This window comes from Bacteroides sp. 3_1_23, assembly GCF_000162555.1.
Classification (GTDB): Bacteria; Bacteroidota; Bacteroidia; order Bacteroidales; family Bacteroidaceae; genus Bacteroides; species Bacteroides ovatus.
The window spans coordinates 1,727,748-1,785,418 of the sequence record NZ_GG774949.1; the positions used below are offsets into that span (position 1 = coordinate 1,727,748).

Below are 57,671 nucleotides of genomic sequence, written 5' to 3' on the forward strand. Positions count from 1 at the left end.
CAGAAGAAAGTCCATCTACTGTTTCATAATTTTCTCCATTACCATATGAATCTGATTCACAATAAAGAGTATCATTAAAATAAGCCATTACTTTATTACCATGACGTGGATATGTCTGTTTCTCCTTAGGTCCCCAAACAGTAACACCATTCCATGTTTTCATTGGTATCCAGCTAGAATCTAACAATACGATTCCTAGACTATCTCTAACTGAGTTATATTCAACACCATAACATGCAGGATAGATTGCCTTAGGTGTACGACGTAAACAACTAGAAAACAGTGATAATAACAAAAAGAAACAAACCAGATTTTTCATATTCAATCAATCATAATAGTTTCAGCCCACTGCCATTTCTCACTTATAGTACCTCCTAAGCTAATGCCTTCTCCCGCCCACACAGAAATCATTTTTCAATTCCCCACGCTTTAATTATTGAATCCGCTTGTGCTTTACTTATATTAGTACTACCAGGAGAATTATTAAATAGACAATACCATCCCACTGTATCAGCATTAAAGGCCATTCCTCCTAACGGACCAGAACAAGCTGGACGATAAAAATATGCAATCTCTAAATAAACTCTATTGTATCCATCCACTGTTTCGTATTTTTCACCATTGCTATACGAATCTATTTCACAATAAAGAGTACCATTATTATAATTTACTTGTTTGGCAGTATGATATGGATAGGGCTGCTTTTCTGTAGCACCATCCCATGTATCAAATGCCACCCAGCTAGAATCCAATAATACTATTCCTAAACTATCTCTTACTAGATTATGTTCAACGCCATAACATGCAGGATAGATTGTCTTAGGTGCACGACGTAAACAACTAGAAAATAATGATAATAACAAGAAAAAATAAATTATACGTTTCATATTCAATTAATTGTAATAGTTTCAGACCATTTCCATTTCTCTGTTATAGTACCTCCTAGTTCAATTCCTTCACCTCGGTTACAAAGAAATCAATCTTTAATCCCCCATGCTTTAATGATAGAGTCTGCTTGAGCTTTAGATACACTTTGTCCTCCATGCGAATCATAAAATCGACAAACCCATCCTATAGTATCTGCATTGAAAGCAATTCCACCTAATGGACCGGAGCGAGCCGAACGATAAAAATACACAACCTGTAAACGTACTTTATTATATCCATCTACTGTTTCAAATTCTTCTCCATTACAATATGAATCTCTTTCACAATAAAGAGTATCATTATTATAATTCACTTGTTTAACAGTGTGAGATGGATAGGATTGCTTTTCTTTAGGTCCCCAAGCTGTAGCACCATCCCACGTATCCGGTACCCAACTAGAATCCAGTAATACTAGTCCCAAACTATCTCTTACTGGATTATGTTCAACACCATAACAGGCAGGATAGATTGTCTTGGGTGCACGATGTAAACAGCCAGAAAATAATGATAATAACAAGAAAAAATAAATTATACGTTTCATATTCAATCAATTAAAATAGTTTCAGACCACTGCCATTTCTCACTTATAGTACCTCCCAATCCAATACCTTCATCCCGCTCATACAGAAATCATTTTTCAATTCCCCACACCTTAATGATTGAGTCCGCTTGTTGCTTTGAAATGAATTCAGTTTGCACACTTTCATGTCCGTCATCACGTGTATAACGAAAATCCCACCCCAAAATATCATTTTCTTTTCGATGAAAGATATTCTTTTCATCATATCTACTAGAGCGATAATAAAACATAATAGCAAGCCGTTCAGATGTTAATATCCCAGTATTTACATTTTCATACACATCCATCTCCATCGAAAGAATATTATCAAAATAGCAAACTTGCTTCATTATATACTGTACTTTAGTCTTATCAATACTAGGATTTATCCATCTTGTATAATATGGTTCCGTATGTCCTATTCTCCATCCTGAATCCAACAAATTAATACCTAATGTTTCACGTGTAAAATTAAAGTCAACTCCATAACATACCGGTGATTCTCTAAACAGACATCCCTGCAATAAAAGGGATTGAACAAAAAGCAAACAAATACAAGTCTTTCTCATTACACCTTAATATTACAACAATGAATTAGTTAATTGAAACCACTTCAGACCATTGCCATTCTTCACTTATAGTACCTCCCAATCCAATACCTTCACCTCGATTACTATCAGGAATTATAGCATCATGAATTCCATCACCATTGTGGTCTACGCGTAAACGCGTAGCAGACTCCCAGCCTGTTGTATTTGAAACCGTATACTGCAAGCTATAAGTTCCATTATGATTATTTATAATTTCAACAACTGTATTATAAGAACCTAGAAAAGAAGTTGCCGTATTCATATTTGTCACTCCATCAATAAATTCATTAACATCATATCTCCAAGAATGATGTACATCTGAAAAATCTCCTCCATTTATTTGTTCCATAACTTTATCACGTGCTTGTTGGACTCCTTCCTGAGTCTGAAGGTCTTTTGTTGTTAAAGCATCATCTGTAAATATGAATTTCCCACTTTGAGGATTTATATTTGATGTTTCCAACTCAAACATCCAAATATTAAACAAATCCTCCCAATCCATCTTATCAGGATCATCTTCTACTATTGGCTTTACATAATCTCCCAATTCACTCATATACGATCTCACAGTATCTATAGAACCAGGATGTTGCTGCATGAAAGAGCTCATTTTTTCATAAAGCTCATGTGCTGTTTCTGCTGACCCTGCAATAAGACTTGAAAGAGACTTCTTCAGATAACTTTTTAAGTCATCTAAAAAAGAGGTAGTACTATCTACTACATCACCTCCACCTCCTCCGCCACCTGAAAAATGATAACCATAGGAACCCTGATAACTATAATGATTGGAATAGCCATTATGCCCCCAATTATTATTATGATTCGAATTATAATTAGTATGATTATAATAGCTATTATGACCTGGATACCCATCTGTATTACCACCACCATTGTGCCAGCCACCACCAGGCCAAAATGGAACACTACCACCACCATTATGACCAGATGGATAATAACCACCTGAATAATTATAACTATTCGGATATATAGTAACTTCCGGTGTTACCCATCCCATGCCATATACCCAACCACCATGCCATTGACCGCTATTAATTAAATAACCAAACTCTTGTGGTGTATAAGAACGACCACCTATTAAGGTCTTTTGATATTCTTTATCTATAACTGAAGTATCATCTTGCAGTTCAGACAAACTAAATCTACCAACTTTTTTCATTCTATTTTTATTTTATTATTAAATTCAGTCCCAAAACAGAAAACTGGCTATTGATATCATCCAAATCAAACGAATAGTCCAGCATTTTTTGATCAACATATTTTTCTATAGCCTCTATAGAATATTCCAAAGAAGTTATGTCATATACAAAGCACCACCACAAACCATTATTCCATTCCTCTATGTTAAAATCATCCATATTTATTCCGGATAATAATGAACGCAAGCGAGACTGGTCATCAATACTAATTTCTTTTGGAACTAAAGGTAGAATGTACTTCAACAATAGGATATCAGAAAATTGATAATATCTCTTTTCTAGTGCATTGACAGAAAGGCGCAACAAATCTTTTTGTAATTGCAATACATTTTCTTTATCAATATTATATTTCATCAATTGATTATAAACTAAAAACATGGAATTCAAAAGTGAAAGCTTTGGCTCAAACTTTTTCCTTATTATTATTTTCCACATAAAAGAGATACCCGTATCTATAATATTCGTAATCCACTTCTCCTTCTGCTCTACACTGCATAATGGCAGACGTGAAAGTAAATATGCACCGGAAGAGAAAACAGGAATTGTAGATGTCGTTTCCTTAAATAAAACGTCTTCAGAACTATCCAATAACTTTCTGTCTAAATCCTGCAAAATATTATCAATATTACCCTCTATAAAATGATTCCGTAATAGATAACTCAACCCAATGCCTATGCTTGCACTCCCATCAATCATACTAAATGAAATTCCCGGCTTAAATTGAGTATATATTCTATCTATCAATGTATCTGCCATCTTTTCATATACAGAGTTACCGGAATATCTGGCATACTCGTATAGAAAAATAGTAAGTCCCATTCTACCTTTAAACAAACCTATTTCTGTTGTATTATCTAAATTGGCAATTACTGTATTTGCGATTTTCCGTAATAACTCATTCATATTTCTTTTTATTTATAGCTTTTCTAAATAATGAAATTAACTCTGGCACATAATAATCAAAACAGAATTTCTTTCTATTCGCAAGAACATTATTTCTTAGAATTTCTATCGCATCTGTATTCTTCAACTTATTTGATAAATCATAAAAGTCACTGAAAAACAAACCTATATCCAGCTTTCTCAAATATTCTTCAGCTGCTACTATATTTCCGGAATTATCAATTTGTATAATGGGTAAACCTGCCGAGGCATAAGTACTGATTCTTGCAGGCATATTCAAATCATCCCAAGTTGCTTTTAACAAATCCCCTCCATTACTACTACGCACGCAATGCATCCAGCCTGCATCATATTGAGAAAGTTCTTTTGTCCAGTTGGCAGGAGAACAGTGTGAATGAAGATGGAAATAATTCGGATATTTTATTTGAAAACATTTTAGTTGTTTAGCTCGCGAAGCATGATAATTCTCGGTATAGAGATGAATATGAATCTTATTATCTGCTAGAATTTTCAGTTCTCTATCAGAAATACCAATCATTCTCCCTGTAACGACCGTGTGTACCTCTCCATCCTTGGCAGACAATTTCGAAGAAAAATTATCTTTAAAATATTCTTCTTTGGGTAAATCCCCATCCATCACAAATGATAGTCCCATCGTAGGAATAAACTGTTCAAACCATTGTTTCACAACATCATTCAAGAATATTTTTACAGTAGAATGTACATATAAGTAAATCAATTTATTCCAATTTCCTCCACGCAAAGAAACAAAAGGACCTTCTTTAAAATGCCAGACAAAAGGTATATCCGGGAAAGCTCTTAAAACCTTATATGCCCATGAAACAGCCTCCCAATTTAATAGAGCATAAATTACATCCGGTTGTACTCTTTCTATTTCTTCCTGCCAGTTATTATTAGACAAGTCTTCTATATGTCCAAAAGGTAAATGCCCTACAGTAGCAAAGCTACAATTAGGATGAGGAATCCATAATCCATATAATTTATGTCCAGCCTGTTCTAATGCAAAAATTCGTTCGGGATTATAGGCTAATTCTCCTACAATTAATATCTTTAATGAATCTTGGGCTACAGGAACCAGCTCTCTAAAATTACTATATAATTCTTCTTCGTCAAGATATTTTTCCTTTGCAATTCTAAGCTTTACTGGAGACTGAATCTTATAGAAACTTCTAGCCTTATTCAGACCTCCACTATACTTCTCACTTATAATAGAGTGACGTTGAAATGGATGGGAAGTCCAAAAACAAGAAATTTTGTCAGTTCTTACAAATGCTCCGTAAGGTGTAAGCTTTCTCCAATACATAGCAAATAAATCATCACTAAGCCATTCATTACGTTCAACCCAGCGTTCCTTTACCTTTTTATGTGCTGTTTGAACAAGTTGCATTGCAAAGCCTCTGCGAGTGCCACTACTTTCTGTATCATGAGCACCAAATAAAGTGTCCCTTACATCATATCGTACACCTGTATATACAAGTTCTACGTCATCATCACCATCAAAAGACGATTTAATAGTTTCTAAGTGATTCTCGAAATAATAATCATCAGAAGGCAAATAAGCTATTAAATCGTACTTAGCAATTTCGAGTCCCTGATTCAAAGCATAGCCTAATCCTTGGTTAGTCTCATTTTTTATATATACGACTCTTTCATCAACTAAAAAATCAGAAATAAATATTTCCGTCTCATCTGTGCAACCATCATTAATTATAATCAGTTCCCAATTCGGATAAGTCTGTTTGTGCAGGCTAAGAATTGCTCGCCTAATAAAAGATGCCTGATTGTAGGTAGGCATTATTACCGAAAAGAATGTATTCATAATATATTGTGTGTTTTAGTACTCGCAAAGGTCACTTAAAGTTGCTGGAAATAAGGAAAATATATATCCAAAAAAGGACAAAATCAGCCCATTATGATATAAATATGCCCGAAAAGAGCAGTGCAAAAAAAAATAATGAACTTATGAGCAGTATTTTTCCTTTATTGAACAATACTTTTCCCTTTTTCATATCGAAATACTCTTCCTTTGTAACAGTCAAATACAAGACTGTATTTATAATGGAAACACACGAAGAAAAAAAAGAAGAAGCTATACAACGTAGCGAAGAAGTACAAACAATAATAGATAGAATGCCTACGAGAGGAGCAACTTACGCAATAGGGCTTACATCATTATTAGTTACTATAATTATCTCATTAGGATTTATTATAAAGTATCCGGACACTGTAGATGGACAGATTTCCATCACAGCTCATTTAGCACCAATTAAGCTGGTTGCCAATGCTTCCGGCAAATTACATCTTATATGTAAAGATAGAAATTCTATCAATGAAGGACAGATAATAGCTTACATAGAAAATGAGGCAAATTATAGGGATGTTTTATTACTAGATTCTCTATTAATGATTCATAATAATAACCTTGAAGACTTTCCTTCTGTGCCTGAATTGATTTTAGGAAGCATTAGCTCTGCTTTCAATTCTTTCAGTATTGCCCATTCGCAATATTACCGGGCATTGCATTCCGATATTTACAAAATAATGTGTAATAGCCTCCAACAACAAAATATGATTAATGCTGACATTATAAAAAATTTAGATAAAGAACTTCTTTTAAAAGAGAAAAACTAAAAATTGAAGGGGAACTACTAAATAGAGACAGTACATTAAATCAAGTAAAAGCTATTAGCACACAAGAGTATAATCGTCAACAAGGTTCCTACTATGACCTGCAAAGTGTATACAAAGAGCTACAGAGCAGTAGACTATCCCATATGGCTCAAATAAGAAGAAACGAACAACAAATACAACAGTATATATTAGAAGAACAAGAAAAACTGGAAAAATTAAAAGAAGACTTATCTGCCTGTAAATTTCAATTAACAAATATAATATATACCTGGAAAAAGCAATATCTTCAAATAAGCCCATTAGATGGACAATTAGAATACTTAGGATTTTGGAGAGAAAATTACTTCGTACAAAATAGACAAGAAATCTTTTCCATACTTCCCAATCAAAATGAGATCGTAGGGGAAGTAATTGTACCCTCATTCGGCATTGGTAAAGTAAAAATAGGACAAACAGCCAATATAAAGGTCAGTAATTATCCATATATGGAGTATGGATTAATTAAAGGAAAAGTCAGTTCTATATCACGTATATCCAATAAAATAGAACAATCATCCACTGACGCCACTAAAGAAGGCAATGTTTATCGGGTTCTCATTTCCTTTCCTGATGGTTTGAAAACAAACTTCGATCAAACTCTTGATCTTGATTTTGAGTCACATGGGACAGTCGAAATTATAACAAGGCCCAAACGGCTTATAGAAAGACTTTTTGATAATCTAAGAGCTAATATTGAACAATAATCATTCTAAATAATACTATATAATGATATTACACAGATTTCCCGTCGATTATCAGATGGACTCACAAGATTGCGGCCCGGCTTGCTTAAAAATCATAGCCAAATATTTCGGACGATTCTATTCATTACAATACCTAAGAGACAGATGTGGTATTACTAAACAAGGGGTTTCACTGGAGAATCTTAGCACCGGTGCCGAAAGTCTCGGATTACGCACATTAGCCATTAAATGTACATTAGATGATATCATCAATAAAATCCCTTTTCCTGCTATCCTCTTTTGGAGAGATTCACATTTCATTGTAGTTTATCATGCCAATAAAAAATACATTTGGGTTTCTGACCCTGCCAAAGGACGTATCAAATATACACATGAGGACTTCAAAGCCGGATGGTATAAAAAAGGAGAAACTCTAGGCGTTCTTTTAGCAATAGAACCCACAATTGATTTCAAGAGGAGCAAAGTTGAAAAAGAAATAGAGAAAAATAGTTTTATTAGTATCCTACGTTACTTCATCCCATACAAAAACAGCTTCGCAACTATATTTTTCATTATGCTCGTAGTTACCCTTTTACAAGGGATGTTACCTTTCATATCCAAAGCAGTTATAGATGTAGGTATCAAGTCGTCAGATATAAATTTCATAAATATGGTATTAATTGGAAATATTAGTATACTTGTAAGTATTACCATATTTAATGTCATACGTGATTGGATTCTGATGCATATCACTTCACGAGTGAACATTGCCCTGATATCCGATTATTTAATAAAGCTCATGAAACTTCCGGTTACATTTTTCGAGAATAAACTTTTAGGAGATATTTTGCAACGAGCACGAGACCATGAACGTATTCGGAATTTCATAATGAATAATTCACTATCTTTGATATTCTCGATTCTGACATTTATCATATTCGGAATTATATTGTTAACCTACAATCCGATTATCTTTTATATATTCTTAGGAGGTTCTATTCTATACGTCGCTTGGGTATTATTATTTCTTCGTATCAGAAAAAGACTGGATTGGGAATATTTCGAACTAGTATCTCAAGATCAAAGCTATTGGGTTGAAACGGTGTCTGCCATCCAAGACATCAAAATTTATAATTACGAAAGATACCGGAGATGGAAATGGGAAGAGATACAAGCCCGACTTTACAAAGTGAACAAGAGAGTCTTAAATATCACCAATATGCAGAAACTGGGAGCACAGTTTATTGCGAATATAAAAAACATGGCAATTGTATTTTTTTGTGCAAGCGCAGTAATTAAGGGTGATATTACATTCGGCATAATGATATCCACACAATTCATTATTGGTATGTTGAATGGTCCGTTAACTCAATTCATAAGTTTCATTGTTTCTGCCCAATATGCCAAAATCAGTTTTTTACGTATGAATGAAATAAAACAACTAAAAGATGAAGAAGAGTTACTTTCAATAGGAACTACTTCTATTTTACCAGAAAAAAGGGATATTACATTATCAAATATCATTTTTCAATATAGTCCAAACTCACCGGTAGTACTAAAAAATATTTTTCTAACTATCCCACAGAACAAGATTACAGCCATTGTCGGAGGAAGTGGAAGTGGCAAATCAACTCTACTTAAATTGTTAGTCAGACTCTATAAGCCAACCGCTGGGGAAATCAAAATGGGAAATATGAATATAGCAAGTATCAATCTACATACTTGGCGTAACATGTGTGGAGTAGTTATGCAAGACGGAAAATTGTTTAATGACACCATTTTAGCCAATATAGTGTTGGATGACGAGCATATTGATTATGAACGTTTACACAAAGTGTGTAGAATGGCTCAAATTGCAAAAGAAATAAATGGTATGCCCAAAGGATACGAAACTATGATAGGCGAAAGAGGAAGAGGAATAAGCGGAGGACAAAAGCAACGGTTACTAATAGCACGTGCTTTATATAAAGAACCTGATTTCTTATTTTTAGATGAAGCTACCAACTCATTAGACGTCATTAATGAAAAAAAAATTGTAGAAGCTCTGAATGCTGCATTTAAAGATAGGACTGTTATTGTTGTAGCGCACAGACTTAGTACAATACGAAATGCAGATCAAATAATAGTGCTACACCAAGGAAGAATAGCTGAAATAGGTAATCATGAAAATCTGATGACAAAAAAAGGAGAATATTTTAAGTTGGTTTCTTCACAGTCATAATAATAGAACTCATTCAAACTAAAAATACACTTATATGATTCGCAAATGGATAACATTGCTGATAACATGTGTTCCAATATTATTACATGGACAAACCTATCAAATATCATTGGAGCAAGTGCTGAATGAATGGTGTCTATCCTCACCATCCGCTCATAAAGTCGAATTATCTTACAAAAACACCATACTAAGATTTGAAAACTACAAGAAAGGATTTTTGCCATCTCTCTCATTCTCGTTGAGTCCTATAAACTTTAACCGTTCACAAAAACTCATGCAAAACTCAACAAATGGAAACTATTCTTATGTAGAAGATTACTCAAATAGTAGCAATACAGGAGTGACTATCCAGCAAAAAGTTGGTATTACAGGAGGTGAATTTAGTATTAGTTCGAGATTAAATTATCTCCGCGAATTCTCCGGAAACAAAGAACGTTTCGGTACAACCCCACTTATTATTAACTACTCTCAATCTTTTATTGGAGGTCTTCACAATTACAAGAAACAGCGCAATATAGAGTATGCACAATATAATAACTCATTAAAACAATATTGTTCAGAAATAGCAGATATCCAGACACAAGCAGTAAATTTGTTCATGAATTTATTTTCAAGCAAGCTCGCAACAGATTTATCACATAAAAATCTCCTTATCTCGGATTCACTACTTATTATCAGCAAAGCCCTACTTGACAATGGGCATTTCACAGAATACGAATACCATCAAATGGAATTACAGCAGCTCAATAATAAGTATACATTTGAAAATTCTTCTAAGAATTTTCAAAAAGCATTGAGAAAACTCACTGCTTTTTTAGGCAAACCTGAATGGGTTAATCAAAATATTGAAGTTTTGACTCCACTGTTTAATCTCCCTATTAAAATAGATGAAAGACTTGCGTCATTATACGCTCACCGAAACAGCCCATTTGCTTTAGCACAAGAACAAAAAAGATTAAAAGCAGAACAAACATTGTTTACAGCAAAGCTAGATAATCGTTTTAATGGAAATATTAATATAAGTTATGGATTAAATCAGCATGCCGACCATTTCATAGATGCTTACAGAAAAGCAGACCATACACAAAATATTATGATAGGAGTCCAAATTCCAATCTTCCAATGGGGAATCAATCGGAATAAGATTCAAATAGCCAAAAATAACTATCAAAACAGTATAATAGAAATTGAACAAGCAGAAGTTGAATTTGATAATAATATAAAAGATATGGTAGAGAGCTATAATTACAATATAAATTTGTGGTTTGTTGCAACGAAAAGCTACCAACTCTCACAAGAGCAGTTTATACTTTTAAGTCACAAGTTTAATTCCGGAAAAGTTTCTGCTTACGAACTGGCATCGGCTCAACAAGAACAATACAATGCCATGCAAAAATATTATAATTCTATACAGAATGTTTGGAATACCTTTTGTATTCTACGAAAGACTACTTTATATGATTTTATTAAACAGATAGAACTTAAAGAGTTGTTCTTTCAAACATACTGATAACTATTTTTATTAAAACTACAAACTTAAAAAATCATGAGACTTACTTCTGTTAACTACTCAACCCCTTACTTAGGGAACTTTTTTTGTGAAATAGATAACTATAATCTTGCATTTGTCGCAATTTCTAAAAATGCAATCACCTATTTACAAAGTATAGCTATTTATGCTAAAACCGGCTATATTATGCATAGTGAAGACAGAACACACGATTGGTTCGGTGGCTGTCCACAAAGCGGTTTCTTGTCTCCTTATGATACTTACAAACAAACACGAGGCAAAGAAGTTATCAAGTTCGCAGTTTGGAGAGATCCAGTAGAGCGCCTAGTATCATGCTACAAATACTTTTGTTTAGAGAAATGGTATCGACATTATTTCCATTTCTTAGACTTATATAGAGAACCCACTTTTGATCATTTTATGATGTTCGTCAGATTTGAATTAGACAAGAAATGCATTATTCTTCAAGATGAACATATACGTAGACAATCTGATTTTTACTCCCCAGACGATGTTGACTTTATTGTACCAATAAAAAAACTGGATACATTTCTGCAGAAATACAATGTCCCTATACAATATGGACTCAAAAACTCAACACATGTTGACTTTAAGCTAGATAACGAAGAATATATTAATGAGATCCGTGAACTATATAGGGCTGATTATGAGATACTAAATTCAACAAAATACATCTAATATCTTGTACCACATTAACTGCCACGAATAATATTCTAAGTAGTTAATGTGGTATTAATAAAATTTCGTTTGGTTTATCCATTTCGCAACATATTCAAATACCTCTAACTCATATTTAGGATTCGGTTCACTAGGTTTATGATGTGATAATCGCTTTATAAAGAACGGAATCTTACGCTTTACTTTAAAAAAGTCATGGTCCACACTGTCAACTGCCATTATTTCACAACTTTCTTTTTGGTACTTTTTAATAATACTTTCTAAACCCATCAAATTTTTCGCATAATCTAAATTGCCATCCATTTTCCCATAAATAACTAAAATCGGACAAGATAGCTTTGAATAATATAGTTCCGGATTATATTTAATAAATGATACAATCCGAGGTCTTGTATACCATTGAGTTATCAATTGACAATATTCCTCTAACGATTGTCTCCCAAACATTCGTTCCTTGTCTTTAATTGAAGTATAATATTTCTGGGCCTTTTTTCTTATTTGTGTAGACATTGAATCCAAAGAACTACATTCATTTACAATATATGGATATTCTTTCAAAGCAAATAACATATTTTGTTTTACATCATCTGGTATTTTGTCATTCAGATTTAGTGGCATACTCGTTTGGTCATAAACGATATCTGCTCCCATCATCCCAAGCGCAGATAAACAAACAATAAAACGAATCTCCTTATTTCTAGATGCTTCAATAGATACTACAGCAGTTCCTTCACTATGGCCCAACAAACCAATATCACTATTTTTAAAACGTACATCCTTTCTTATAGCCTGCACAGCTTTACACACATCATCAGCCTGATCAAACATAGTAATAGTCTCTTCTTTCGAAGAATATGATTTATCCATATATGCTCTATTATCAAAACGAAGGGTCACAATTCCATTCTTACTTAGCACATCAGCTATAGTAGAAAATAGACCATAGTAATCATGTGGTATAGGCAAAGGAGGAGCTACGAGTACAACAACACTTGTAGATGAACTCAAGTTTTTAGGAACAGTAAGTATTCCTTTTAAAACACTCTTGCCTTGCGCATCAAAAAACGAAAAGTCTTCTGATACATAAAGCAAAGAATCAGAAACAATATCCAAAGGTAATTTGGCGTACAAACATTGAGCACTCCAAAAGCAAAATAATAATAATAATAAAACTTTCATCTTTAAATAATAACAAATTTCAGGAATTACGGAAGGAAATTCAGAAACTTATTGATTCCAAACAGTTTAGTAATAATATCCTTGATCATATAATACATGTTCCCCTCTTTGAGTAGCATCTTGCTCATACCAATATGTCGAATTGTAACCCAATCTGAACTAACGCTGATTCCCGGAAACCATACAAATTTACCATTATCACCACAAAATAAGGTACCACCTTCTACTTCATACAGATATCCTCCATAAATTCTCCATGTATTGTTTCCACCTAAATATTCGTGTTGTTCTGCTTTTGTTAAAGTATCCATTCTTCCTTCTAATTCGCTCAATCTAAGTCTTCCTACTTTTTTCATAATAAATATATTTAAAGTTTACAATTGTGTTTCATATAAATAACGGCAATTTACAAAAAAAATAGATATCCAATTAAATATAAACAAAATAATTAATTTTAATCGGATGTTGTTACATAACAATACGTGTTTTATAAAAGACCGGCTAAAGCAGCTAATTATGATTATATCGAACTGACGTTAAAAATAGGTCGTTTTTATACGGAAATAACCAAAAATACTATCGCTGACAATAACTCGTCAGTATGCAGCTTTTATCTCTTTCTCTTGCTTATATTATTTTTTCAATTGCCTAACGAGTTATCGTTTGACAGTTGTTGAACGAACGCTTGACAGATGTTGAACTATCGCTTAACAATTGTCAAACGAAAACTCCTTAGGCAATGAAATAACTATTAATAGGTAAACGATTGCTTAAAAATAACTAATAAAATCATTAGTGGTAATTGATTCCAAACTATACAGTTATAAATTTATTCCATATCATTATATCTTAGACATGATAAGAATATCATTGAAATATATTTCAACATATACATTCCTACGATAGAAGCGTCAAAAATAAAAGAGACGAACAATTTTCTTAATTTAAGTCTAGGACTTTATCAGTCGATTCGTTTCTCGGTGAGAAACACTTCGTTTCTCCGTGTCGAACAGGTTGTTTCTCGGTGAGAAACGGGTCGTTGGTTTTAAAGGAAGAATTCGAATAGTAATCACCTGGTTAACAGAGTTTTACAAAACAGGGTTATCTATCAGGAATACATAAGAGTTTTATTGACATTTTTTGGCAACACCGTTTATTTCTATTGCACCTATTACTATAACAATATTTACATTAGAACTAAAATACGGAATTTATAAAAGAATCCGTATCATTCCTTTCCATACGGTTACGAACCTATTCTTAGGAGATAGAGTTCCCCTGAACCAAATTCCCTGATTTACAACTGTTCCCCAAAGCTTCAAATAAAAACAATTATGACACCATACCATTTGGTACGATGTCATAATCTTAGTAGAACCATGCCAAGAAACCGAAGTCATAATGGCATGATGAAATTACACTAACCTAATTTATTTATTTTTCTTCCAAAGTTTGCTCATATCTTCCAGTGTCTTACCTTTCGTTTCGGGTACCCAACGCCAAACAAAGATAGCAGCAGCCACACAGATTATGCCATATAAACTATATGCAAACATCGGGCTGAAGTCGTACAGTGCCGGGAAAGTAGAAGATACAATGTAATTGAATATCCATTGGAATGCTACGGCGATTGCTACCGCTTTACCACGGATCGTGTTCGGGAATATTTCCGAGATCAACACCCAGCAAATCGGTCCCCAAGACATCATAAAGAATGCTGCATACACAATCACTGAAAGTACCGGAAGAACACCCTTTATTGCCATGCTATCACACATTGCTACCGCAAATGCACCTACAGCCATACCAATAGAACCGATTATCAATAGTGGTTTACGTCCGAAGCGGTCTACTGTGAAGATTGCAACCAAGGTAAAGACAATGTTTACAATACCCATAATAACTGTCTGCATCATGCCACCTCCTTCTGCACCTGCATTTTCGAAAATACGAGGAGCATAATAAAGTACCGCATTAATACCGATAGCCTGTTGGAATACAGAAAGCAAAATACCGATCACAATTACTGCCACTCCATAAGTAAAGATTTTCTCTGTCTTTTCATGAGCAGTAGCTTTAATATCATTAAGAATTTCCTGTGCTTTTGTCTTACCATTGATCTTTTCAAGGATCGAATAAGCCTTTTCATCCTGCTGTATCAATACAAGATAACGAGGAGTCTTGGGAACAAAGAACAACAACAGACCGAAGAAAGCTGCAGGGAAAGCTTCCGAACCGAACATGTAACGCCATCCTTCATAAACAGTCCACATATCAGATTCAGCACTAACAGACAATACACCTGCTGCATCTTTCAAAATAATAGGATTTTGATGGTCGCCCATAATCAGGAAATTCACGAAGTATACTACCAACATACCGAAGATGATAGCAAACTGGTTACACGATACAAGCGTTCCACGAATATTAGAAGGAGCTATTTCAGCAATATACATCGGACAGACTGCAGAAGCCAGTCCAACACCGATACCGCCCAAAACACGATACAAATTAAAAGCAATCAGCAAATCCATGTTCGGCTTTCCGTATTCGAAAAACAAGACTTCCGGATAATAGGAACCTAATGCTGAAAGGAAAAAGAGTACGGCAGCAAGCCTTAGAGAATTACGACGTCCCAAACGGGAAGCAAATATACCGGAGATCGCACCACCCAGTACACAGCCAATCAATGCACTGGAAGATGTGATTCCATGCATTACTTTATTGTATTGAAAATCAGAGGCCGAAAGGAAAAAAGCCTCCAAGCCTTTCTCCGCACCGGAAATAACTGCTGTATCGTATCCGAAAAGCAGTCCTCCCAAAATGGCGACAGAGGTTATCGAATATAGGTAGAGTTTACTACCCTCGTTCGTTGTATTAATCATGGTTATAAGTAGATAAAGTAGTGTTGTAGTAGTTGGATTTATATCACCACAGATTTCACAGATTAACACAGATAAAATTCAAAATAAGAGAGAAGAAAATCAATCTGTGATAATCCGTGTAATCTGTGGTGGGGTTAATTAGCAATACATATTCAGAATTGCTTCATAAAGTTCTTGTTTACCGCTAGTCTGCTTCGGTTCACCGTTTGCTTTTGCATAAGCAACTACATCTTCCAAAGTCAACTTGCCATCTTCAAACTCCTTACCTTTACCGCCATCAAATGAAGCGTAACGGTCAGCCAACATTTTCTTATAGGGAGATTCGTTCAGCAGAGCAGCTGCGCTTTCCAATGCACGAGCCATAGCGTCCATACCTGCGATGTGAGCGATGAAGATATCTTCCAGGTCAGTAGAGTTACGACGAGTCTTAGCGTCGAAGTTTGTTCCACCGTTACCCAAACCGCCGTTGCGGATAATTTGCATCATAGCTTGTGTCAGTTCGTAGTTGTCAATCGGGAATTGGTCTGTATCCCAACCATTCTGATAATCACCACGGTTAGCATCGATAGAACCCAACATGCCGTTGTCTACTGCTACTGCCAATTCGTGTTCGAAAGTGTGACCAGCCAAAGTTGCGTGGTTTACTTCAATGTTCACTTTGAAATCTTTATCCAAGCCATGAGCTTTCAGAAATCCGATTACTGTTTCTGTATCTACATCATACTGATGTTTTGTCGGTTCCATCGGTTTCGGTTCGATCAGGAAAGTACCTTTGAAACCACGGGCACGAGCATAATCACGAGCGATGGTCAGCATTTTTGCCAAGTGTTCTTTTTCACGTTTCTGATCTGTATTCAGAAGAGACATATAGCCTTCACGGCCACCCCAGAATACATAGTTCTGACCACCCAGTTCGATAGTTGCATCGATTGCATTCTTGATCTGAACAGCAGCACGAGCTACTACGTCAAAATCAGGGTTAGTAGCAGCACCGTTCATATAACGTGCATGGCCAAATACGTTGGCAGTACCCCACAACAGTTTGATGCCTGTTTCAGCTTGTTTCTGTTTTGCGTATGCTACGATTGCTTTCAAGTTAGCTTCGTATTCTTCGATGCTTGCACCTTCAGAAACCAAGTCTACATCGTGGAAACAGTAGTATTCGATACCCATTTTCTGCATGAATTCGAAACCTGCGTCCATTTTATCTTTTGCAGCTTGTATAGCGTCAGCATTACTATTCCAAGGGAATTGTTTTGTTCCGCCACCGAATTGGTCGCCACCTTCAGCACACAAAGTATGCCACCATGCCATAGCAAATCTCAACCAATCTTTCATCTTCTTACCGTTGATAACCTTTTCAGCATCGTAGTAACGGAATGCCATCGGATTTTTACTATCTTTACCTTCGAACTTAATCTTTTCAATTCCCGGGAAAAATTCTTTTGTTGCCATAATTCTTTTATTTTTAAAATGGTTATTATTTAAATTGTTAATTATTTATCTGAAGAAAGAACCGGAGCCGGTATGTTACCGGTCATCGACTTTTCAAGACGGTATTTCCATTTTGCGTACGCGTCAGCATATTCCTGTCGTTTTGCCACATTAGGCTCAATCACATCCAGTTTGTCAAGCGTAGCAAATGCTTCATTGTTATCCTTGTAGATACCTGCACCGATGCCCGCACCTTTCGCAGCGCCTACGGAACCATCTGTATCGTAAAGCTCGATAGTAGCTCCTGTGACTCCCGCCAAAGTATCGCGGAAGATAGAACTCAAGAACATATTAGCGTGTCCGGCATGGATCATCTTCACGGGAATTCCCATCTGCTCCATGATATCAATGCCATATTTAAAAGAGAATACGATACCTTCTTGAGCGGCACGGATGATGTGGTGTTTACCATGTGCATTGAAGTCCAATCCACGGATGCTGCAACCGATTTCTTTATTGTTCAGCATACGTTCGGCACCGTTACCAAAGGGCAGAATACTGATTCCCGCACTGCCGATAGGAGCTTTGGAAGCCAATACATTCATTTCATTATAAGATATTCCTTCGGGAGCAATGTTGCGTTTTACCCATGAATTGAGAATACCCGTTCCGTTGATGCAAAGCAATACTCCCAAACGTGTCTGATCTATGGTATGATTGACATGCGCAAAGGTATTGACGCGTGACTGCGGATCATAGTTCACTTCACCGTTCACACCATAAACCACCCCTGATGTTCCTGCCGTAGAAGCAATTTCGCCCGGATTAAACACGTTCAAAGAAAGGGCATTGTTAGGCTGGTCGCCTGCACGATAAGTAATCGGTGTCCCTTCTTTCAGTCCAAGCTCTTTGGCAGCTATTGCATTTACACGTCCCTGTTCCGCGAAGGTCGGCTTAATATCTGCAATCAAGGAAGAATCAAATCCGTAATAATCCATTAAGAAATCAGCCACCCGGTTGTTCTTGAAATCCCAGAACATACCTTCCGAAAGCCCGGAAACAGTTGTACAGATTTCTCCACTCAACTTCATGGCAATATAATCGCCCGGCAGCATTATCTTATCAATCTGCTCATAGATGGCAGGTTCGTTTTCTTTAATCCACGCCAACTTGGAAGCGGTAAAATTTCCCGGCGAATTCAACAAATGAGAAAGACATCTCTCCTCCCCGATTGTCTCAAACGCTCTCTGACCGTATGGCACCGCACGAGAGTCACACCAGATGATAGCAGGACGCAATACATGCTGATTCTTATCAACACAAACCAATCCGTGCATCTGATAAGAGATACCGATGGCTTTAATTTCAGCGGCACTCACTCCGGATTCGGTCATAATAGCCTGCGTGGACAACTTTAAGTTTTCCCACCAACTTTCAGGATCTTGTTCCGCCCATCCGGGATTCACTGCAATAATATTCGCTTCTGTTTTCGGAAAAAATGCCGAGGATACACATTTACCTGTCTCCGCATTTACCAAACTCGCTTTTACAGACGAGCTACCTATGTCATAACCTAATAGAAACATAATTTTATTTACGATTTAACGATTTACTATTTACGATTTAACGCTCAATGTCCGACAATTAATACTTTAACATTCAACGCCTAATACATAATACTTGATACTTAATACTTGAACAGGGGCTACCTTCTTACCTTATTATATATCTTCTTATCAAATTTATAATAACGGGCAGCACGGTGAGCCACTCCTTGTTGTTTTTCTTCCAAAGGAACTACATATTCCATCATTGCTATTTTTTTATGGAAGTTACGCACGTCCACGGCTTTGTCGTATACTAATTCAAAAAGAGTCCTTAATTGTGCGGCTGTAAATTTACGCGGAAGTAGTTCGAACAACATGGAAGGATTAAATTCTACGAACTGACGAATATAAGTCATTGCCTCCTTTATAATCAGATTATGGTCGAAAGCCAGTGTTTTCACGTCTTTCAAAGCGACCCAGCAAGCCTGGTGATCGTCCAGATTCTTATCCAACGTACGATCTATCTTCACCATCGACAAATATGCAATGGTAACAATACGCTCCACTTTTGACTGCATAGCTCTTTCCAACCAGCGTACATCTTTCGGATTACTCGTTCTGTTTTTAGAACCAAATGCTTTAAACTGCATCAGATTCACATTTTTAAGTCCTGTCAGTTCATACAAAACTCGTTGTGCAGCTTCATCCAGGGCTTCATCCATATAGATAAGACTTCCGGGAAGTTTCATATCATGATATACTTCTCCATTATCCTCACCTGCACGTTTTACAAGCAACACTTTCAGTTGTTCTCCGTCAAAACCAATCACTACACAGTCTACTGATATATGATTGTTTGCTAGAGGTGTATTTTTCTGTAAATTTTGCATATACATTTCTTTAAGACGATGCAAATATAGAGGCTACAAACCATCAAAACAAAATAAGAAACATGCTATAAAACATTGTTTTTCATATAAATACATATCATACATTCTACAATATGAATAGTTAGTGTTATCTTACGAATTACAATATGTATTTTAGTATTTCCACGGGTGAGTAATTGTATAAAGTACAAAAACTAGATGGACGCTTTATTATCAGTACTTTTCATATCTTTTCCAACAGACGCCAGTAAAGGTACTTATTGTATTTTAAACGATATGTCATTTTGTACCTTATCGTTTTTTATTCTATCTTTGTCGGGTAAATATTAAAAAATCTAAAATGGAACGTCACCCAGTCATTTTATCCATTGCCGGCTCCGATTGTTCGGGAGGCGCAGGAATTCAGGCAGACATAAAAACAATCTCGGCTTTAGGAGGCTATGCAGCATCGGCCATCACTGCCATCACCGTACAAAACACACTGGGGGTACGTGCCGTACAGTCCATTTCTCCGGATATGGTTCGTGGGCAAATAGAAGCCGTGATGGACGACCTGCAACCGGTTGCCATCAAAATAGGAATGATAAATGACATTCAGATCGTTCGTGTAATTTCCGACTGTCTACAAAAATATTCGCCTGCATACGTCGTTTACGATCCGGTAATGGTGTCTACCAGCGGAAAGAAACTTATGACAGATGAAGCGATAGAAGAAATCAAAAAAGAACTTTTACCGCTTGTCACATTAATCACCCCTAATATTGATGAAGCAAAAGTACTTACAGGTAAAAGTATTCACAACATTCAGGATATGCAGACCGCTGCCAAAATGCTGACGGATGATTATCAGACTAATATCTTACTAAAAGGCGGACATCTGGAAGGAGACAATATGTGCGACCTTTTGCATACGTCCGAATTTATCTACCATATATATGAGGAGAAAAAAATAGAAAGCCATAATCTGCATGGAACGGGATGTACCCTCTCTTCCGCTATTGCCACCTATCTTGCCAAAGGCTACCCCATGCGAGAATCCATCCAGCATGCGAAAACATATATCACTCAAGCCATTATCGCAGGAAAAGAATTGAATATCGGTCATGGCAACGGCCCCTTATGGCATTTTCCGGACACCGTTGCACAAATGTGTACTTTTTGTGCGGTTGTATCATAAAAATACGTAACTTTGCACCCGCAATTAAAAATCAATTAAATAATAAAAATATGAAAGCATTTGTATTTCCCGGTCAAGGCGCTCAATTTGTAGGAATGGGTAAAGACCTGTATGAAAACTCAGCTTTAGCAAAAGAATTGTTTGAAAAAGCAAATGATATCCTCGGATATCGCATTACAGATATCATGTTCGACGGCACAGACGAAGATCTTCGTCAGACAAAGGTTACTCAACCTGCCGTTTTCCTTCACTCTGTTATTTCTGCTCTTTGCATGGGCGACGACTTCAAACCGGAAATGACTGCCGGCCACTCACTTGGTGAGTTCTCTGCATTGGTTGCTGCCGGTGCATTGAGTTTTGAAGATGGTTTGAAACTTGTTTATGCACGTGCAATGGCTATGCAGAAAGCTTGTGAAGCTACTCCTTCTACTATGGCTGCCATTATCGCATTGCCGGATGAGAAAGTAGAAGAAATCTGCGCAACAGTAAATGCAGAAGGTGAAGTTTGCGTACCGGCCAACTACAACTGCCCAGGACAAATCGTTATCTCCGGCTCTGTACCGGGTATCGAAAAGGCTTGCGAACTGATGAAAGCTGCCGGAGCAAAACGTGCTCTTCCGCTGAAAGTGGGTGGTGCTTTCCATTCTCCATTGATGGATCCTGCTAAAATAGAACTGGAAGCTGCTATCAAAGCTACAGAAATACATACTCCTAAATGTCCGGTATATCAGAATGTGGATGCACTTCCTCACACTGACCCTGCAGAAATCAAAAAGAACCTGGTTGCTCAATTGACTGCTTCTGTACGTTGGACACAATCAGTAAAGAATATGGTTGCTGACGGTGCTACTGATTTTACAGAATGTGGCCCGGGTGCAGTACTTCAAGGATTGATTAAGAAGATTGACGGTACTGTCAATGCTCACGGTATTGCATAAATATCCGTAAGACAGACTTCATCTTTAAATGATATAGAGCGTGTTGGTAACTATTGCCAACACGCTTTTTTTATATGAAAACCATAGATGAAATACAAACGAACATGTTGTAAAACACCCTGATACTTTTCTTTTCCGGCAAACTTTCCGAATCTTTCTTTTGTTTTTATTACAGGAATCATTTACTCAAATTTATGAGCCATGAAAATACATGAATATCAAGCGAAAGAGATTTTCTCCAAGTACGGAATACCTGTCGAGAGGCACACTTTATGCCGTACTGCCGCAGGCGTCCTGGCTGCATACCGGAGGATGGGAACAGACAGAGTGGTTATAAAAGCACAAGTATTAACCGGAGGCCGGGGAAAAGCCGGAGGAGTGAAACTGGTAAACAATACGGAAGATGCTTATCAGGAAGCCAAGAACATTCTTGGAATGAGCATTAAAGGTCTTCCAGTCAATCAAGTTCTGGTCAGCGAAGCGGTTGATATTGCTGCAGAATATTATGTCAGTTACACCATCGACCGGAATACACGTTCTGTCGTTCTGATGATGAGTGCGTCCGGCGGTATGGATATCGAAGAGGTAGCCCGTCAAACACCGGAGAAAATCATCCGATATTCAATCAATCCATTTATTGGTCTTCCCGATTATCTGGCAAGGCGTTTTGCTTTCTCTCTTTTTCCCCAAATGGAACAGGCGGGTAAAATGGCAGCCATCCTTCAGGAACTTTATAAAATCTTTGTGGAGAATGACGCGTCGTTAGTGGAAGTAAATCCGCTGGCACTTACAAAGAAAGGTACGTTAATGGCTATTGACGCAAAGATTGTTTTTGATGACAATGCGCTCTATCGCCATCCGGAGGTACATGCTTTATTTGATCCGACGGAAGAAGAAAAAGTGGAAGCAGATGCCAAAGATAAAGGATTCAGTTATGTCCACATGGACGGCAATATCGGTTGTATGGTAAATGGCGCCGGACTTGCCATGGCTACTATGGACATGATTAAACTTTATGGAGGTCAGTCAGCTAATTTTCTCGACATCGGTGGCAGCTCCAATCCTGTCAAGGTTATTGAAGCTATGAAACTCTTATTGCAGGATGAGAAAGTAAAAGTGGTCCTGATTAATATTTTCGGTGGGATCACTCGTTGCGATGATGTGGCAATGGGGCTCCTTCAGGCATTCGAGCAGATAAACAGCAATGTCCCCGTCATCGTCCGGCTTACAGGCACCAATGAACATATCGGACGGGAACTGTTACGGAATTACAGCCGTTTCCAAATAGCCACAACGATGAAAGAGGCTGCTCTTATGGCTCTGAAAGCATAATACGTACCAAATCACTAAAAAATAAAGCAATTATGAGCATACTAATAGATAAATCCACCCGTTTAATTGTGCAAGGAATCACTGGCAGAGACGGGCTTTTCCATGCCAAGAAGATGAAAGAATATGGAACCAATGTGGTCGGAGGTACTTCTCCGGGCAAAGGAGGAACAGATGTGGACGGAATCCCCGTATTCAACACCATGTATGATGCTGTCGAGCAGACAAAGGCTAATACCTCCATCATTTTCGTTCCGGCACGTTTTGCGGCAGATGCTATTATGGAGGCAGCGGACGCAGGCATCCGTATCATAGTCTGCATTGCAGAAGGAATCCCCACACTGGACGTGATTAAGGCACATCAGTTTGCCGAACAAAAAGGCGCCATGTTGATCGGGCCTAACTGTCCGGGACTGATCTCTCCGGGAAAAAGTATGGTTGGTATTTTACCGGGACAGGTCTTTTTAGAAGGGAATGTCGGAGTTATCAGTCGTAGCGGAACACTTACTTACGAGATTGTGTATCACTTAACGGCGAATGGCATGGGACAATCCACTGCTATCGGCATCGGGGGTGACCCTGTTGTAGGTCTTCATTTCCGTCAACTGCTGGAGATGTTTCAAAATGATCCGGAAACAGAAGCAATCGTTCTGATTGGAGAGATTGGAGGAAATGCGGAAGAGCAAGCGGCCGAATATATCCGCAATAATGTAACCAAACCTGTGGTAGCATTTATTGCCGGGCAATCAGCTCCTCCGGGAAAGCAGATGGGACATGCAGGAGCTATCATTTCGGGAAGTTCCGGTTCGGCAAAAGAGAAGATTAAATCTTTAGAAGCTGCCGGTATCCGGGTAGCACAAGAACCTTCGGATATACCGAAATTATTGAAAAGATAAACTCCCAAAGAGAAAGAAAAGACAAAAGTAGTCATATCATAACAGATGCAGATTCACTCCCTCAAATAAGTAATTACATACTTATCGTTTAGAGTAAATCTGCATTTATTTTACATACCTTTCTTTATACCTAATTTTATAAGAAGAGCATTCATAGGATATGCACAGAAGAAGCCGAAAAGCATAGCCAACTGCATCATAAACCAGAATATCCATGTGTCTTTGGGTAACGGTTCATTGATGAACAATACAAAATAGACAATCGCCATCCAGCCATACATTCCTACCTGCCAGGACAAAAGAGAAAAGAAATCCGCTTTGAAAGCACGAGCCAAGGCATTACCTACCGATATTTTTTCCATCTCCCGAATAGCATAGAATTGGAAATAAACACCAATCATCAAAGCCAGAATAAAGTCAAGTACCCAATTACCAAAGAGCTGACTTCCTGCCACAGTTACAGGAACATAGTTTGTAAACCACTCTCCTATGATATCTGCCAATGTACATCCTGCACCACAATGAAGCGCCGACAAAGCTACCGATTGCCAATAAGGACGTTGCATTCCTTGCATCGACATTTCTCCCTGCATGGCCATATCCATCTCCATATTATCTTTCATACCGGACATATCCATTCCCTTCATATCAGACATATCTTTCATGCCAGACATATCCATTTTCATCCCATCATCCTCAGCTTTCATCGGACTACTCCGTCCAAACTTATTATACGCCCATAAAGCTAAATAACTTCCCCATAATGCAGATAATATCCAGACTGCATTCATTATCTTCATTGATTGCGGACGATGTGTCAGGTCTATGGCAATATGTACTGCAATTCCGATACCTGAACATACTAAGAAAACGGCTATTAAATTGAGCATGGCTGTATGTTTTTTAAAGATTCAGATTACAAAACATCCTTTATTTGTGAATAGTTCACCCCATTACTTTTAATTTTATCCCGTCGAACTATTCCCCACACGAGTTGTTATCATTTTATAATCAGAACAATAGAATTATGAGCAGACGTAGACAATTAGAGCATGAAGTATCTGTTGCTCAAGAAAGAATAAAGAAAGCTGCAAAAGATACACCGAAGGATATCCTGAAATTATGGGAACAAGAGCTGGTAGACCTGGAATTGGAACTCAATAATATGGTGGATGATGAAGAAGATAACAATGAGGATTAACAGAAGAAAGGCGCGCTAGTTACCTAGTGCGCCTTTCTCTATTACTGTATATGTATTCAGTATTAATTCTTTGGCAATGCTTCTTTTACTACCATTGAACGACCTACATATTCTGCACCGTTCAATTGTTCGATAGCTTTAGCAGCTTCTGCATCATCCGGCATTTCGATAAACGCAAAACCTTTTGATCTTCTAGTTTCACGATCTGTGATTAACTTTACTGAAGCAACTGTTCCATACTCTTCCATTACATGTCTCAAATCTGATTCCTTAACATTATAGCTAAGATTTCCAATGTACAAATTCATAAAATACAAATATAAAAAATTAATAATTCAATAAGAAAGTTTTAGGAAGATCTTAATTAGAGATGGATATGCTCAAATAAATGAGAAGATTCATGTAAAAAAATCAAATCGTAATAAACCTCTTTATTGTTGTTGGTACAAAGGAAAGCATTATTTGGGGATATTGCACTATATTCTCTCCTTTTTCTTTCTGCAAAACATCTTTTTTATGAAAATAGGCCAATACTTAACGTTCTTATTCTTTTTATACCAAGCCATTCCATGTAAACTACCGGATTAGTCTTTCTGCAAATTCTTCGCTACAAATTCCTCAAAAAACGTTTTCTTATAGTTTCCACCTCCTATTCCTATCTCATAAGACTTAATAAAAATATCATTGGTATCAAAAGAGTCAATCCGTGAAGTATTGACAATATAGGACTTGTTTATCCGGAGAAACTGTTTAGCGGGCAGTTGCTCATGAATATTTTTCAGATTCATCTTAGTAATCACCCGCTGACCTTCCAATTGGAGAATGGAATAATCCTTTAGTCCTTCAATAAAAAGAATATCACTGAAGTTTATCTTGATATAGCGTCGTTCCGATTTGATGAAGATATATTCTTCCTGTATCTCCTCCACTCTTTCGGCTGTTTCCGACAATAACAGTTTATGATATACTATTGCCTTATTGACTGCTTTCAGAAAACGGTTCATTTCAATGGGCTTCACCAGATAATCAATGGCACTTACTTCATAACTATCGAGTGCATATTCCGCATACGCCGTTGTAAAGACAATCAACGTATTCACGGGAATGCTTTGCGCAAATTCTATTCCGGTAATTCCCGGCATCTGAATATCAAGGAAAATCAGATCAACCGTATATTCATTTATATAAGCAGACGCTGCGATAGCATTATTAAAGCTACCCACCAATGTCAGTTGTGGAATCTGCTCCACCAATGACTTCATACCTTTGCGAGCTACCGGCTCGTCATCAACAATAATACAATTCATAAGTTTAGATGTAAGTTGACATTATAAGTTGTTTCTTTATCTTCTATCTGTAGCGTATACCGTGATTCATAAAGTAAATCCAGTCTGCGTTTCACATTGGCCAACCCTATTCCCCCTTCCCGCTTAACAGGAACACGGGGCTTAGAATTTTCGCAACGAAACGTCAACTGTTTATTATGCACAGAAAAATACAAGTGAACATAAGATAAATTGTCGCTATCCAAATTATGTTTCACCGCATTCTCTACAAAAGGGATAAACAATAACGGAGGAATACAGATATTCTCCATATTTCCCTCTTGAAAGATTGTATATTCAAAATGATCCCTTCTCACCTTCTCCAATTCAAGAAAGCTGGTGAGAAACTGTATATCTGCAGTAAGAAATACTTCTCTTCTTGTACTGTCATTCAACTGGTAGCGAAGTAGATTGTCCAGTTTCTCCAATATCTGTGAAGCCTCATCCGGAGCATCCTTTACCAAAATATTGGCATTATTCAGCATATTAAAAAGAAAATGCGGATTGATCTGTTTCTTTAATTGTTGCAATTCTGTCTGTTTAGTCGCCTTCTCCAATTCAAGAATCTTTTTATCGGAGACAACCCAACGGCGGAATAGTTCAAAGCTCGTACAGCCACCTGCACTTAATAGCAGTACTAATACTCCATAAGCAATACTATCAAAAGAAACAGCGTGGTTATCCTGTATACAAAACCCACGAATACCGTATCGTTGATATAATGGAGACAGAAATATAAATCCTAATAATACACTCACTAAATTGACTCCGAGAAACGAAATCCAATAACACCATAACTTGCGCTTGGCCTTATACAGGAAACGGGGCACTAACCAATATATATTCAGATAGATAGGAAATGCAAAAACCAATATACTAACCGGATATGCATATAGGAAACCTTCTCTAGTAAAATCTCCATATACATTCTGAAAGCCCAAAAAGAGTATAATAAATAGCAATAGTAAATTACTGATAAGCCTGAAACGGTCATTTACCAGATTCTTCCCCCAATCGTATACATTCCAGGTATCTTTCATAATTCCAACATTAAACCAATGGTACACAGTGCCTCATCATTATAGCCACTTTTTAATTGATAACCTCCCGGATATAACAAGTCCAATCGTTGCCGTAACTTGTCAAAAGCAGGTGCTACTTGCAGACTTTCCTTTTTTCGCAGACAGTATGTACAAATAAATCGAAGCTGATTCTCTTCCATTTGAAAATCGATCCTTATATTTTCTCCCTTTCCATTCTCTCCACATACAGTTGTCTGAATCACATATTCTATCACAGGCATAAACAATAAAGGAGGAACTTGTATATAACGCACTTCATTCAGGATGTTGACTTCAAAATTAAACTCCGGATTACATAGTTTCTCCAACTTCATATAATCAGTCATAAAATCGATATCATCTCCCAACAATACCTGTTGCCGTTCACTTTCATAAAGTTGGTATCTAAGCAACCGACTTAATTTAAAGATAAGCAATGACGCCTTTTCTCCATCTTCTCCCAGCAAGGTTCGTACCTTATTCAATATTCTCGAAAAAAACTCCGGTTGGAGTTGATCTTTCAAATGATTTAGATCAGTCTGTATGCTAATATTCTCCAATTCATTTAATCGTTGTTGATAGGCCACCCAACGATGCAGAAAAATAGTAAAAGAAAAAGCCAGGAAATAGAGTATCAGTGCCAATGCATTTATCAACAGAAAGAAAGGGAGATCACTGTTTAGTCTTTGCATCTGTTCGGGTATAACATAATATTGCCCTAGAAAACAAATAGCACCAACCATGGCGGTCAGCATAAATCCAACAAGGCAACTCAAATATATGATATACTTTTTATATCTACGCTGAAACAGATAACCGGGAATTAACCAGTAAGTATGCAGATTTATGATTCCCCATAGAATGACAGAAAGTAAAAGACTAACTCCCGTAGAAAGATTTAGCCCTAAACTATCGCTTTCGACAAAAGTGCCTCTGAACACTAAAAAGGAGACTACAAGAAATATCCCAATTTGCTTCAGTAACGTATATAATAGTATCTTAACTGACATCAGGCGATAAAGTTACCATTTTTTTAGAACTTATACTTCATTCCCACCGAAACATACATTGCCGGTTTAAAATATGGATCAGTATCTTTAGACATATCTTCGAAGAAAGCCTTTAAAGTGCGGGTAGTGTAATAAGCTATTCTGCTACACGACACACCGGCAGTAGCAGTGATTGAAAAAGAATTCCCCATACTTACTTCCGGTTGTAAACCTACAATAATGAATTGCTGGGAAAACATAGTATCTTTTCCTTCTCTTTCCAACAATGCCAATGACCCGTTCATCTCTGCCACGATCCTTAGATTCAGATATTTATTCATTTTCATTCCTGCCGATACTTCCATGGCATTCAGCATCGAAACTTTAATTTGATAACGTCCTTCAGTGCTCCAATCAAAATAAATAGCAGGAAATACCATCGGATAACCAAATGTGTTGTTCACAGCCAATCCGGCTCCAAGAGATAAATTGGACTTGAACTGCCGGATGAAAATAACTCCTCCCTGTCCCAGAACATTCTTCAGTTTTACATCAGAAGAGGTATAGACGCCTGCACCGACAGTCGTCAACAAAAGCCATTTTTTGCTGATAGGGCGAATATTGGTTACGCTCAACTGCATATTTATAATTTGATCTATGTCTATGTAAGATTGAAGATTCTTATTATTCATTGCCGTATAGCTTCCTCCTGCCGAAATCATCCAAAGAGTTGGCTGATTTCTTTCATTCATTTTCTGTGATACGGGAATATTGACGTTCCCTTCCACAAAGCACATATCCCCTTTCCCGGGATACTGTCCGTTTTCATCTTTATATCGGGAAGAAGATATATACCCGGTTTTCACAGTAACCTGTGCCTGTATATTTTCAGGAAGTAATAGAAACAAGGCGAACGCACTTAACAAAATAATCCTCATTCTTTTATCAGTTTTAGGGTTTGAATGAGACAAAAGTAGAGTTTTACCGATCTGCGTAGAGAGTTTGTAGACCAAACCCGGCATTAAGTAGACCAAACCTGTAAATTTGTAGCCTGTTTGGTCTGAATGTATTATATAAAAAAATAAAAGACTACCTTTCAACCGAAGATAGTCTTTTATTCATATATCATTTTTTAATTATCCACAATGGAAATACTTATGTACGAGATCTAACATCTCCATCGGCTTTCCTTCCAAATCCGCACGCAATGTTTTATCTTCATAACCACGAAGTCTGCGGATGATACCGTCAATCATTGCCGGGCTGAATACATTATATTGTTCAAAGATTGCCCGTTGTTGTTGCAGACAATCGGCAGAAGCTTCACAGCTATCCGGCAGTTGCGCCAGTGATTTCAGCTTATCTTCGTTTTCTTTCTGATGGATATTCACATTTACATAAGTTTTTTCAGCAATGTCCAGCGCATTTTCAATCTCAAAACCATGACGGCAGGCAACAGCCAAACCAGCCAACAGTTGATACAAATCTGCCGAACCATCCGGAGAGCGCATTTCTACAGTCTGCTTCTGACTGGTGTCAAAATGACTTTCAACTTCCAACGGATTTGCCAATGTACACATATCTGTTTTTGCAGCCCATCCCAGAGGTACACGCACCAATACGGAACGGTTGCGATCTCCCCAGCAAACGTTGGTAGGTGCTTCCTGATGAGGAACGAGACGGAAATAAGAAGTAGGATTGGTATTTCCGAAGGCAGTAATTGACGGAGCAAGCACCATCATTCCGGCAATTGCCTTGCGTGCTGTTTCCGACAAAACACCGTCTTTCAGCATCTGGTTCTTTCCGTCTTTCATGATACGCATGTGGACATGCAAGCCCGAACCTGCTTTACCTGCCGTAATCTTTGGAGCAAAGGTTACATTGTATCCATATCTAAATCCCAGGTTACGAATCACCCATTTGGCAATCATTAATTGATCTGCTGCCTGCGATACGGGAACCGGCAGGAATTCTATTTCATTCTGCTCATAGATATAACCATCCAGCGTAAAATTACCCACTTCGGAGTGTCCATACTTTATTTGCCCGCCTGTCTGTGCGATGTAAGACATACATTGAGTACGGAACTCATTGAATTTAGCATAAGGGCCCGATTCGTGATAACCACGTTGGTCGGTTGCCTGAAACATACCAGTATCCGGAGCTATTACATAATATTCCAATTCGCCCATTGCCTGAAATTCCATTCCGGTAACTTCTGTAAAAGTTTTGCTTGCTTTGTAAAGAGTGTGTTCTGGTGCACTTTCGAGGGGTTCGCCGTCTTTATTGAAGAAAGAGCACAGCATAGACAGCGTCGGAATCTCGGCAAACGGATCAACGAATGCTGTGCAAAAACGGGGAATTACATAAAGGTCACTACTGCCCGCTTCTATAAATGAGAAAAGACTGGAACCGTCTACCCGTTCTCCACATGTGAGAATAGCTTCCAGATAAGCTTGATTGTTGATGACAAAGTTCAGAGTTTTCAGACGCCCGTCTCCCGCCGGATACATAAAATTAACCATGCGGATATCTTTTTGCTGGATAAATGAGATAATGTCAGCTTTTGTAAACTCTGAAGTTGGTTTTTGAAGGAATGCCACCAACTGGTTAGCATTCATTGATAAATCATAATTCATAATCGGTTGTTTTTCGTTGTTGTATGATTAAAACGGTTTGTTGAATGCCAAAGATAAGGAAAAGATGGAAAATCAAGTAAGAAAAGATTTAATTATTTCTTTGTTATGTTGCATTTATATCTATTCTCCTATTTAAAACGCTTCAGGTCTTTCTTCTCAAAAATCCATTCCGGAGTGTATAGTTTCCCAGTATCCGTTTCGGTCAGCTCGTACCAGGGAGAAAGGTTCCGGCTGGTTGGATTGACCAGGATATGAATCTGTTGGGCAGGCATATAGCTTTGCGCCAGAAGGAATACTTTCTTTCCGGTATTCGGATGAATGGCAATATCCATAACAATCACAGCATGACCGGGTGAACCGCCTTTAATAAAGACATCCCCGGGTTGCAAGGAAGTATAAAGCACAGCTGGGAGCTCACGAGATAAAGAGGCAGTTCCGGCATACATAAAAACCATATCGAGATAGTTACGGAAAGTTTTATAGGAATAATCCACTCCTTTTCCCGAAGCATACCATTGAACCTGATTACCGCTGACTTTTATTCGATTTCCCTCCGCCCATTTCTTGTATTCGGCAGTAAATCCACTTGTGAAGTTGAATTTTATATCTGTATACCGTTTATGTTTCCACAGATATTCCGCCCGCAGGCGTATCACTGCATCGGCACACTGCTGCAAATCACGATTGCCTATCTCCATATCTACGACTGCAAATGCGGCTGCCTGATTGGCTTTTTCTTTTCCATTGTAAAGTAACACTTTACTGCCTTTAGGCAATAATGACAAATTGCGCAAATAAGTTGTAAACGAATTATCGGAGCAGGTCTCTCTAACATATCCTGACGGAGGAGCGATTCTATCTGCAAGCCTCTCCTGTCCCCATGACTGAAAGACTGTGAAAAGTAAGCCTGCACACATTAACAAATACTTCATATCGGTTTTTCTTATTCCATATCCGGACAAATATAAGTAATTATTATGGAAAACGAAGTTGAATGTCTGTTTTTCTCCCGATTGAAGACGCTATCGTCTTAAAAATATGTAATATCGGATTCTGACTAAAACAAAGTGGCCTATACTCTCTTTTTTCTGTAAGAATAGTACGAACTTTGTTTTCCACAAATTATAATAGTGTTTTTATGGAACAGGTGGTAGATTTAGCTTTGCCCGAATACTTTGAAAGAATATCCGCAGAAGCTACCTTTCAGGAGCAATTGTCCGTCATAGATATGGATAACTCCCGTCGTTCACCGGTTCAAGTCAAAAACTATCCGATACGTTTGAAAGGCTATTCCCTCATCTTTGTTCTTTCCGGAGAAATTACAATAGGAATAAACTATTTATCGCATACACTGAAAAAGAACACGGTGATGCAGGTGTATCCGGATGATATTATAGAGCACACAGCTTATTCAGCCGATTTCAAGGGCTATCTCATCATTCATTCTGCTGAATTGAAAAAGGAAATAATGGCTATGACATCCGGCATCCGTCTGCAACAGGCGGGTCAGTTGAAGAAATTACATACCAGGCAAGAGTTGAGTGAGGAAGAAAGCCTGCGTTTGAGAAAACAGGTTGAACTCATTAAAAGTTATATTCCTGATAAAGAACACGTCTACCACTCTTACGTCATCAAGAATCAGATTATAAATCTATTCTTTGACCTTGACAACTGCCGCTGGCATAGGTATGGCGACGGAGAGCTGGGACTATCCCGCAGTGAAACCCTCCGTCAACGGTTCAGGGAATTACTTATGGAAGAATGCCGGATGCACAGAGAAGTCACTTTTTATGCAGACAAACTTTGTGTTACTTCTGATTATTTATCGAAAGTGGTCAGAGAATATGATGGGCAGTCAGCAGCAAAGTGGATTATCAATGCAGTGATTACAGAAGCTAAAATTCTACTTCGTGAACCGGACAAGACGATCAACCAAATCGCAATAGAATTGAACTTCCCGGATCAGTCTACATTCGTGAAGTTCTTTAAAAGGAATACAGGTCTCTCACCATTGGAGTACAAGAAAGGTGAAAAGACAACGAATGGCGTTAGAATTTAAACAGCCCGTTCTCGTCCAGATTAATCGGTAACATTGCCGAATTGGAAGCATATTCTTTAGGGATTATCTGCTCGATACGTTGCAAATCCTCCGGACTAAGGTGAATATCAATCGCTTTCACGGTATCGTGAAGCTGATCGACAGTACGCGAGCCTACCAAAGCCAATATGTCATCCCCCTGCGCCAATACCCATGCAATGGCGAGTTGCGATACAGATACGTTCTTCTCATCGGCCATTTCTTTCAACAGTTCGAGCCGTGAAACGGCTTGCTTTAATTTCTCGGCAGCTTGCGGTGGCATCCGTTGACTCAATCCCGCAACTTTTCCGGCAGGATTGCTACCTCCAATTACTCCATGAAAGAGGTTGGCGAATGTAACCACATCAATACCCAATTCTCGTGCAGTGGGTAGAATCCCCTCTTCAATGTCACGATCCAGCAAGGAATATCGTACTTCAACCAAACTGATAGGATGAACGGCATGCGCCCGACGCAACGTTTCAGCATCTATCTCGGTGATCCCGACACTACGCACATAACCAGCTTTTACAAGATCGGCAACGGCACCAATAGTATCTTCCACCGGGATGTGCGGATTGATACGTGCTGGCTGATAGAGGTCAACATAATCTGTGCCTAATCGTTTCAAGGTGTAAGCCAGATAATTTTGTACGTTCTGCGGACGGACGTCAATACCATAGAACCGATCATCTGGAGTGAGCATTCCACCAAACTTGACGGCGATAAAAATGTCTTCGCGCTTCCGGGTTTTCAAAGCCTCGCGGATCACCAGTTCACTTTCTCCGTGACCATAAAAGTCCCCTGTGTTCAGATACGTAATTCCACTGTCCAGCGCGGCATGTATCGTGTCGACTCCCTGCTGAACGTCAGCCATTCTCATGGCACCCAGTCCGATACGTGAAAGGGTGATACCATTGGTTTCTTTATTCAAATACTTCATTGTTTCTTTTATTATATAGTACTAATTCGATTGCAAATTTCGGATAAATTCCTTCATGATACCAGAGCAATATCCGTTCATTTTTGGTCATTATCCGTCAAGAAGCCTCTTTCTCATGAAATGTCTCAAACATACTGATTATAAAAACCAATTGACTGCCTCAACTGTTTTATTTGAATAGAACTATTAAAACTACCGTCACATGAAAAAGGATATTCTAAAAGACCTGCTGGCAAAGCCCGGAAAGAAACATTTGGTATCGGATTTTGACTCGTCATTCACTGGCGATTTATCCAAACAAGACGCTAAAGAGCAACTGGCAAAGGATATTGAGAAGCTTTCGGAGCTGCAAAGTATGCTTTATGCACAAGACCGGTATTCAATCCTGATTATCTTTCAGGCGATGGATGCTGCAGGAAAAGACGGGACTATCAAGCATGTGATGTCCGGCATTAACCCACAGGGATGCCAGGTGTATTCGTTCAAACAACCGTCTGCTGAAGAACTGGACCATGATTATCTCTGGCGTATCAATCGCTCTCTCCCGGAAAGAGGACGAATCGGCATTTTCAACCGTTCGCACTACGAAGATGTGCTGATTGCCAAAGTGCATCCGGAAATTATTCTATCCAACAAGTTACCAGGTGTCGAAACCATAAATGACATTGATCCCGACTTCTGGAAGCGTCGTTATCGACAGATCAACGATTTTGAACGCTATCTGACGGAGAATGGAACGATTGTCCTGAAATTCTTTCTCAATGTATCGAAAGCCGAACAGAAAAATCGATTCATGGAGCGACTGGACGATGCATCTAAAAACTGGAAATTCTCTTCGGCGGACATCAAAGAGCGTCAATTCTGGGAGGACTATATGAATGCTTATGCCGATGTACTGACGGAGACATCAACGGAACTGGCTCCATGGTATATAATCCCTGCCGATAATAAATGGTTCATGCGTTACGCAGTAGGACGAATTATTTGTGACCGGATGCAGCAATTGGATTTACATTACCCCAAACTGTCGAAAGAGGGATTGGAGAAGCTGGAAGAGTGTAAGAAAAGTGTATCAAACATTAACTTTTAAATCACTTGCGCTTATCCTTTTTTATTCTAACTTTGTAGAAAGACCTACATAAAGAACCAAAATTGATAAGCTTATGGACATCCAAACTTTTATTCAAAATTTCAGAGAGGCATTCGGAAAAAATGCTGAATTGCCTCTTGTTTTCTGGTACTCGGACGAGCAAAAAGGAGAAACAGAAAAGATAAACGGTTGCTTCTTCAAAGGTATGAAGACGGTAAGAGATGGTGGTATTATCAGCCTGAATGCTGAAAACATCGGTTGTGGCGGCGGTAAATTCTATACTGGCTTCACCGAAATGCCAGAACGTGTACCGACTTTCGTTTCGCTCAAAGAGAAATACAAACAGACTCCTGAAATGGTCATCGACTTTATACAGCAAATCGGAGTTCCCCGAACAGAAAACAAGTATCTTCATTTTGCACGTATAGATAAGGTAGAAAGCCTTGAAGAAATAGAAGGTGTCGTATTTCTGGCAAATCCGGATATGCTTTCGGGCTTGACCACTTGGGCTTTTTATGATAATAACGCAGCAGATTGCGTCGTTTCTACCTTTGGTTCCGGCTGTAGTGCTGTAGTGACGCAAGCCACGATAGAAAATCGTAAAGGAGGCAAACGCACTTTCCTCGGTTTCTTCGACCCATCGGTTCGCCCTCATTTCGAAGCTGACAAACTAAGCTATACCATACCTATGTCCAGATTTAAAGAGATGTATGAGACGATGCGCCAAAGTTGTCTATTCGATACGCATGCATGGGGAAAGATTAAAGAAAGAATGAACGGATAATCTCCCATAACGAAATTGCATATCATTATACAATTATCGGGACATTAGGTTTTAGCTGGGATTGATATTTAGCCCTATCTGCAACAAGCATACTGCGTTCTGTTGATAAGTTTTTGAGTTTTTGTATTATAAGCTCTGATGCGGTATACGGTTGTAGGCAATCATTATATCTTTCTGCATACATTGCTATTCGGCAGGCATCTATTTTATCATTTTTGCCACGAGGTATTCCATGACAATATTTTATTTTAGCTGCATCTTCCAAACATAAGTAGACTCCTATACTTTTTGTTGCACAGACCAAAGGATAGGTATATTGCCCTGTATGTTCCGCACAGACAACCAAACTGTCCTCAGAGAGGAAAAATTTCTCAAACGTTCTTGTTAACCAAGATTTAATAGAGGATAGATCATTAGGAATAACATCATAAAGGATGTCCTTACCGTTACTCCTTAAACATAAATCCAATTTTTTCTTACTCACATCAACTCCTAAATAAAAAACTTTCATACTTTTGTTTTTGAACATTAAACAAAAAAGAAAGGACCTGAACTTGACCTAATAACCTTAAACAGGTTTACTGAAATTCTTATATGGGTTTGAGTTCAAGGAAGGAGCAAAAGGACCGAATAGGGACTTAGACTTGACTTCTATTGCCGCTGATGGTTTTCCTTTTGCTTTCCTTTCAATATCAATTCAAAGATAAATATTTTGATGCTGCAAATCTAAGGTTGCCGCTAGGGCGATCCCCGAGCGAAGAGTTTTTGTTATTTAATGAAAGTTTACAGCCCGAAGTCTTGCACTTATAAGAGAAGATACATAATTTTGCAAAATATCTAAAATGACAACTTATACAGGAATTACAAAGGGACAAGTAAACTTATTTAGGTTTTAAAAAATATTGAGTAAACGAACTTAGGTATAACAAGCGAAGTTGTCAACTAAATCCAGTACAGTACAATCCTGCCTGTCCTATTTTGTTTCCCAGTGTGGAACTTATAGTTTCACGCTTTGAAACCATCAGTTTCACACCGAGAAACCATTAGTTTCATGCCGGGAAACTAAAAGTTTCAAGCGCCTGAAACTTTCTTTTCCTACAGGATTAAAATAATATATCAGTCGGATTAAACCTTTTATCTGGAGAAAAGTCTTATTATTAATATATTATCGTTCTATTCAACATTAAAGTATCAACGAAAATGGAAACATCCGTCAAACTCTATTCGCTGAAACACAGCAATGTGAAAACCTACCTGTTCGCCTTACTATTTGTAGCGGGTAACATTGCACTTCCACAATTATGCCATCTTGTACCTTATGGTGGTCCTACCCTGTTACCTATTTATTTTTTCACGCTGATTGCGGCTTATAAATATGGTTTTCTTGTAGGATTATTGACTGCTATTCTTTCACCAGTCATCAATCATTTATTGTTTGCCATGCCCTCGGAAGCGGTACTTCCCATCCTATTAATCAAATCGTCCTTACTCGCCGGAGCTTCAGCTCTTGCAGCACGTACTATAAAATCGGTTTCATTACTGGCCATTCTTGGTGTCGTACTCACTTATCAGGTCATAGGCACTGCATTTGAATGGGCCATCGTCGGAAGTTTCTACGAAGCAGTACAGGACTTCCGTATCGGTATTCCGGGAATGTTACTGCAATGGTTCGGCGGATACGCCCTCCTGAAAGCAATTGCAAAACTCTAAACTAATATAGAAAGATGGACAGAAGGGACTTTTTAAAAACAGTAGCTATCACCGGAGCCGCCCTGACTATACAGCGTTCAGAGGCTATGGAGGTGTTAACTCAAACAATCAATAAAGCAAACGGAAGCAATCCTGATCTGGTGGCCGTTATGGGTGGAGAACCCGAAGAGATGTTCCGCCGTGCCATAAGCGAACTGGGGGGTATGAAGCAATTCGTCAAACCGGGACAGAAAGTGGTTGTAAAACCTAATATCGGTTGGGATAAAGTGCCGGAACTGGCGGGAAATACGAATCCGAAACTGATTGAAGAAATCGTCAGACAATGTTTTGCCGCCGGAGCTAAAGAAGTGGTCGTGTTCGACCATACTTGTGACGATTGGCAGAAATGCTACAAAAACAGTGGTATTGAAGCTGCTGCCAAAAAAGCCGGAGCCAAAGTAATGCCTGCACATCTGGAGTCGTATTACAAACCAATTGATCTGCCAAAAGGCAAAAAGATGAAGAAAGCCAAAGTGCACGAAGCGATTCTGGATTGTGATGTATGGATCAATGTTCCTATTCTGAAGAATCACGGAGGTGCCAATCTGACTATCTCCATGAAAAATCACATGGGGATTGTGTGGGATCGCGGATTCTTCCACCAGAACGATTTGCAACAATGCATCGCAGATATCTGTACATTACAGAAGAAAGCTGTACTCAACGTAGTAGACGCCTACCGGATCATGAAAACAAACGGTCCCCGGGGACGCTCTGCATCCGATGTTGTATTGGCAAAAGGATTGTTTATCTCACCGGATATTGTAGCCGTGGATACGGCTGCTGCCAAGTTCTTCAATCAAGTACGTGAGATGCCACTGGATACAGTAGGACATCTCGCCAATGGGGAAGCATTGAAAATAGGAACCATGAACATTGACAAATTGAATGTCAAGCGAATTAAGATGTAAAACAACCATGTTAAGAAGGCTACGTATTGGAATATCAGCACTTTTATTTGTGCTGATTTCTTTCTTTTTTCTCGATTTCGCAGAAATATTACCGAACAGTTTCCATCGGCTGGCACATTTGCAATTTGTTCCAGCTTTGCTTTCACTAAGTATAGGTATCTTATTATTTCTTATTGCGTTAACGCTTTTATTCGGGCGTGTATATTGTTCTACAATCTGCCCTATGGGTATCTTGCAGGATGTGATTGCACGCATTTCCAAAGCAACGGGAAAAAAGAAAAAAAGATATAGTTACAGTCCTGCAAAAAACAAATTGCGCTGGGGTGTGCTCGGACTGACAGTGATCGGGTTTCTATGCGGATTTACATTTATTGTTGGTTTGCTCGATCCGTACAGTGCGTATGGACGTGTAGTAGTGCACATATTCAAACCTATCTATATGCTGGGGAATAATCTGCTGGAATCACTCTTTGCCAGATTTGACAATTATACATTTTATCAGGTAGACACCTCCATCTTGAGCATTTCTTCCCTTCTCATCGCTATTATTACTCTTGCAATCATCTTTGTAATGGCATGGAAACATGGACGGACATGGTGCAATACGATTTGTCCCGTAGGAACAATATTGGGGTTATTGAGCCGATTTTCATTATTCAAAGTCCGTATTGATACTGCCAAATGTAATGGATGCGGGCTTTGTGCCACCAAATGCAAAGCAGCTTGCATCAATAGTAAAGAACACGCTATTGATTATAGTCGTTGTGTAGATTGTTTCAACTGTTTGGGAGTATGCAAACAAAAAGCATTAGTTTACGCCCCTTCTTTAAAAAAACAGTCTGATGTAGAAACTCCTGCACCATCATCACCGGATTTGGATTCATCCAAACGCCGTTTTTTGGTTGCCGGTCTTGTTACTGCCGGAGCAACCCCCAAACTCATCTCCCAAGCCAAGGAATCTGTAGCAAGCTTGGAAGGTAAGAAGGCATACAAAAAGGAAAATCCGATCACTCCTCCGGGGTCTATCAGTCGGGAACACTTCCAACAGCAATGCACATCCTGTCATCTTTGTGTCAGCAAATGCCCTTCTCATATCTTGAAACCGGCTTTTATGGAATATGGCTTGGCAGGCATGATGCAACCTACTGTTAGCTTTGAGAAAGGATTTTGTAACTTTGACTGTACTGTCTGTGGAGATGTCTGTCCCAATGGAGCAATTCTTCCCATAAGTGTAGAGCAAAAACATCTTACACAAATGGGATATGTTGTTTTCATCGAGGAAAATTGCATTGTTTATACAGATGGAACCAGTTGCGGAGCCTGCTCCGAACACTGTCCCACACAAGCAGTAGCGATGGTGCCGTATAAGGACGGATTGACGATTCCTCATGTAAATAAAGAAATATGTGTAGGTTGTGGAGGATGTGAATATGTTTGCCCAGCCCGTCCATTCCGTGCCATCTATATCGAAGGAAATCCCGTACAAAAAGAAGCAAAACCATTCAAAGAAAGCGAAGAGCACAAAGTTGAGATAGACGATTTCGGATTCTGACCGGCATGGTGCCGGAGCAGAGTTTCCATCCGTGTTTTATGTTCTATGACGGTTTATTTCAAATGTGAACAAGACAGATGGTATGGATTTAAAAAAAACTATCCATTATATTCCTCCTACTTTCAATAAATTCACTAAATTCGTGGCGAACTAAAGAAAGCAATTCATGGAGGTATTCACAAATAACTGGAATAGCCGGAAATATCAGATTGGCTATGCACTAAGCGGAGGATTTATTAAAGGATTTGCCCATTTGGGAGTCATGCAAGCTCTTTTGGAACATGATATTAAACCGGAAATCATCTCTGGAGTAAGTGCAGGGGCACTTGCAGGTGTCTTTTACGCGGACGGCAACGAGCCGCACAAAGTACTTGATTATTTCTCCGGACATAAATTCCAGGATTTAACCAAACTGGTGATTCCCAAGAAGGGACTATTTGACCTCTGTGAATTTATTGATTTTCTCCGGACTAACTTAAAAGCAAAAAATCTGGAAGAGCTACAACTTCCCCTGATTATCACAGCAACTGACCTCGATCACGGTCGCATGGTTCACTTTCATCGGGGAAGCATAGCGGAACGGGTCGCCGCTTCCTGCTGTATGCCTGTCATGTTTTCTCCGGTCAACATAGACGGCACTAACTATGTGGATGGAGGATTGATGATGAATCTTCCGGTCTCTACCCTGCGCAGGGTTTGCAATAAAGTGGTAGCTGTCAACGTAAGTCCCATCATGGCACAGGATTACAAAATGAATATTGTAAGCATTGCTATGCGCTCATTCCATTTCATGTTCCGCGCCAATACCTTTCCCGAAAGAGAAAAATGCGATTTATTAATCGAACCATACAACCTATACGGGTACAGTAACACCGAACTGGAAAAAGCTGAAGAAATCTTCGGGCAAGGCTATAATACAGCTAACGAAGTACTTAGTCAACTGTTGGAAGAAAAGGGGAAAATATGGAAATAATCTCCTATCCATCAGAAACAAGAATGAATACGAATATTAATAATCTACTCTATATGAATGACGAAAATAAAATAATTATCTACCAAGTATTCACCCGCCTGTTTGGAAATAACAACAACCACTGTGTCTACAATGGAGACATTGCCACCAATGGTTGCGGGAAAATGGCTGATTTCACGCTCAAAGCACTTGGTGAAATCAAGAAATTAGGTGCTACACATATATGGTATACAGGCATCATCGAGCATGCCACTCAAACGGACTATCGCCGTTATAATATCAGTCCGGATCATCCTGCTATTGTGAAAGGAAAAGCTGGTTCTCCGTATGCTATCAAGGATTATTATGATGTAGATCCTGACTTGGCTAACGACGTGCAAGGACGTATGAAAGAATTTGAGAATCTGGTACATCGCACACATCGCACAGGTCTGAAAGTAATTATTGATTTTGTACCTAATCACGTAGCACGCCAATATCACTCGGATGCACAACCGGACGGTACGACCGAATTGGGAGCTAACGATGACTCCAGCCAATCTTTCAGCCCATATAATAATTTCTATTATATTCCGCAAGCGGAACTTCATGCCCAGTTTGATATGAAAGACGGTGCAGCAGAGCCTTACCGGGAATTCCCGGCGAAAGCTACCGGTAACAATCGTTTTGATGCTACTCCCAATATCACCGACTGGTATGAAACAGTGAAATTAAACTATGGAGTGGATTATCAGAATGGCGGTACCTGCCACTTCTCCCCGACTCCGGATACTTGGATAAAGATGCTGGACATTCTTCTTTTCTGGGCATCAAAAGACATTGACGGTTTCCGCTGCGACATGGCCGAAATGGTTCCTGTTGAATTCTGGGAATGGGCTATTCCTCAAGTAAAAGAGGCTTATCCTGAAATACTTTTCATCGCAGAGGTTTACAATCCAGGTGAATACCGTAACTATCTGTTCCGCGGCAAGTTTGATTACCTGTATGATAAGGTAGGGCTGTATGACACGTTACGCAATGTAGCTTGTGGATATGAATCTGCATCCGCTATCACTCATTGCTGGCAAAGTCTGAATGGAATAGAGAAAAAGATGCTCAACTTCCTGGAGAATCACGACGAGCAACGTATCGCTTCTGATTTCTTTGCCGGCAACCCGCGTAAAGGAATTCCCGCACTGATCGTTTCCGCCTGTATGAACACTAATCCTATGATGATCTACTTCGGTCAGGAGTTTGGAGAACTGGGCATGGATAGTGAAGGATTTAGCGGAAGGGACGGACGGACTACTATATTCGATTATTGGAGTGTAGACAGCATACGACGCTGGCGCAACGGAGGTAAATTTGACGGGAAGATGCTTACTGAAGAGCATAAACACCTCTACTCTATCTACCAAAAAGTACTGACGATTTGTAATGAAGAGCAGGCAATCAGCAAGGGAGTATTCTTTGATTTAATGTATGCCAATATAAACGGATGGCGTTTCAATGAGCATAAACAATATACTTTTATGCGAAAATATAAAAATGAGATTCTGTTTTTCATTATTAATTTCGACAGTCAACTGGTAGATGTTGCTATCAATGTGCCTTCACATGCTTTCGACTTTTTACAGATTCCTCAAATGGAATCTTATCAGGCCACTGATTTGATGACGGGCGCTAAAGAAGAAATTAGCCTATTACCTTATAAGCCCACGGATGTTTCAGTCGGAGGCTATAACGGAAAGATTTTAAAGATTACTTTTTAAGTAAAAAGACTAAGATCTGTATACTCTTCATCCCTCGGTCACTTATGAATGACCGGGGGATTATTTTATGCACATCACTCAAACAAATATTCTCAAAGGCTGTTTAGGTAGATAAATAATCCTCTAAACTCAAAGCTTATGAAGAAATTTATGATTTGTGCAATCGCATTGTTTCTGCTATTATCTACATCTGTCTTTGGAGATACCCCTCCCGGCAATGTACAGTCGACTTTCAAGAAAATGTATCCTAAAGCAAATGGCGTCGCCTGGTCACAAGACGACGGATATTATTGTGCCAACTTTGCAATGAACGGATTTACTAAAAATGTATGGTTCAACGTTCGGGGACAATGGGTGATGACGCAGACTGATCTTGTCAGTCTCGACCGGCTGACCCCAACAGTCTATAATGCCTTTGTATCCGGCCCATACGCAAATTGGGTGGTAGATAATGTGACAATGGTGGAGTTTCCCAAATGGCAGGCTATTATAGTAATTAAGGTAGGGCAAGATAATGTCGACATCAAATATCAGTTATTCTATACTCCACAAGGGGTATTGCTCAAAACGCGCAACGTTAGTGATATGTATGATATTCTCGGGCCAAGTACCTTTCTGGAAAACTAGGAACTGAATTATATAATAGGGTAATAAACGAGAAAGCCCCCGCAGATATTCAATAATATTTGCGGGGGCTTCTTGATTTAAAGATAAAATTATTTTTTCTTTCTAAGTACTACAGCGGTACGGGCAGGAATATAGAGTTTCAGCCACTCTTTCTTTTCCTTCTTGTACAGCGGATCGGTAATAGTGAAGTGCACGACAGAGTCGTCTGCTAAACCATTTCCTCCAAATGCTACATCGTCGGTGTTCAGTATCACTTCATAAGCTCCCGGAGTTACCAGGAATCCATAATCAGTGAATGACTGCTTTGGATTAAAGTTAAAGACAAATATAAGGTCTTTCCGTTCGTATGCCAATACCTGATCGCCATCATTATGCCATATTTCCTGAACAGGTGTTGCCTGGAAATCTTTCACACTCTTGAGAACTTTCAGCATTTCTTTATCAAAATCACCCATATAGTGATAGGTCAGATTTTTGTTGTCCACCAAATCCCATTGGCGGCGGGCATATTTGCACGACCATCCGTTACCTTCACGCGGGAAGTCAATCCATTCGGGATGCCCGAATTCATTTCCCATAAAGTTCAGATAACCTCCGTTGATAGTCGAAGAGGTCAGCAGGCGGATCATTTTATGCAAAGCAATACCACGGTTGACAACATAATTTTCGTCTCCCTTCTGCATGTGCCAGTACATATCGGCATCAATCAGGCGGAAGATAATCGTCTTATCTCCTACTAATGCCTGGTCATGACTTTCTGCATACGAAATGGTCTTTTCATCCTGGCGACGGTTGGTTACTTCCCAGAACATGCTGGAAGGCTTCCAGTCTTCATCGATCTTTTCTTTGATTGTCTTGATCCAGTAGTCCGGAATATTCATGGCCATACGATAATCGAAGCCGTAACCGCCATCTTCTACTTTGGCAGCCAGTCCCGGCATACCGGAAACTTCTTCGGCAATGGTTATCGCCTTCGGATTTACCTGATGAATCACTTCATTAGCCAGTGTCAGGTAACAAATCGCATTATCATCCTGATGACCGTTGAAATAATCTCCGTAGTTACAGAAAGCTTCACCCAGTCCATGGCTGTAATATAACATAGAAGTCACTCCATCAAAACGGAATCCGTCAAATTTATATTCTTCCAGCCAGTACTTGCAGTTTGACAACAGGAAGTGGATCACTTCATTCTTGCCATAATCAAAGCAGAGAGAGTCCCAAGCCGGATGTTCGCGACGAGCGCCCGGATAAAAATACTGATTCGGATCACCGGCAAAGTTTCCTAGTCCTTCTACTTCATTCTTCACTGCATGTGAATGAACGATGTCCATAATCACAGCAATACCCATCTCATGAGCAGCATCAATCAATGCTTTTAGTTCATCGGGGGTACCAAAACGCGAAGAGGCAGCAAAGAAACTGGATACATGATAACCGAAGCTTCCATAATATGGATGTTCCTGAATAGCCATAATCTGGATACAATTATATCCTTCTTCAGCAATACGAGGAAGTATTTTCTCGCGGAATTCGTTATATGTGCCCACTTTTTCCTCCTGCTGTGCCATTCCGATATGACATTCATAAATCAACAGCGGATTCGTGTCGGGCTTAAATGTTTTCTTCTTGAATTTATAGGGGTTCTCCGGAGCCCAGACTTGTGCACTGAATATTTTGGTCTGTTCATCCTGTACCACACGTGTAGCCCACGCAGGAATACGTTCGCCTTGTCCGCATTCCCAATATACATTCAGTTTGTAGAGATCGCCATGATGAATGGCATCCGCCGGCAGGTTGATTTCCCAAATGCCATTCTTTTGTTTTTTCAGCTTGTAGGCAGCTTTTTCCTCCCAATTATTAAATGTACCCACCATATAAATATGAGTAGCATTAGGAGCCCATTCACGGAAAGTCCACCCCTTATCGGTGCGATGCAATCCAAAATAAAGATACCCCGATGCAAAATCTGAAAGGGTTTGTTTTCCCTTATTCGTCAATTCAGCTTCTTTGTCTAATACATGCTGATGGCGTCCGGTGATAGCACCGGCAAAAGGCTCCAGCCAGGGATCGTTTTTTACGAGATTAAGTGTCTTTTCCATATCAGAATTGAATTAGGATTATGCTTTTACTTTTACGATTACTTTCTTCACACCATCTGGAGTGATACCGGGAGCATGACCGTCTTGCGGGAAAAAGATAGCAAACATTCCCGGTTTTACGGCAACGTATGTTTCTGCTAATCCTTCGAAGAAAGTAATATCTTTTTCCTCGTTGTAAGGTGCATCTGCCGGAACACAGTCTTTAGCAGCAGTATACCCCATTATTTCTGTTCCCGACAATGGGATTTGAATATCAATAAATTCGTTATGAGTTTCCAGTTTGGCTTCCTCTTTTGTTTTAGGTTTGGTTTGTGCAATATTCACCAACAAATCTTTTCCTTTCAGTTCTGTCTTACCAACTTCCATGGCTTGGAGGTCATGAGACTTCAAGAATTCAATAGCCTGTGCAAACAGAGGGTTTAAAGACGCATATTTCTCCAGATTTTCTAAAGTATCTACTACCATATAAGTTAAATTTTAAAGTTTATATTCTAGGCATTATTTATTCAAAATCATCAATCGTATAATTTATAAAATCGGCAAACCGTTTGAATTGCCGGAACACTTTGTCTATCTGTTCCAACATATCCGGTCGGGTAAAGAAGTCATCTGGAACATTATAAGAGCAAACATATTCTTTACATTTCAAATAATCAATGTACTTGAAATCTTTCGGAAAACCTTTCGGAGCTGTTTTCAGAAAATCCTCTCCTATCACCGGGAAGTATTTCTTAAACTCCGGATCTTCTACGATCGCAACAAACTCTTCGATATTATCATAGATAGATTGTCGCACTGCTTTCAGGATATTGGTAGGCAGACACAGGCTTCCTCCGGCAAGCATAGAACCATCCGGCTGCAAGTGTACATAATATCCACAATGATCGGACTTCTTTCCTTTGGCATTGATATAACCTCCGAAATGTATTTTATAAGGTGTTTTATCCGCAGAGAAGCGGGTATCCCGGTAAATACGATAAGTACAGTCTTTGGGCTGAATCCCCCGGATAGTTTCATCAAACAGGGAAATACGGGCGATCACTGTTGCCAAAAAGTTGTCGAACTCGGCACGGGCTGTTTCATATTCTGCCTTATGCTCATTAAACCACTCACGATTATTATTCGCGGAAAGATCTTTTAAAAACTGAAAGATAACGGGTATGTTCATCTTTATCATTTTCTATTATTACTCTACAAACGTACAAATTTTATTTCATATAAACTACAAAAGGGGGTAAAAGGACATAAAAAAAGCATCGGCCTGGTAAAACCGATGCTCTAACACATTTATCAAAAAAACAGACTCTTCTGTCTCTGACGTACTTTAGCTTTCACAAGTGAAGTACAATCTCTTTAATTAATCTTATATCTAATACTATGAAAAACACATAAATATAACAGTACAAAAGAGACTTTTGTTCAGCAGTTCTCTGTATATTTCAGTTAATTATAGTTTATAGAATTAAATGTTTCTCATTTATAGGCAATATAATGTGTTTCCAGTCAATCATTGCATTGAATAACATGATATGGGAATAGTCTTTCAAACATATTTGCGGAATGTCTTTCTCAACAATGAGCTGCCTGTCCAGAAATTCGCTTCGTTTCGTCCCCCGGAGTAACGGATGAGCTGGTGTGAACCAGGTATCTCCGTCATAGAGAGCAACATTAGCTATAGAGGTATCTGTCAGATAGCCATTTCTCACAATTAAAATATCATCCGCCATTCCTTTTTGAGCGTACAAGGCATTCAGTTCTTCCCGATGCGCACTTTTATAAGTATAATCAATGGTATCGGACACAACCAAATGCAAAGAAGATACCTGTCGCATCTGATAGGGCGCATACGTAACTTCTTCCACTTCTTTTCCATATACAATCCGGCATTTATGAATTCCATTTAAAGTTGGCGGAGATATAAATTCCCGTAAATCCAGCGGAGTGCTGTCTTTCCAAAAAGCTGCACGGGTTTCATTAAAGCGCTCTGTGTGATAATCAAGATTATAAATCTGTCCATCCTCTATCCGGATAGTCTCAATAAATGGGTACATATACTTTTTGTTTCATTTCATTATACTCGCTTTCCACATCACTCTGGCAGGTAATCCCACCTCCACTTTTAAAATACATCTTCTCTCCTTCCTGTTCTACAAAACGTATCATAACGGCACTATCTAAATCAATGCCATCAGAATATCCCATAACTCCTGTATAAAATCCTCTGTCGTAGGTTTCAGCTTCCTGGATAATCTGCATCGTCTTTTTCTTTGGAGCACCGGTAATAGAACCGGCTGGCAGTAATCTGAAAATAATATCTCCCAAATGCTCCTGATAATTTTCAGGCAATATACCCTGAATTTCAGAACTCGTCTGGAAAATGACTCCCCGATTAGTCTGTAACCTGTCCATATACCGATACCGGGAAACTGACACCCGGTTGGCAACCATACTTAAATCATTACGAATCAGATCTACAATGGTAGCATGTTCGGCAGTCTCTTTCGGATCATTCATCAATAATTGAGCAGCAGAGGGAATTGAAGCATCAATGGTTCCCTTCATCGGATATGAGCTAATTTTTCCTTGATGAATTCTAACAAATATTTCAGGAGAGAAAACCGTAAAACGATCTTTAATCCATAGCTTATAAATCGCTTTTGAATGAAAATAAATATCTTTCAGAGTGAGATTGGTTTCTACCGGAGTGCGACACGTCAAATTCGTAAGGAAACTATTTCCTGCCAGGATGTTCCGTCGCACGATATTAAACGAACGTTGATAAGAAGAGAAAGATTCTGCGAAAGGCTGCCAATGTAGTGAAGGCACTGTTTTTGCGGAGTAAGTAGCTATATCATCTTCAGCCGATATAATCTGATTGGTAAATCCATTCAAATTATACAAAACTTCAGCGGAATCAACAGCGGCAACCTCCTCTATATAAGATACATCTTGTAGATAATTTATAATGAAAATGAAAGGACGGTGGAGTTGTCCCAACTGGTTCATTCGTTTAATAGCCTGTTCCTTATTATATAAGTGCATATAAAATACTTCTACGTTTAGGGAAGGCAAATGTACACAAAAAGTATAGATTAGAAAAAGATAGCAATAAAAAAGGGTTGTCCGACGTGTCATATCGGCAACCCTTTATCATTTATAAAATTGGTCAAATTACTTCATAACAGCTTTCACTTGAGGAAGCATCTTCTTCACATTTTCATTTTCCGGAGAGATCTTAGCAGCTTCTTCCAGATAGTCTAATGCTTCTTTAAATCTACCATCAGCTTTTTCTTTTTCTGCAGCATATTTATCTGCATCAGAATTTGCCAAAGGAGCAGCTTTCTTCAGGATATTAGCGCCATCATTATAGCACAGAACTCCTAAACTGTACAATGCATTTGTTTTATATTGCTTGTGATCCAAAGGAATTACTTTCTTAAAACAATCTTCAGCTTCTTCTGCTTTTCCTGCTTTCTGTGCTGCAAGTCCTGCTTTTAGATAATGAAGACCATAATTCTTCACCATTGTCTTATTCTTAGGATCGACTTTCAGCCCTTCTTCTAATGTAGCTACATATTCAGCAGTCTTCTTTTGTGCATCTAAAGCCAAAGCTTTACGAGCATACGCATTTCCTATATTAAATTTTTTCTGAATAGCAATATCGAAAAAGGTCACGGCTTCCGCATACTTTTTCACTTCGTCTGCTGCTATACCACAATAGTAAGCTGTTGCAGAATCCTGATTATTAGTCTGTTTCAGATATTCGCTGAACTTCGCATACGCTACTGGATAATTTTTAGCATTAAATGCATCATTTCCTTCTTTTTTCAATTGCTCTGGGGCGGTTTGTGCAAAAACATTAGTCACTACAATACAAAATGCAAATAAAAAAATCAATTTCTTCATAACTTTATGTGTTTTTTAGTTGTTTATCGTTCAAAAGTAGAAGTTATAATAGAAAAACACAACCGTATTTTATTTTTTTTGACCTTTTTGAAACCTATATAACGTTCGTTATTCTTCGTAAAAATGACGTTTTCCTATTCATTCCTCCCCAATCATATAAGTAAACAAAATATTTCTCTTTTATAAATTACTGATTCATAGCCATAAAGAAAAATATGAATAAAAAAGTGCCGGAAAGTTTTTGAGTTTTCATAAAAAGCACTACCTTTGCATCCGCAAATAAGGCTGGTTCCGTAGCTCAGCTGGATAGAGCAACGCCCTTCTAAGGCGTGGGTCCTGCGTTCGAATCGCAGCGGAATCACTTAGCAGAAAGGCTGATTATCAAATGGTTAATCAGCCTTTTTACTTTTCTAATTAGCTGCTATTGATTAAAAAAAACGAGAAAACTCTCACTTTTGAGCAATTTACCTTGTCGAAATCTTGTCCGAGTGTTTTCTCTAAATTTTGAAACTATGGCAACAATCAGATTAGCTCTAATCCCAGCAAAGGTGTTAAGTGATGGATCTCACAAAATTTGTATAGCCATCCATCACAAAGAAGAAACAAAGTACATTGTCACTCGATTCAAAGTCGACAGTCTTTCACAATTCAAAAACGGGCAAGTAGTCAAACGTCCAGACGCAGCACTAATCAATACCAAACTACGTAATATACTCAATGAATACCAAGAGAAACTTGACAGCGTCAAATGCATTCAGGGTTCCTTTGGGGTCAGCCCGAAAAAACTTCTATTTTTAATTATGACTGCACTGATAGTAGTTGGATGTAGTAAAAGTGATGAAGAAAAAAGTGACATTCAGGAAATTTGGCTAAATGGATACAAAGCTCTTACTCCAGAGTCTGATTACGAAAATATTTCCACCACATTTTTATTATTTAAGGCTGACAACAATGAGGAATTTGATGTGAAAAAGCAAACTTTTTCAGGGAATATACTTGATTATCAAAAAATACAAGATGAAACTTGGAATTTGCTGTCAAAATCAAAAAATTAAAAAGAAAGATGGTAGCATAGTTGATGCTACTTATTCTATATTTGCCTCGTCAATAAAGGAAACATATACTTCCGCTAAAGTAAAGATTGGTAAATATTTTATGGTAGCAATATATAGCGACTCTAAAACAGGATATCATTGGCTATATTCAAATAAATATGCTTGTCAATATGTTGACATACCATATCGATATAATCCATGGGACTATTCTGTGGTTTTCCCATGTGATTTGCATAATTATGGAAAGATAGAATGGGTTTCATGGAATCAAACTCCTTATCCATATGAGTTTGAATTTTCAAAATAGGTCCATCTGCCGAAAACATTTAAAATCAGCAATACTCATTTCAAATCGGACTCTCTATAAAATAGAGCAATTTCTCAAGCTCTGAAAATAAAATATAGATACCTCTAACACTTTACTGTATCTGTTTCAAATTGCTAATAATAAAGCGATGAATTCAAATTCATCGCTTTATTATTAGCCCTAGATGGAAATATTTCCTTTACTCTTTTGTATTCTCATCCCCCACTATACCTGATGAAGAATTATCAGGAGCCTGATCTATCAAATCCATAAACTGATCCAGTTTAGGAGTTATAATAATCTCGGTCCGGCGGTTACGAGCTTTTCCTTCTGCCGTATCATTACCGGCTACCGGATTAAATTCACCTCGACCGGCAGCAGTCAGGCGTTTGGGATTTATACCATAAACATTCTGTAATGCCTGAACAACAGATGAAGCACGCAACGCACTCAAATCCCAATTATTACGTATATTCGTACGAGATATCGGATCGGTATCTGTATTTCCTTCTACCAGAACATCATAATCTTTGTAGTCCTGAATGATTTTGGCTATTTTACTAAGCACAGCCTCTGCTTTATTGCTAATTTCATAACTTCCTGATTTATAAAGCATGTTATCTGCTAAGGAAATATATACAACACCTTTCAATACCTTAATATCCAAGTCACGCATCTCTTCACGGGTAAGCGAACGGGTAAGTTTATTGACCATTACGAGATTCAAAGAGTCTGATCTATTCTTTTCTTTAACCAAATGCTGGATGAAACGGTTTGAAGCATTGATCTCATCTATTAACTTACCCATATTCATATTCCCTTGAGAGCTCTGTGTAAGACTCTTATTCAAGATGCTTTGCATATCGGACAAGCTCTTGCGTAACTCACTATTATTCCGCTGCGCTTCGGCAAGTCTCTCCTCAAGACTTGTTGAACGTGCCTGATTTTCTCTTAGCTGCAATTGACTTTCCTGATATTCTGTTTGCAACTTTGTATAATCAGTTTTTAAACCTTTAAATTGCTTCTGACTTACACAACTCACCAATACTATACATCCTGTCAGTACTAACAACGGTCGAAAAAGATTCTTCATAACTCTATTATTTTAATTACTAACTTTTTAAGTGACCAACTGCAGCCGTTTCCACAACAATTGCGTAAATCGGTTGGTTATGAACACATTTATCGAGATAAAGCTCGAACGACCTTATAACATTTCAAAAGAACGAAAGGTTTAGTATGTAAATAAAATCTGTTTTTATCAGAGTTTGATCCATCCTGCCAAGTTATCCAACTTAATTTTATAAATTTGCACCATACTAAAACATTACTGCGTGAAAAACAAACGTTGGATTTATTTAGCAATTACTTCCGCAATTATAGTGTTAGGATTGGCTTCCCGAAAACATGGTGATATATTGCCCGAATTTATCGCAGAGTATTCAGGCGATACGCTTTGGGCAGCCATGGTGTATTGTGGAATACGCTTTCTTTTCCCGTCATTATCTATACTCAAGACCATTGTTATTTCCTTATTATTTTCTTATTGTATAGAAATTAGCCAACTATACCAAGCAGACTGGGCAAATACTGTACGAAACACCACACTTGGAGCATTAATCTTTGGACATGGTTTTCTATGGTCAGATATGATCTGTTATACTGTTGGAGTATCATTATCCGCTGTTATAGATTCAGGAAGGATTATTATCTCCCAAAAGAGAAACCCCTAGAAAAAAAGCACTGCAAACCTACTTTGTTTACAGTGCTCTTTCCGATTATCATTTAAACTACCTATCACAATCTACAATGAAAACTATCGCTCAAAGGTAACTTCTTATTAGTGGAAACAACCTTTATTTCATTTTCACCAGGTTCTAGTTCCACATTTTTCCATTCCAGAATAGCATACGAATCCGGTGTTGTTTTACCATAACTCTTACCGTTTACAAACAATTCGGCTCCTGCCTGATTCGTGAAAGCAATAATTGTTTGCAAACGTTGTGTACGTACTGTGTTACGTTTGCCTGTTAAATAAAGCATTGGTTCTTCCCTATTCCAGTTGGCTTTATAGAAGTAGAAAGCATCTTTACGAACTTTCCGGTCGAAGGTGACCAAACCTTTATCATTAATTCCGGGACGGTCTCCTTCAGTGCGATGTGCAGCGCCAAAATCAAACATATTCCAGACAAAGCTCCCCCATACATAAGGACGGGAAGAGATTGTTTTCCAGTTTTCAATGTGATAATACGTCTGCCAGTTTTCAGGATGCCACCAACTGGTTGGTACAGTTTTAACCAACGAATCTTGTTGATGGTAAATACTTGCGCCGGCACCATATTCACTGATAGCAATACATATTTCCGGATGATCCTTATGCATTCGATCCAACCATTTCCCCAAATCAGCGGGAGTGCCACCATACCATCCATCATAACGGTTCCAAGCAATAGCATCCGTTATGAAATTCAAATCTCCCATTTGATTACTTGCGGAGGTCGTAGGCCGGGTAGTATCTTCCTGATGTGCCAGCACATTTAATTCTTTGATGTACTCAACCGGATTATCTCCCAACTCCGTCAACTCATTAAACAGCCCCCATACACAAATAGAAGGATGATTATAATGTTGACGAATCAGTTCTTTGAGCTGCTCTTTTCCGTTGGCACGGAAAGCAGGTAAATCCACAAAACCTTTATCATTATATCCACCAGGACCCACAAAAGGTATTTCAGCCCATACAATAATACCATTTTTATCCATCAGATCATAAAAATAAGTAGCCTGCGGATAATGCGCCAAACGAACAGCATTCACTCCCATCTCCAACATCAATGCCACATCTTCCTCATGGTGTTGCGGGCGCAGCGCATTGCCCACCTCACTCCTATCCTGATGACGGCAAACGCCTTGAAGAGGCAAATGTTTTCCATTCAGGAAAAAACCTTTATCAGGGTCGATCCGGTAAAAACGAAGTCCTAACGGTTGTGTAACACGATCTACCATCTGACCATTCCGGAAAAGAGTCACTTCCGCCTGATAAAGGAAAGGATCCTGACGACCATTCCACAAATGAGGCTGATCGATTTCAAATGTAAGTTCCTGCTGCATTACTTCGTTTCCAGAAAGATTCACATTCTTTGTTCCTTCTTTCACCACCCTTTGACCATCTAACAGGCGTACGTTAAGCTCCACTTCCTGATTACCACTACTCCCGTTTGATAAATCAACAATAGCCCGCACCTTAGCATACCGATGGCTCACACTATCCTGTATCAGACGTACTCCGGGGGAAGCATAATCCAAAGGAGAAATACACGTCTCATCAGTAATCAACAAATGTACATCACGATAAATACCTCCGTAAAAATTAAAGTCACCGACCAGAGGCATAATATCCAACTGTTCACCATTATTCACCCGTACTAATATAGAGTTTTCTTTTCCATATTCCACCTTTCCTGTGATCTCAAAGATAAAAGCTCCATATCCCCCACGATGCTCACCTATATGACGACGATTTATAAACACATCTGCAATGTTATTCACTCCTTCGAAACGAATAAAAAGACGTTTTCCTTTCCATTCGGGACGAATAAATAAATTCTTCTCATAATTACCAATTCCCCGTTTATAGTCTATCTTACCGGACAAAGCATCCTGCGCATTCCAAGTATGAGGCAAATCAACTCTTACCTCTGTTCCCTTCTGTACCTGATGCGAAAACCGGAAATTCCAATCATTATTTAGCAAGATATCCTGTCGCTGGGCAAACATCGACATTCCGTAAAGCATGAATAAAACAACCGATACCAAACGGCTGGACTGTAATAAAACTGTTTTCATATTATTTCTTTAATGATGACTTCTTTATTCTGATAAAAGAAGATAATGATTCAACCTTATTCTTATATTTTTTTTCATCGACCCGATTCTTGTTTTCCTTCCCGTCAATCCGATGGTCAAACAACATACTGGCTTTCTTCACGTCGCCTTTCATCCATTCCGCATAACTATAACGCCGGTCAACGGCATTATCTCCTCCTTCCCACTGAATATAGACTTCACCTTTCGTCTTAGCTTTCAGATTCTTGAAAACCCCGGCAAAGCTTTGCCCGCTTAGCTGTTCAGCGGGAACAGGCAGTTTACAAAGTTCACATAAAGTCGGGTACAAATCAACAAATTCCACCATCGATTTTGTTTTTCCTTTTTTCATTCCCGGCACACGGACAATCAACGGTACATGAGTAGAAGTATTCATCAGATTATGTTTACCTATAAAATCATGTTCTCCCAGATTCCAGCCATGATCTCCCAACAAAACCACAATTGTATTATCCGATAATCCCAGTTCATCCAATGCATCCAATACCTTGCCAATCTGTGCATCCACATAACTCATACAAGCATAATATCCATGTTTTACCTCCCGCTGGAAGTCAATATCACTCGTATCCGCAACCCGTGCATACGCATATATCTCGCTCGAATTACGAACCTGCTCCGGCAATCCTTCAGGTCGGAAACGATTGGTAGCCAAAGGTATTTCCTCCCGTTTATATAAATCCCAATATTTCTTTGGGGCATTGAACGGCAAATGAGGTTTCCAGAAACCACAAGCCAAGAAGAAAGGTTTGCCAGCCTCCTTCATCCTTTTCAAGTCACGAATAGCTCGGTTTGCAAGTTTCCCATCATCATAGGCAGTATCAGGAACATCAGCAGATTCACAAAAAGGTCCCCTCATCGTTTTCGGATTAATCGTTTTTCCCGATTCCGAATTCATCCAAAGTTCCCATTTATTATATTCCGCCCAATATACATCATATCCATCCGGATGATTCCGGTAAGGAGGCTCACTCCACGAATCCGCATGATCGCTGATATGATGAAACACCTTGCCGTCCGAAATAGTATGATAACCATTCCGGGTGAACCATCCCGAAATAGGTATTGCTTCGGGACAATCTTTGCTGGCATAGGCGGAAAAACTAATAAAGCGATCGGGGTAATGAGGATATACACCCGTCAATAAACTAGCCCGGGATGCCCCACTCACAGGAATATTACAATACGCATTCTGAAACAAGACGCCACTTGCCGCCAAACGGTCCATATTAGGAGTTTTCACTACATCTACCCCGTAACACCCCAGTTCGGGGCGCATATCATCAGCCATTATAAAAAGCACATTCATTTGGGATGCATCCTGTTGTGCACGTAGTATAGATGAGATGCAGCAAGCTGTTCCACAAAAAACGCATATTTTATTGATATTCTATTTTTCATTTTCTACCTTAAATTTTCAAGACCTGCAATATACTAAAATATTACAGGTCTTGTGCATCATTTCAATTTAAAATTACTTTGTCCATACCGGATTTTGTTCCAAATTCGTATTTAACGCCAATTGCTTCAAAGGCAACGGATACAGATAATAATGTTCCTGCCATCCAAGCGGGGTATCAAAGAAATAAACATATCCTTCATCAGCACCTGCACCACCCGTTACTTTCAAATTCTTGGCCGAAGCCCCTGTCACATAGGCACCCAGCGGTTGTTTGTTAACATAGTCTCCTTTCTTCCACCTGCGCAAATCATCCAAACGGAAACCTTCGCCCATCAATTCAACTCGTCTCTCTCTACGCACTTCCCACAAAAGAGCAGGAACGGAAGGATCACGCTTCGGATCAAAAGCATCATTAATATCATTCACCACCATTTTCGCCACATTAGCTCTTGCCCGAAGTTTGTTAATAGACTTATCCGCAGCAGCCTGGTCGAACTTGTTCAATTCGCACATCGCTTCGGCATAGTTTACCATCACCTCACCTATACGGAACAGCGGGGCATCTGTTGTATTCACCCCATTCGCGTTGGTAGCTACAGTATGTGTATTATAATATTTCCATACCCAGAAGCCCATTTGGGAAGCGTTCCAGCCCTGTCCCCAGTTCATATTCTTAAAGTGAGGTTGTCCTTGCACGGTGAATCCTTTAAAGTTGGAAGACGGCAAACGATGATAAGTTTCACCGGAAATCGTAGCCATTAAATCTATAAATTCCCTGTCCTGTGCATTATCCGTATATTTCCAATCAGCCGTACTGGGTCCGTTTTCTTTCTTCACCATATATGGAGGGCAGATCGTCAAATACAACCGGTAATCACGATCACGGAATTGTCCATACATATTCTTATCACCCCCATAACGGCTAGTCGTCGTGCTAACCGGTCGTCCATCCGTACAAAGATAACTGTCTACCGCGTCTTTCGTTGCCTCAATATAAGATTCACCTGTACGCACCATACGGGTCAAACCATGCATTAACTGTCCGGTTTCATAAGCCTTATACAAAA

The 57,671-nt window shown here is 38.7% G+C and carries 54 protein-coding genes, 1 tRNA gene and 1 pseudogene (1 of these 56 only partly in view); 23 read left to right on the top strand and 33 right to left on the bottom strand.

The genetic code is table 11. From position 1 onward, the window contains the following. The 7 genes and pseudogenes from HMPREF9010_RS26320 to HMPREF9010_RS17490 all read right to left on the bottom strand — a co-directional run. Positions 1–319, bottom strand: a pseudogene (locus HMPREF9010_RS26320) (hypothetical protein); the annotation flags it as partial. Between the two features lie 88 nt (positions 320–407). Beyond that, the gene (locus HMPREF9010_RS25290) at positions 408–887 is read right to left on the bottom strand and encodes a hypothetical protein (protein WP_008647945.1); all 480 of its coding nucleotides are present in this window, start codon (positions 885–887) and stop codon (positions 408–410) included. A gap of 89 nt (positions 888–976) precedes the next feature. After that, positions 977–1,468, bottom strand: a complete 492-nt coding sequence (locus HMPREF9010_RS25295; protein WP_008647946.1) for a hypothetical protein — start codon at positions 1,466–1,468, stop codon at positions 977–979. An 89-nt stretch (positions 1,469–1,557) separates the two neighbouring features. Beyond that, positions 1,558–2,055 carry a hypothetical protein gene (locus tag HMPREF9010_RS17500; RefSeq protein WP_157453723.1) on the bottom strand — a complete coding sequence of 166 codons (498 nt, stop codon included), beginning with the start codon at positions 2,053–2,055 and terminating at the stop codon, positions 1,558–1,560. Between the two features lie 25 nt (positions 2,056–2,080). Next, on the bottom strand, positions 2,081–3,253 hold the full coding sequence (locus HMPREF9010_RS17495) for a hypothetical protein (RefSeq protein ID WP_008647948.1): 1,173 nt from the start codon (positions 3,251–3,253) through the stop codon (positions 2,081–2,083). A 7-nt stretch (positions 3,254–3,260) separates the two neighbouring features. Further along, complete coding sequence (locus HMPREF9010_RS24985) at positions 3,261–4,196, bottom strand: hypothetical protein (protein ID WP_008647949.1); 936 nt, start codon at positions 4,194–4,196, stop codon at positions 3,261–3,263. After that, the gene (locus HMPREF9010_RS17490; protein ID WP_008647950.1) at positions 4,189–6,036 is read right to left on the bottom strand and encodes a glycosyltransferase family A protein; all 1,848 of its coding nucleotides are present in this window, start codon (positions 6,034–6,036) and stop codon (positions 4,189–4,191) included. The genes HMPREF9010_RS24985 and HMPREF9010_RS17490 overlap by 8 nt, the downstream gene beginning before the upstream one ends. Before the next feature lie 239 nt (positions 6,037–6,275). On the opposite strand from HMPREF9010_RS17490, the gene HMPREF9010_RS24990 reads away from it, so the two are divergent. From HMPREF9010_RS24990 to HMPREF9010_RS17470, 5 genes are all read left to right on the top strand, one after another. After that, positions 6,276–6,848, top strand: a complete 573-nt coding sequence (locus tag HMPREF9010_RS24990) for a hypothetical protein (protein ID WP_157453724.1) — start codon at positions 6,276–6,278, stop codon at positions 6,846–6,848. A gap of 143 nt (positions 6,849–6,991) precedes the next feature. Beyond that, positions 6,992–7,591, top strand: coding sequence for an HlyD family efflux transporter periplasmic adaptor subunit (locus HMPREF9010_RS24995; protein WP_050428258.1), 600 nt, complete (start codon positions 6,992–6,994; stop codon positions 7,589–7,591). Positions 7,592–7,613: 22 nt separating this feature from the next. Next, positions 7,614–9,791, top strand: a complete 2,178-nt coding sequence (locus HMPREF9010_RS17480) for a peptidase domain-containing ABC transporter (protein WP_008647951.1) — start codon at positions 7,614–7,616, stop codon at positions 9,789–9,791. A gap of 34 nt (positions 9,792–9,825) precedes the next feature. Further along, the gene (locus HMPREF9010_RS17475) at positions 9,826–11,301 is read left to right on the top strand and encodes a TolC family protein (RefSeq protein WP_008647953.1); all 1,476 of its coding nucleotides are present in this window, start codon (positions 9,826–9,828) and stop codon (positions 11,299–11,301) included. 36 nt (positions 11,302–11,337) lie between these two features. Then, positions 11,338–12,000, top strand: a complete 663-nt coding sequence (locus HMPREF9010_RS17470) for a sulfotransferase family 2 domain-containing protein (protein ID WP_008647955.1) — start codon at positions 11,338–11,340, stop codon at positions 11,998–12,000. A gap of 54 nt (positions 12,001–12,054) precedes the next feature. Here the strand turns inward: HMPREF9010_RS17470 and HMPREF9010_RS17465 are convergent, their stop codons facing one another. The 6 genes from HMPREF9010_RS17465 to HMPREF9010_RS17440 all read right to left on the bottom strand — a co-directional run bounded on the left by HMPREF9010_RS17465 (position 12,055) and on the right by HMPREF9010_RS17440 (position 19,935). Further along, on the bottom strand, positions 12,055–13,179 hold the full coding sequence (locus HMPREF9010_RS17465; RefSeq protein ID WP_008647957.1) for an alpha/beta hydrolase family protein: 1,125 nt from the start codon (positions 13,177–13,179) through the stop codon (positions 12,055–12,057). Positions 13,180–13,205: 26 nt separating this feature from the next. Then, positions 13,206–13,535, bottom strand: a complete 330-nt coding sequence (locus HMPREF9010_RS17460; protein WP_008647959.1) for a hypothetical protein — start codon at positions 13,533–13,535, stop codon at positions 13,206–13,208. A 1,074-nt stretch (positions 13,536–14,609) separates the two neighbouring features. Beyond that, positions 14,610–16,064 carry a D-xylose transporter XylE gene (gene xylE, locus HMPREF9010_RS17455; RefSeq protein WP_004316410.1) on the bottom strand — a complete coding sequence of 485 codons (1,455 nt, stop codon included), beginning with the start codon at positions 16,062–16,064 and terminating at the stop codon, positions 14,610–14,612. A gap of 138 nt (positions 16,065–16,202) precedes the next feature. Continuing rightward, positions 16,203–17,519: a xylose isomerase gene (gene xylA, locus HMPREF9010_RS17450; protein WP_004295876.1), complete on the bottom strand. Its 1,317-nt coding sequence runs from the start codon at positions 17,517–17,519 to the stop codon at positions 16,203–16,205. A 41-nt stretch (positions 17,520–17,560) separates the two neighbouring features. Further along, positions 17,561–19,084 carry a xylulokinase gene (locus tag HMPREF9010_RS17445; RefSeq protein ID WP_008647961.1) on the bottom strand — a complete coding sequence of 508 codons (1,524 nt, stop codon included), beginning with the start codon at positions 19,082–19,084 and terminating at the stop codon, positions 17,561–17,563. Between the two features lie 119 nt (positions 19,085–19,203). Next, entirely contained in the window at positions 19,204–19,935 is a 732-nt protein-coding gene (locus HMPREF9010_RS17440) for an NUDIX hydrolase (protein WP_004295874.1), read from the bottom strand. A 340-nt stretch (positions 19,936–20,275) separates the two neighbouring features. Here HMPREF9010_RS17440 and thiD point away from each other — a divergent pair, with 340 nt between their 5' ends. From thiD to sucD, 4 genes are all read left to right on the top strand, one after another. Next, a complete protein-coding gene (gene thiD, locus HMPREF9010_RS17435; RefSeq protein WP_004316408.1) occupies positions 20,276–21,112 on the top strand; it encodes a bifunctional hydroxymethylpyrimidine kinase/phosphomethylpyrimidine kinase in 837 nt (278 codons plus the stop codon). Between the two features lie 50 nt (positions 21,113–21,162). After that, entirely contained in the window at positions 21,163–22,050 is an 888-nt protein-coding gene (gene fabD, locus HMPREF9010_RS17430) for an ACP S-malonyltransferase (protein WP_004309342.1), read from the top strand. 201 nt (positions 22,051–22,251) lie between these two features. After that, on the top strand, positions 22,252–23,382 hold the full coding sequence (gene sucC / locus HMPREF9010_RS17425) for an ADP-forming succinate--CoA ligase subunit beta (protein ID WP_008647964.1): 1,131 nt from the start codon (positions 22,252–22,254) through the stop codon (positions 23,380–23,382). Positions 23,383–23,414: 32 nt separating this feature from the next. Then, complete coding sequence (gene sucD / locus HMPREF9010_RS17420) at positions 23,415–24,275, top strand: succinate--CoA ligase subunit alpha (RefSeq protein ID WP_004309340.1); 861 nt, start codon at positions 23,415–23,417, stop codon at positions 24,273–24,275. Positions 24,276–24,385: 110 nt separating this feature from the next. Here sucD and HMPREF9010_RS17415 read toward each other — a convergent pair whose 3' ends face one another. Beyond that, the gene (locus HMPREF9010_RS17415; protein ID WP_004303313.1) at positions 24,386–25,165 is read right to left on the bottom strand and encodes a DUF4396 domain-containing protein; all 780 of its coding nucleotides are present in this window, start codon (positions 25,163–25,165) and stop codon (positions 24,386–24,388) included. 137 nt (positions 25,166–25,302) lie between these two features. Here HMPREF9010_RS17415 and HMPREF9010_RS26325 point away from each other — a divergent pair, with 137 nt between their 5' ends. Next, on the top strand, positions 25,303–25,476 hold the full coding sequence (locus HMPREF9010_RS26325) for a hypothetical protein (RefSeq protein WP_004303314.1): 174 nt from the start codon (positions 25,303–25,305) through the stop codon (positions 25,474–25,476). A gap of 62 nt (positions 25,477–25,538) precedes the next feature. Here HMPREF9010_RS26325 and HMPREF9010_RS17410 read toward each other — a convergent pair whose 3' ends face one another. The 7 genes from HMPREF9010_RS17410 to HMPREF9010_RS17380 all read right to left on the bottom strand — a co-directional run bounded on the left by HMPREF9010_RS17410 (position 25,539) and on the right by HMPREF9010_RS17380 (position 32,422). Continuing rightward, the gene (locus HMPREF9010_RS17410; RefSeq protein ID WP_004295865.1) at positions 25,539–25,784 is read right to left on the bottom strand and encodes an RNA recognition motif domain-containing protein; all 246 of its coding nucleotides are present in this window, start codon (positions 25,782–25,784) and stop codon (positions 25,539–25,541) included. Positions 25,785–26,060: 276 nt separating this feature from the next. Then, on the bottom strand, positions 26,061–26,783 hold the full coding sequence (locus HMPREF9010_RS17405; protein ID WP_004309337.1) for a LytR/AlgR family response regulator transcription factor: 723 nt from the start codon (positions 26,781–26,783) through the stop codon (positions 26,061–26,063). Continuing rightward, a complete protein-coding gene (locus HMPREF9010_RS17400) occupies positions 26,780–27,841 on the bottom strand; it encodes a sensor histidine kinase (protein ID WP_008647965.1) in 1,062 nt (353 codons plus the stop codon). Before HMPREF9010_RS17400 ends, HMPREF9010_RS17405 begins: the two co-directional genes overlap by 4 nt. Next, entirely contained in the window at positions 27,838–28,554 is a 717-nt protein-coding gene (locus tag HMPREF9010_RS17395; RefSeq protein WP_224440793.1) for a histidine kinase, read from the bottom strand. Before HMPREF9010_RS17395 ends, HMPREF9010_RS17400 begins: the two co-directional genes overlap by 4 nt. A gap of 341 nt (positions 28,555–28,895) precedes the next feature. Beyond that, on the bottom strand, positions 28,896–29,789 hold the full coding sequence (locus HMPREF9010_RS17390; protein WP_004303320.1) for a DUF6268 family outer membrane beta-barrel protein: 894 nt from the start codon (positions 29,787–29,789) through the stop codon (positions 28,896–28,898). 198 nt (positions 29,790–29,987) lie between these two features. Then, positions 29,988–31,490 (bottom strand): glutamine synthetase family protein, encoded by a 1,503-nt coding sequence (locus HMPREF9010_RS17385; RefSeq protein WP_008647968.1) that lies wholly within the window; start codon positions 31,488–31,490, stop codon positions 29,988–29,990. A 128-nt stretch (positions 31,491–31,618) separates the two neighbouring features. Beyond that, on the bottom strand, positions 31,619–32,422 hold the full coding sequence (locus tag HMPREF9010_RS17380; protein WP_008647969.1) for a DUF4846 domain-containing protein: 804 nt from the start codon (positions 32,420–32,422) through the stop codon (positions 31,619–31,621). Between the two features lie 206 nt (positions 32,423–32,628). Between HMPREF9010_RS17380 and HMPREF9010_RS17375 the strand changes: the two genes are divergently transcribed. Further along, positions 32,629–33,549, top strand: coding sequence for a helix-turn-helix domain-containing protein (locus HMPREF9010_RS17375; RefSeq protein WP_008647970.1), 921 nt, complete (start codon positions 32,629–32,631; stop codon positions 33,547–33,549). Here the strand turns inward: HMPREF9010_RS17375 and HMPREF9010_RS17370 are convergent. Further along, positions 33,539–34,510, bottom strand: a complete 972-nt coding sequence (locus HMPREF9010_RS17370) for an aldo/keto reductase (RefSeq protein ID WP_008647971.1) — start codon at positions 34,508–34,510, stop codon at positions 33,539–33,541. The two genes, HMPREF9010_RS17375 and HMPREF9010_RS17370, sit on opposite strands and share 11 nt — an antisense overlap. Before the next feature lie 202 nt (positions 34,511–34,712). On the opposite strand from HMPREF9010_RS17370, the gene HMPREF9010_RS17365 reads away from it, so the two are divergent. Together HMPREF9010_RS17365 and HMPREF9010_RS17360 are read left to right on the top strand one after the other, a co-directional pair. Beyond that, positions 34,713–35,600, top strand: coding sequence for a polyphosphate kinase 2 family protein (locus HMPREF9010_RS17365; protein WP_004303329.1), 888 nt, complete (start codon positions 34,713–34,715; stop codon positions 35,598–35,600). Positions 35,601–35,673: 73 nt separating this feature from the next. Continuing rightward, positions 35,674–36,384: a DUF169 domain-containing protein gene (locus HMPREF9010_RS17360; protein ID WP_008647972.1), complete on the top strand. Its 711-nt coding sequence runs from the start codon at positions 35,674–35,676 to the stop codon at positions 36,382–36,384. A 25-nt stretch (positions 36,385–36,409) separates the two neighbouring features. Here HMPREF9010_RS17360 and HMPREF9010_RS17355 read toward each other — a convergent pair whose 3' ends face one another. Continuing rightward, the gene (locus HMPREF9010_RS17355; RefSeq protein WP_232284321.1) at positions 36,410–36,895 is read right to left on the bottom strand and encodes an IS110 family transposase; all 486 of its coding nucleotides are present in this window, start codon (positions 36,893–36,895) and stop codon (positions 36,410–36,412) included. 689 nt (positions 36,896–37,584) lie between these two features. On the opposite strand from HMPREF9010_RS17355, the gene HMPREF9010_RS17350 reads away from it, so the two are divergent. The 6 genes from HMPREF9010_RS17350 (at position 37,585) to HMPREF9010_RS17325 (ending at position 43,947) form a co-directional block, all read left to right on the top strand. Further along, complete coding sequence (locus HMPREF9010_RS17350; RefSeq protein WP_008647975.1) at positions 37,585–38,094, top strand: hypothetical protein; 510 nt, start codon at positions 37,585–37,587, stop codon at positions 38,092–38,094. 14 nt (positions 38,095–38,108) lie between these two features. Further along, positions 38,109–39,044: a DUF362 domain-containing protein gene (locus HMPREF9010_RS17345; protein ID WP_004295850.1), complete on the top strand. Its 936-nt coding sequence runs from the start codon at positions 38,109–38,111 to the stop codon at positions 39,042–39,044. A gap of 7 nt (positions 39,045–39,051) precedes the next feature. Then, on the top strand, positions 39,052–40,596 hold the full coding sequence (locus HMPREF9010_RS17340) for a 4Fe-4S binding protein (protein ID WP_032852497.1): 1,545 nt from the start codon (positions 39,052–39,054) through the stop codon (positions 40,594–40,596). Between the two features lie 166 nt (positions 40,597–40,762). Beyond that, on the top strand, positions 40,763–41,569 hold the full coding sequence (locus HMPREF9010_RS17335) for a patatin-like phospholipase family protein (protein ID WP_004295848.1): 807 nt from the start codon (positions 40,763–40,765) through the stop codon (positions 41,567–41,569). A 53-nt stretch (positions 41,570–41,622) separates the two neighbouring features. Beyond that, positions 41,623–43,320 carry an alpha-amylase family protein gene (locus tag HMPREF9010_RS17330; protein ID WP_004318215.1) on the top strand — a complete coding sequence of 566 codons (1,698 nt, stop codon included), beginning with the start codon at positions 41,623–41,625 and terminating at the stop codon, positions 43,318–43,320. Between the two features lie 138 nt (positions 43,321–43,458). Further along, on the top strand, positions 43,459–43,947 hold the full coding sequence (locus HMPREF9010_RS17325) for a PepSY-like domain-containing protein (protein ID WP_004303340.1): 489 nt from the start codon (positions 43,459–43,461) through the stop codon (positions 43,945–43,947). Between the two features lie 89 nt (positions 43,948–44,036). Here the strand turns inward: HMPREF9010_RS17325 and HMPREF9010_RS17320 are convergent, their stop codons facing one another. The 6 genes from HMPREF9010_RS17320 to HMPREF9010_RS17295 all read right to left on the bottom strand — a co-directional run bounded on the left by HMPREF9010_RS17320 (position 44,037) and on the right by HMPREF9010_RS17295 (position 49,955). Beyond that, positions 44,037–46,049: an alpha amylase C-terminal domain-containing protein gene (locus tag HMPREF9010_RS17320; protein WP_004325877.1), complete on the bottom strand. Its 2,013-nt coding sequence runs from the start codon at positions 46,047–46,049 to the stop codon at positions 44,037–44,039. An 18-nt stretch (positions 46,050–46,067) separates the two neighbouring features. Further along, complete coding sequence (locus HMPREF9010_RS17315; RefSeq protein WP_004303343.1) at positions 46,068–46,514, bottom strand: YhcH/YjgK/YiaL family protein; 447 nt, start codon at positions 46,512–46,514, stop codon at positions 46,068–46,070. A 37-nt stretch (positions 46,515–46,551) separates the two neighbouring features. Then, on the bottom strand, positions 46,552–47,226 hold the full coding sequence (locus tag HMPREF9010_RS17310) for a DUF2461 domain-containing protein (protein ID WP_004303345.1): 675 nt from the start codon (positions 47,224–47,226) through the stop codon (positions 46,552–46,554). A 277-nt stretch (positions 47,227–47,503) separates the two neighbouring features. Next, positions 47,504–48,100: an aminotransferase class IV family protein gene (locus tag HMPREF9010_RS17305; protein WP_004318214.1), complete on the bottom strand. Its 597-nt coding sequence runs from the start codon at positions 48,098–48,100 to the stop codon at positions 47,504–47,506. Further along, positions 48,084–49,091, bottom strand: coding sequence for an aminodeoxychorismate synthase component I (locus HMPREF9010_RS17300; protein WP_008647983.1), 1,008 nt, complete (start codon positions 49,089–49,091; stop codon positions 48,084–48,086). Before HMPREF9010_RS17300 ends, HMPREF9010_RS17305 begins: the two co-directional genes overlap by 17 nt. Before the next feature lie 129 nt (positions 49,092–49,220). Continuing rightward, positions 49,221–49,955 carry a hypothetical protein gene (locus HMPREF9010_RS17295; protein WP_004295839.1) on the bottom strand — a complete coding sequence of 245 codons (735 nt, stop codon included), beginning with the start codon at positions 49,953–49,955 and terminating at the stop codon, positions 49,221–49,223. Between the two features lie 287 nt (positions 49,956–50,242). On the opposite strand from HMPREF9010_RS17295, the gene HMPREF9010_RS17290 reads away from it, so the two are divergent. The 3 genes from HMPREF9010_RS17290 (at position 50,243) to HMPREF9010_RS26480 (ending at position 51,317) form a co-directional block, all read left to right on the top strand. Next, a tRNA-Arg gene (locus HMPREF9010_RS17290) sits at positions 50,243–50,316 on the top strand. A gap of 151 nt (positions 50,317–50,467) precedes the next feature. Next, complete coding sequence (locus tag HMPREF9010_RS26475) at positions 50,468–51,010, top strand: Arm DNA-binding domain-containing protein (RefSeq protein ID WP_232284322.1); 543 nt, start codon at positions 50,468–50,470, stop codon at positions 51,008–51,010. Then, on the top strand, positions 50,973–51,317 hold the full coding sequence (locus HMPREF9010_RS26480) for a hypothetical protein (RefSeq protein ID WP_232284323.1): 345 nt from the start codon (positions 50,973–50,975) through the stop codon (positions 51,315–51,317). The genes HMPREF9010_RS26475 and HMPREF9010_RS26480 overlap by 38 nt, the downstream gene beginning before the upstream one ends. A gap of 199 nt (positions 51,318–51,516) precedes the next feature. On the opposite strand, the gene HMPREF9010_RS17280 is transcribed toward HMPREF9010_RS26480, so the two are convergent. Further along, positions 51,517–52,410 (bottom strand): flagellar motor protein MotB, encoded by an 894-nt coding sequence (locus HMPREF9010_RS17280; protein WP_008647985.1) that lies wholly within the window; start codon positions 52,408–52,410, stop codon positions 51,517–51,519. A 241-nt stretch (positions 52,411–52,651) separates the two neighbouring features. Between HMPREF9010_RS17280 and HMPREF9010_RS25300 the strand changes: the two genes are divergently transcribed. Continuing rightward, a complete protein-coding gene (locus tag HMPREF9010_RS25300) occupies positions 52,652–53,050 on the top strand; it encodes a DUF2809 domain-containing protein (RefSeq protein ID WP_004295836.1) in 399 nt (132 codons plus the stop codon). Between the two features lie 64 nt (positions 53,051–53,114). Here HMPREF9010_RS25300 and HMPREF9010_RS17275 read toward each other — a convergent pair whose 3' ends face one another. From HMPREF9010_RS17275 to HMPREF9010_RS17265, 3 genes are all read right to left on the bottom strand, one after another. Beyond that, positions 53,115–55,112, bottom strand: coding sequence for a glycoside hydrolase family 2 protein (locus HMPREF9010_RS17275; protein WP_008647987.1), 1,998 nt, complete (start codon positions 55,110–55,112; stop codon positions 53,115–53,117). 52 nt (positions 55,113–55,164) lie between these two features. Then, complete coding sequence (locus tag HMPREF9010_RS17270) at positions 55,165–56,511, bottom strand: sulfatase (protein WP_008647989.1); 1,347 nt, start codon at positions 56,509–56,511, stop codon at positions 55,165–55,167. 165 nt (positions 56,512–56,676) lie between these two features. Next, positions 56,677–57,671: the 3' portion of a RagB/SusD family nutrient uptake outer membrane protein gene (locus HMPREF9010_RS17265; protein WP_004308905.1), read on the bottom strand. It continues 820 nt past the right edge of the window; the window shows 995 of its 1,815 coding nt (coding positions 821–1,815); its start codon lies off the right edge, out of view — the gene reads right to left on this strand; the stop codon is at positions 56,677–56,679.

Bases quoted from the DNA above. Each gene is read 5' to 3' on its own strand.
- HMPREF9010_RS25290 (WP_008647945.1), bottom strand. From the start codon at position 887: ATGAAACGTATAATTTATTTTTTCTTGTTATTATCATTATTTTCTAGT.
- HMPREF9010_RS25295 (WP_008647946.1), bottom strand. From the start codon at position 1,468: ATGAAACGTATAATTTATTTTTTCTTGTTATTATCATTATTTTCTGGC.
- HMPREF9010_RS17500 (WP_157453723.1), bottom strand. From the start codon at position 2,055: ATGAGAAAGACTTGTATTTGTTTGCTTTTTGTTCAATCCCTTTTATTG.
- HMPREF9010_RS17495 (WP_008647948.1), bottom strand. From the start codon at position 3,253: ATGAAAAAAGTTGGTAGATTTAGTTTGTCTGAACTGCAAGATGATACT.
- HMPREF9010_RS24985 (WP_008647949.1), bottom strand. From the start codon at position 4,196: ATGAATGAGTTATTACGGAAAATCGCAAATACAGTAATTGCCAATTTA.
- HMPREF9010_RS17490 (WP_008647950.1), bottom strand. From the start codon at position 6,036: ATGAATACATTCTTTTCGGTAATAATGCCTACCTACAATCAGGCATCT.
- HMPREF9010_RS24990 (WP_157453724.1), top strand. From the start codon at position 6,276: ATGGAAACACACGAAGAAAAAAAAGAAGAAGCTATACAACGTAGCGAA.
- HMPREF9010_RS24995 (WP_050428258.1), top strand. From the start codon at position 6,992: ATGGCTCAAATAAGAAGAAACGAACAACAAATACAACAGTATATATTA.
- HMPREF9010_RS17480 (WP_008647951.1), top strand. From the start codon at position 7,614: ATGATATTACACAGATTTCCCGTCGATTATCAGATGGACTCACAAGAT.
- HMPREF9010_RS17475 (WP_008647953.1), top strand. From the start codon at position 9,826: ATGATTCGCAAATGGATAACATTGCTGATAACATGTGTTCCAATATTA.
- HMPREF9010_RS17470 (WP_008647955.1), top strand. From the start codon at position 11,338: ATGAGACTTACTTCTGTTAACTACTCAACCCCTTACTTAGGGAACTTT.
- HMPREF9010_RS17465 (WP_008647957.1), bottom strand. From the start codon at position 13,179: ATGAAAGTTTTATTATTATTATTATTTTGCTTTTGGAGTGCTCAATGT.
- HMPREF9010_RS17460 (WP_008647959.1), bottom strand. From the start codon at position 13,535: ATGAAAAAAGTAGGAAGACTTAGATTGAGCGAATTAGAAGGAAGAATG.
- xylE (WP_004316410.1), bottom strand. From the start codon at position 16,064: ATGATTAATACAACGAACGAGGGTAGTAAACTCTACCTATATTCGATA.
- xylA (WP_004295876.1), bottom strand. From the start codon at position 17,519: ATGGCAACAAAAGAATTTTTCCCGGGAATTGAAAAGATTAAGTTCGAA.
- HMPREF9010_RS17445 (WP_008647961.1), bottom strand. From the start codon at position 19,084: ATGTTTCTATTAGGTTATGACATAGGTAGCTCGTCTGTAAAAGCGAGT.
- HMPREF9010_RS17440 (WP_004295874.1), bottom strand. From the start codon at position 19,935: ATGCAAAATTTACAGAAAAATACACCTCTAGCAAACAATCATATATCA.
- thiD (WP_004316408.1), top strand. From the start codon at position 20,276: ATGGAACGTCACCCAGTCATTTTATCCATTGCCGGCTCCGATTGTTCG.
- fabD (WP_004309342.1), top strand. From the start codon at position 21,163: ATGAAAGCATTTGTATTTCCCGGTCAAGGCGCTCAATTTGTAGGAATG.
- sucC (WP_008647964.1), top strand. From the start codon at position 22,252: ATGAAAATACATGAATATCAAGCGAAAGAGATTTTCTCCAAGTACGGA.
- sucD (WP_004309340.1), top strand. From the start codon at position 23,415: ATGAGCATACTAATAGATAAATCCACCCGTTTAATTGTGCAAGGAATC.
- HMPREF9010_RS17415 (WP_004303313.1), bottom strand. From the start codon at position 25,165: ATGCTCAATTTAATAGCCGTTTTCTTAGTATGTTCAGGTATCGGAATT.
- HMPREF9010_RS26325 (WP_004303314.1), top strand. From the start codon at position 25,303: ATGAGCAGACGTAGACAATTAGAGCATGAAGTATCTGTTGCTCAAGAA.
- HMPREF9010_RS17410 (WP_004295865.1), bottom strand. From the start codon at position 25,784: ATGAATTTGTACATTGGAAATCTTAGCTATAATGTTAAGGAATCAGAT.
- HMPREF9010_RS17405 (WP_004309337.1), bottom strand. From the start codon at position 26,783: ATGAATTGTATTATTGTTGATGACGAGCCGGTAGCTCGCAAAGGTATG.
- HMPREF9010_RS17400 (WP_008647965.1), bottom strand. From the start codon at position 27,841: ATGAAAGATACCTGGAATGTATACGATTGGGGGAAGAATCTGGTAAAT.
- HMPREF9010_RS17395 (WP_224440793.1), bottom strand. From the start codon at position 28,554: ATGCAAAGACTAAACAGTGATCTCCCTTTCTTTCTGTTGATAAATGCA.
- HMPREF9010_RS17390 (WP_004303320.1), bottom strand. From the start codon at position 29,789: ATGAGGATTATTTTGTTAAGTGCGTTCGCCTTGTTTCTATTACTTCCT.
- HMPREF9010_RS17385 (WP_008647968.1), bottom strand. From the start codon at position 31,490: ATGAATTATGATTTATCAATGAATGCTAACCAGTTGGTGGCATTCCTT.
- HMPREF9010_RS17380 (WP_008647969.1), bottom strand. From the start codon at position 32,422: ATGAAGTATTTGTTAATGTGTGCAGGCTTACTTTTCACAGTCTTTCAG.
- HMPREF9010_RS17375 (WP_008647970.1), top strand. From the start codon at position 32,629: ATGGAACAGGTGGTAGATTTAGCTTTGCCCGAATACTTTGAAAGAATA.
- HMPREF9010_RS17370 (WP_008647971.1), bottom strand. From the start codon at position 34,510: ATGAAGTATTTGAATAAAGAAACCAATGGTATCACCCTTTCACGTATC.
- HMPREF9010_RS17365 (WP_004303329.1), top strand. From the start codon at position 34,713: ATGAAAAAGGATATTCTAAAAGACCTGCTGGCAAAGCCCGGAAAGAAA.
- HMPREF9010_RS17360 (WP_008647972.1), top strand. From the start codon at position 35,674: ATGGACATCCAAACTTTTATTCAAAATTTCAGAGAGGCATTCGGAAAA.
- HMPREF9010_RS17355 (WP_232284321.1), bottom strand. From the start codon at position 36,895: ATGAAAGTTTTTTATTTAGGAGTTGATGTGAGTAAGAAAAAATTGGAT.
- HMPREF9010_RS17350 (WP_008647975.1), top strand. From the start codon at position 37,585: ATGGAAACATCCGTCAAACTCTATTCGCTGAAACACAGCAATGTGAAA.
- HMPREF9010_RS17345 (WP_004295850.1), top strand. From the start codon at position 38,109: ATGGACAGAAGGGACTTTTTAAAAACAGTAGCTATCACCGGAGCCGCC.
- HMPREF9010_RS17340 (WP_032852497.1), top strand. From the start codon at position 39,052: ATGTTAAGAAGGCTACGTATTGGAATATCAGCACTTTTATTTGTGCTG.
- HMPREF9010_RS17335 (WP_004295848.1), top strand. From the start codon at position 40,763: ATGGAGGTATTCACAAATAACTGGAATAGCCGGAAATATCAGATTGGC.
- HMPREF9010_RS17330 (WP_004318215.1), top strand. From the start codon at position 41,623: ATGAATGACGAAAATAAAATAATTATCTACCAAGTATTCACCCGCCTG.
- HMPREF9010_RS17325 (WP_004303340.1), top strand. From the start codon at position 43,459: ATGAAGAAATTTATGATTTGTGCAATCGCATTGTTTCTGCTATTATCT.
- HMPREF9010_RS17320 (WP_004325877.1), bottom strand. From the start codon at position 46,049: ATGGAAAAGACACTTAATCTCGTAAAAAACGATCCCTGGCTGGAGCCT.
- HMPREF9010_RS17315 (WP_004303343.1), bottom strand. From the start codon at position 46,514: ATGGTAGTAGATACTTTAGAAAATCTGGAGAAATATGCGTCTTTAAAC.
- HMPREF9010_RS17310 (WP_004303345.1), bottom strand. From the start codon at position 47,226: ATGATAAAGATGAACATACCCGTTATCTTTCAGTTTTTAAAAGATCTT.
- HMPREF9010_RS17305 (WP_004318214.1), bottom strand. From the start codon at position 48,100: ATGTACCCATTTATTGAGACTATCCGGATAGAGGATGGACAGATTTAT.
- HMPREF9010_RS17300 (WP_008647983.1), bottom strand. From the start codon at position 49,091: ATGCACTTATATAATAAGGAACAGGCTATTAAACGAATGAACCAGTTG.
- HMPREF9010_RS17295 (WP_004295839.1), bottom strand. From the start codon at position 49,955: ATGAAGAAATTGATTTTTTTATTTGCATTTTGTATTGTAGTGACTAAT.
- HMPREF9010_RS26475 (WP_232284322.1), top strand. From the start codon at position 50,468: ATGGCAACAATCAGATTAGCTCTAATCCCAGCAAAGGTGTTAAGTGAT.
- HMPREF9010_RS26480 (WP_232284323.1), top strand. From the start codon at position 50,973: ATGAAACTTGGAATTTGCTGTCAAAATCAAAAAATTAAAAAGAAAGAT.
- HMPREF9010_RS17280 (WP_008647985.1), bottom strand. From the start codon at position 52,410: ATGAAGAATCTTTTTCGACCGTTGTTAGTACTGACAGGATGTATAGTA.
- HMPREF9010_RS17275 (WP_008647987.1), bottom strand. From the start codon at position 55,112: ATGCTTTACGGAATGTCGATGTTTGCCCAGCGACAGGATATCTTGCTA.
- HMPREF9010_RS17270 (WP_008647989.1), bottom strand. From the start codon at position 56,511: ATGAATGTGCTTTTTATAATGGCTGATGATATGCGCCCCGAACTGGGG.